Origin of the sequence: Pseudarthrobacter sp., from assembly GCF_036675385.1 — a bacterium.
Classification (GTDB): domain Bacteria; phylum Actinomycetota; class Actinomycetes; order Actinomycetales; family Micrococcaceae; genus Arthrobacter.
This window is the reverse complement of the sequence record NZ_JAKFFD010000161.1, coordinates 57,672-106,640: the sequence shown is the minus strand read 5'-3', so window position 1 is coordinate 106,640 and position 48,969 is coordinate 57,672. Positions and strand designations below refer to the sequence as shown.

Below are 48,969 nucleotides of genomic sequence, written 5' to 3'. Positions count from 1 at the left end.
CAGCCGGGGTGTGGTCAACTCAAGGCCGAAGAGGGGCCAGATGGAAGTCAGCGCGGTCATCAGGGAAGCCTAGCCCAAGGGCAGGCCACGGTAGCTGTCAAACGCCGGTGATGGCCGGAGAAGGACTGTGATCAGGCGCGGATGTCCCAGCTGATGTGGCGGCGGACGTCCGTAAGGTTCATGGACTCGGCCACGAACAGGTCGTCCAGCATGTATTCGTCCACCGCGAGGATCCGGATCCAGTGCCCGTAATCCGGGGTTGCCGCTTCCATTGACTGGCTGGCCACGCAGACGCCGGTTTCCAGGTCGATCCGCACCCGGTTGCTGCCGGGCAGGCAGAGCGGAGCGGCGGGATCCGCTGGATGGTAGGACGCCGTAGGCGTCACGGTTGCCTCCAGCGCCGGCCGGCCATCGTGATCCACGCGGCGCACGGTATCGATCTCCACGGCGTTGGTGCCCGGGAACTCAATGGGGACCGGTGCGTTCCCGGCGAGTTCCACGGGATCGAGGGCAGCCGAGAAACGGCCGTTCCCGAAGCCCGGTTCGCCGTATGCTGCCTCCGGCCGGCGCCTGACCAGGCCGCCGTCGTCGTAAACGGGCGCTACGAGGTGGGGCGGCAGCAGCCAGGACTTCCGGGTGGCGCTGACGTACAACCCGTCCTTGGAATCGTTGATGCCGGTGGTGCTGTGGAGGACAAGCCGGTCGGCGGTTTCCAGGCGCAGCGCCCCGGGCCGGCGCAGCCAGGCGCGGACCAGGGGAGCGGACGGGTCGGGGACGTCGGAAAACGGTTCATCCCAGTATTCAAAGCGCAGTGACTGCCATTTCCAGGGGGAAGACCGGCAAAGGTTCCGGAACATGGTGCTCAGGTCTGCAGCCGCGGCGTTGCCCTCCGGATCCGGCCGGCGCCTGGTGTCCCATGTCGACATATCCACAGTTTACGCGTGGGCTCTGCGGTGCGGCGCGCGAATCCAGTAGCATCCGAGGGGTGATCCGACGACTCGATGGACTGTGGGACGCCACCCCGCTGGCGTTCTGGCTGGTGCTGGCCGCATGTGCCTACTTTTTGGTTATGGCGGCCCGGCTGACGGTGATTGACGTTCGCCACCATCTGCTGCCCAACCGGATTGTCTTCCCGTCCTACGGTGTGGCGGGGGTTCTGTTGCTCGCGGCGGCCTTGGTGCACGTGATCGCCGGTCCTGCCGCACTCGCGGGGTCACCCGACGCTGCCGCCGAGCTACTGGGGATCCCGGCGCTTCGCATCCTGGCCGGGGGCGCGGTGCTGTGGGCCTTCTATTTTGTCCTGCGGATGGTTTACCCGCCCGGCATGGGCTTTGGCGACGTGAAGCTGGCCGGCGTCCTGGGGATGTACCTTGGCTATCTCGGCTGGGGGCACGTTTTTGCCGGGACCTTCGCGGCTTTCCTGCTGGGGGGCCTCTGGTCCATGGCCCTGCTGGCGGCCCGCCGCGGCACCTTGAAGTCTTCCATCCCGTTCGGCCCGTTTATGCTCGCCGGCGCCGCTGCCGCCATGCTCCTGCCCGCTTAGCGCGAGAGGACACTTGCGGCCCCCTTGCGACGCCGTTCAGCGGCGCTGGGAGACCAGCTCGCCGTCGTCGTCCTTCAGGCTGTCCGCGGCGTCCGGGACGGCAACGGGCTCCTTCTCCGATCCGTCCTCCAACAGGGCCAGGTGCTCTGCTTCCAGGCGTTCTGCTTCCTCGGCGCCGATGGCCTCGCCCCGGGCCACCATGCCGGCGGTGTCCGAGAGCGGGATCTGCTTCAGGGTGATGGCCAGGATCAGCGCGAGGGCGATGAACGGTACCAGATACCAGAAGACCGGGGCGAGGGAGTCCGCGTAGGCGTTCACGATTGCGTCGCGCAGCTGGTCCGGCAACTGGCTCAATGCCTGCGGGTCCAGGGTGCTGGTGGACTGTGAGGCCTGTTCCGCGGACGCTCCGGCGCCGGTGAACGCGCTGGTCAGTGACTCCGAGAGCCGGTTGGTGAAAATCGCGCCGAACACTGCAACGCCCAGGGACGCGCCGACTTCGCGGAAGTAGTTGTTGGTGCTGGTTGCCGTGCCGATCTGATCGGCGGGAACAGAATTCTGCACCACCAGGACGATGACCTGCATGATCGAACCCAGTCCTGCGCCGAACACGAACAACTGGACGCAGATGACCCAGATGGGCGTTTCGGCGGTCAGGGTGGTCAGCCACAGCATCGCCGCTATCGTCAGGGCGGCGCCGAGGATGGGGAACATCTTGTACTTGCCGGTCTTGGAGATCCGGATGCCCGAATAGATAGCCATGCCCATCAGGCCAACCATCATGGGCAGCATGAGAAGCCCGGACTCAGCCGCAGAGGTCCCGGAGGACATCTGCAGGAACGTGGGGACGAAGGCGATGGCGGCGAACATGCCCAGGCCCAGGGTAAAGCCGATGGCCGTGGCGTTGACGAAGATCCGGTTCTTGAAGAGGCTGAGCGGGATGATGGGATCCTCCGCGCGGCGTTCCACCATCACGAAAGCCGCGGCGGAGAGGAGCATTCCGGCGCCGAAGGCCCATGTCAGGGGTGAATCCCAGCCTTCGTCCTTCTTGCCGCCGAAGTCGGTGAAGAAGATCAGGCAGGTGGTGGCTGCGGACAGCAGGATCACGCCCAGGATATCGATCCGCTTTTCGGCCTTCTTGTTAGGCAGTGTCAGCGTGAACCAGGCGGTGACGAAGGCGGCGATGCCGATGGGGATGTTGATGTAGAAAGCCCATTCCCACGTCATGTGGTCCACGAAGAATCCGCCGAGCAGCGGGCCGGCCACGGCGGAGAGGCCGAAGATGGCGCCCAGGGGACCCATGTACTTGCCGCGGTCCTTCGCCGGGACGATGTCCGCGATGATCGCCTGCGAGAGGATCATCAGGCCGCCGCCGCCCAGGCCCTGGATGGCGCGGAAGATGACAAAGCCCCAGAAATCGGTGGCCAGGGCGCAGCCCACTGAGGCGAGGGTAAACAGGGCGATGGCTACAAGGAACAGGTTCCGGCGGCCCAGGACGTCACCGAACTTGCCGTAGATGGGCATCACGATGGTGGTGGCCAGCAGGTAGGCCGTGGTAATCCACGCCTGGTGTTCGACGCCGCCGAGCTTGCCAACGATCGTGGGCATGGCGGTGGAGACGATGGTCTGGTCGAGGCTGGAGAGCAGCATGCCGGCGATGAGCGCCGAAAAGATGATCCAGATGCGTTTCTGGGTCAGCAGCAGCGGGCCGGCTGCGGCCTTGGGGCTGGCAGCGGTGGTCATGAGTGTCCTTCTGCGGGTACGGGTTCGTCGAAGTGCTGGGAGAAGAGTTGGCGGGCCGCTGCGATGTTTTCGAGCAGCAGCTCCTGGTAGGGGCGCCTGTTGCCCTCGGAGAAATAGGCCATGCTGCTCTTTCTCGCGATGTTGCCGAGCAGGACAACGGCCATCTGGACCACGGGATGGTCCGGCTCAACGCCCTCGCGGGCGGCGAGGACGCGGGCGAACTCGGCCTCGCGTTCCCCGGTGGCGCCGATGATGCGGAGCATCAGCTGCGGTTCCTTTTTGATGACGCCGATCAGCTGGCGGGTTTCCTCTTCGGAGGCTGCCATGTTTTCGGACAGTTTGAGCGAGAGGCCGATCAGGTCCTGGAACAGGGTGTGGGAGATCTCGCCGGACGGGGACGACGCGCCGCCGGCGATGAAGCCTTCGATGACGTCCTGCGGGATTTCATCGTCCACGTGGCCGAGGATGGCGTCTTCCTTGGTGGGGAAGTAGTTGAAGAACGTGCGGCGGGAGATGTCGGCCAGCTCGCAGACTTCCTCAACGGTGTATCCGTTCAGGCCCCGCTCCGCCGTCAGTTTCCGGGCGACACCGGTAATCGCGGCCCGCGTTGCGGCGCGCTTGCGCTCGCGGAGGCTGCCTTCGATTTCTGCACTATCATTCACAAAGTAAAGTTTTGCACTCATTTTATGATAGTGCAAACTTGGGCTTCTGCCCGCTTAAAGAACGACGGCGGCCGCCCGCCTTCGTGATGAAGGTGGGCGGCCGCCGTCGTACTTTATTTACGCCTTGTGCGGCGGGCGCGTCATGGACATTACGTCCAGCGCGGTGTCCAACTGCTCTTCGGTGACTTCGCCGCGCTCCAGGAAGCCCATGGCGACGACGGTCTCACGGATGGTGAGGCCCTCGGCCACGGCCTTCTTGGCGATCTTCGCGGCGTTCTCGTAGCCGATGTACTTGTTCAGCGGAGTCACGATCGAGGGGGAGGCCTCGGCCAGGAAGCGGGCGCGCTCCACGTTGGCGGTGATGCCGTCGATCATCTTGTCCGCCATGACGCGGCTGGTGTTGGCCAGCAGGCGGATGGACTCGAGCAGGTTGGCGGCCATCACGGGGATGCCGACGTTGAGCTCGAAGGCGCCGTTGGTGCCGGACCAGGCGATGGCGGTGTCGTTGCCGATGACCTGGGCGCAGACCATGATGGACGCCTCGCAGATGACCGGGTTAACCTTGCCCGGCATGATCGAGGAGCCCGGCTGCAGGTCCGGGATGGCGATTTCGCCGAGGCCGGTGTTGGGGCCGGAGCCCATCCAGCGGAGGTCATTGTTGATCTTCATGAAGGAGATCGCGATGTTGCGCAGCTGGCTTGAGCCTTCGATGAGGCCGTCGCGGTTGGCCTGGGCCTCGAAGTGGTCGCGGGCCTCGGTCAGCGGCAGGCCGGTGTCCGTGGCGAGCAGTTCGATGACGCGTTCCGGGAAGCCGGCAGGGGTGTTGATTCCGGTGCCCACCGCGGTGCCGCCGAGCGGAACTTCGGCAACACGGGGGAGGGCGGCGTTGATGCGCTCGATGCCGTAGCGGACCTGGGCTGCGTAGCCGCCGAACTCCTGGCCGAGCGTCACCGGGGTGGCGTCCATGAGGTGGGTGCGGCCGGACTTGACGACGTCCTTGAACTCCACGGCCTTGCGCTCCAGCGACTCGGCCAGGTAGCCGAGCGCCGGGATGAGGTCGTTGATCAGGGCCGAGGTGGCGGCGACGTGGACCGAGGTGGGGAAGACGTCGTTGGAGGACTGTGAGGCGTTGACGTGGTCGTTCGGGTGGACAACTTTGTCACTCCCGGCGGCTTTGAGGGCACGCGTGGCCAGCTCGGCGAGGACCTCGTTCATGTTCATGTTCGAGGACGTGCCGGAACCGGTCTGGAAGACGTCGATGGGGAAGTCGCCGTCGTACTTGCCGGCAGCTACCTCATCGGCAGCCGCAGCGATCGCCTTGGCCAGCTCGCCGTCGAGCACCCCAAGTTCTGCGTTGGCCTGCGCGGCAGCCTTCTTGACCCGGGCCAGCGCCTCGATGTGCGCGCGTTCCAGGGTCTTGCCGGAGATGGGGAAGTTTTCAACTGCACGCTGCGTCTGTGCACGGTACAGGGCGTTCACGGGGACGCGGACTTCGCCCATCGTGTCGTGTTCAATGCGGAATTCTTCAGTGGAAGTCATGGGGCTAGCTTAGGGCGATCGGGGGCCCGGACTAAAACCGTGAACCGCATGCTACGGGCAATGATTCGGGCTGGGCCTAGACCTCGCCGATCCCGGAAACCACGTTGGCGTGGCCCTCGGCGAGGCTGTAGGAGAGGCCGATCACCGCGGCGCGGCCGTCCTCGATTGCGGCCGAAATCACACGGGAGCTGTCCACCAGGCGCTTGGATGTCTGCTTGACGTGCTCCACCACCATGTCGTTGATCTCGTGCTCGCCGTTCCGCATGGACGTCAGGACAGAAGGCGTGATGCGCTCCACCAGGTCCCGCATAAAGCCCACCGGCATGTTGCCTGTGTCCACTGCGGACTTGGTGGCACTGACGGCGCCGCAGCTGTCATGCCCCAGCACCACGATCAGCGGCACCCCCAGCACACTGATGCTGTACTCGAGGGAGCCCAGGACGGCGTCGTCAATCACCTGGCCCGCGGTGCGCACCACGAAGGCGTCCCCCAGGCCGAGGTCGAAGATAATCTCCGCGGCGAGCCGGGAGTCCGAGCAGCCGAAGATCACGGCAAACGGGTGCTGGTTTTCCACCAGCGACGACCGGCGGGACGCGTCCTGGTTCGGGTGGGACGATTCGCCGGCAACAAAGCGTTCGTTGCCTTCGCGCATGCGGCGCCAGGCAAGGGCGGGGGTCAGGTAGGTAGCCACGGGCTTACTTTACGGGGCGGTGCTGGCTGACGGTGAAACTGTGACGGCCGGGTTGGCGTCCATGGACTGCACGACGGCGGTGGCGAGTTCGGCGAATTCGTCCAGCTGGGCGCTTCCCGTCAGGACAACGGTGGTTCCGCGGTAATTCAGCACCATGCTCTTCTCGCCTTTGCCGGTGTCACGCAGCTCCCAGTCCTGTCCGCCCGCCGCACGCGTTCCCGTCACGGGAGCGCTCTTGGTCTGCTGGACGAGCCAGGTGGGGTTGGACTGGCGGGTCTGGACCAGGCCGATGAAGGACTCGTTCGGTGTCAGGTAGCCAACTTCCCACGTGGGAACGCCGCTGCCGCTGCCCGACTCCCATCGGGCGTAGTTGGACCTGAACGACTTGCCGGTGTCCGGTGTTACGGGTGTGAATCCCGCCACATCCGTGGCGTTCCGGGCCACCGCGCCGACGTCGATGTTCGGGCGGAATCCGTCGCTCTTGGGGAGGGGGTTCATCAGGATGATGGGCAGGAAGGCGGCGATGCTGACCACCAGGGCAACGATCATGCCGATCACGGAGGCATTGGCGCGCTTCGCCGCGGCGGCCGGGATTACTGGGCGGACAGGGGCTGCGTCGGCCGTGCCGGCGCTGTCGCCTTTAGCTCCGGAGTCGGAGGGGTCGGGCCCGGGGCTGGTTTTTTCCTGCATTTCACTCACCCCTCTATAGTCGCCCATGTTTACGCGCAACTCACAGTCGGGGGAGTGTGGGAGGCTCAAGGTCCATGTTGCAGGACTGCGTCATGCCACACCCCGGAGGCGCTGCCACGACTATGATCAGTACCAGAGGAATCACCGCACCGGCTGAACCCGGCCGAGCGGGTCCAATGATCGCCACTCGAAGAAGAGGTTCACGTGTCACCAGCGCCTATGACCCAGCAGTACTCCACGATTTCCCCCTCCCTGGCTGTGGGCATCGACGAGCCAGACCGCAACCTCGCCCTTGAACTTGTCCGCGTCACCGAGGCCGCGGCCATCGCCGGCGGCCACTGGGTTGGCTTCGGCGACAAGAACAAAGCCGACGGCGCGGCCGTTGACGCCATGCGCTCCTTCCTTCACACGGTCCACTTCAACGGCGTTGTGGTCATCGGCGAAGGCGAAAAAGACGAAGCCCCCATGCTGTTCAACGGCGAACATGTTGGCGACGGCACCGGTCCTGAGTGCGACGTTGCCGTGGACCCGATCGACGGCACCCGCCTGACGGCCCTGGGCATCAACAACGCCCTGGCAGTCCTCGCCGTGGCGGAGCGCGGCTCCATGTTCGATCCGTCCGCCGTGTTCTACATGGAGAAGCTCGTCACCGGCCCGGAAGCCGCCGACATGGTGGACCTCCGCCTGCCGGTCAAGCAGAACCTGCACCTGATCGCCAAGGCGAAGGGCGTGAAGGTCAACCAGCTCAACGTCATGATCCTTGACCGCGACCGCCACCGCCCCCTGGTCGAAGAGATCCGCGAAGCCGGTGCGCGCACCAAGTTCATCATGGACGGCGACGTTGCCGGCGCCATTGCCGCAGCCCGCTCCGGCACCGGCGTCGACGCCCTCATGGGCATCGGCGGCACGCCGGAAGGCATCGTTGCAGCCTGCGCCATCAAGTCGCTCGGCGGCGTTATCCAGGGCCGGCTGTGGCCCACCAGCGACGACGAGAAGCAGAAGGCGATCGACGCCGGCCACGACCTGGACCGCGTGCTGTCCACCAATGACCTCGTGTCCAGCGACAACTGCTACTTCGCGGCCACGGGCATCACCGACGGCGACCTCCTCAAGGGCGTCCGCTACTCCAAGGACAAGGTCCTCACGCAGTCCATCGTGATGCGTTCCAAGTCCGGCACCATCCGCTTTGTCGACGGCGAGCACCAGGCCAGCAAGTGGGAAGGCTACGCCCGCAAGAACTAGCAGGTTCTTCACCCCGCGTACTCCTGCGCGAACGGACACTTGAGGCCCAGGAACTGTGGGCCTCAAGTGTCCGTTCGCGCATGTGCCTTGCCCCGGTAGCCATTCTGGACGTCCCCGGCCGGATGGCGGGATTGCACGGCGGCCTTCACCAGCTCGATGACGAAGGGTTTGTCTCCCTCAAGGTCCTCCTTGAAAACCCTGACTTGCGTCCAGCAGAGCCGTTCAGTGACGGCCCGGCGTTTGTTGTCGAGCCGCACCTGCCGGGCATCCGAGTGACGCGGACGCCGTCGTGCATCACCACTTCGCCCGGTTTGAACGTCATCCGGTGGCCTACGACGTTCTGGCGCCGGGGTCTGCTGCCTTCCCGCTCCCGAGCCACGTGGATCCGCCTGTCTTCCTGTAGCCACGGCGGCAGCCCTAACTCCCATATTCTGCCGCCCGAGTGATGCGTGAGCACCGACGTTTCGTCCAGCGCAGTGTACGCCCGGAGGTTGGCCGCGGCACCGGCGCCGCTCTCCAGAGGGATGCGTATACCCCCTGGAGGGAATAACGACGTCGGGCTGCCGCTGCCGCTTGCGCGACACCCCGAAAGCCGCCGCGGCGGCCGACGTAAACGATCCGGTGAGTAGCTCCTCAGGGAGCGGTGCGAGGCCCATGCTTCAGTGTGCACACCTCTGGCGGTGGCAAAGCCGTTATCCACAGGCTTTGTCCGGTCGAATGCGCGAAAGGACACTTGCGGCCCTGGACAGAGCGGGGTGGGGGGCTTAAGTGTCCGTTCGCGCCGGGCGCGCGGAGCGGGAGCGGAGGGCGCGAAGCTTGTCGCGCAGCTTGCGGGCCAGCTGGTACGCGTTGTACCGGAGCTTTTGAACGGGGAGGTCCCAGGTGCCCGGGTACTCCACCTCGCGGCCGCCGAAGGACTTCTTGAACGCGGTGAAACCTGCCCATTTGTGGTCGGGCTGGTCCGCGGGCGCGACACCCCACAGGTCCACGTGTTTCAGGCCGCGGTCCTTGGCGTCCGCCATCAGGGTCACCAGGAGCGGGATGCCCGCGCTGAGCTTGCGGTGAGTGTCATCCAAGGCTGCGTGGGCGTAGGTCCGGGTATCCGCGGAATCGTAGGCCAAGGCCGCTGCGATGGGACCGCCGTGCAGTTCGGCGATGAACAGCGTCGCAGCGCCTGCCGGCATGAGGGAGGCCGCCACCTGCGTCAGGTACGCGTCGCTCTGCGGCTTGAATCCGTTCCGCCGGGATGTCATGTGCAGGAAGTTAAGCAGGATCCTGATGTCATCCGGGTCCTGTGACGCCCGGAAGGTGACGCCCTTCTTGTGGATGTTCCGGTAGAGGTTCCGGTTCACGGGTTTCATCGCGGCCAGGACGTCCTTGAAGTCGCCCTCGAGGTCCACGATCCAGCTGAGTTCAGGCTGCTGGTTCACGGGTGCCGGCTGCAGGCCGCGCCGGCTGAGCTCTGCGGCAGCCGGCATCTCAAGCCCGGCGGACACCGGCTCAATCCGGACAAACACGGCGCCGCACGATCTGGCCGTTGCCACCAGGGCGGCCAGGGCGCCGTCGAACGCCTCCGCGGAGGATGCCACCGGCCCATAGGGGGCGTAGAGGACCTTTCCGGCCGGGTTTTTCTCCTCGACGGCCAGGAAGCTCCAGCCCGGGCCGGACTGCTGATGGACTGTGCGGCCCAGCGACGACTGGACATCTGCCCAGGCAGGCGTCTGCAGGAAGAATTCCACGGCTCAGGCCTTCAGGGATGTGGTCACGGCGAAGGCAACGGCAGGGGACTCGGCACCGGCCACCGGGTGGACATTGACCGGTGCTTCCGCGGCGGGAAGGAAAGCGCTGCCCCCGCGGGCCAGCTGCAGGTCGCCCTTGGGCGAATCGAGATACACCGATCCGGCAACAACAATAACGACGACGGCACCCGCCTGGGCCAGCGGCACCGGCTCCGCGCCGGGTGCCAGTTCGATCCGCTGAAGCTGGAACTCCCGGAAGGGCGGCTGGTAGAGCTCCTGGCCAAGGCCGGAGAATTCCGGCGTGAGCATGGGCACGGCCACCGGCTGGAATTCGATGGTCCGCAGCAACTCGGGCACATCGATGTACTTCGGCGTCAGCCCGCCGCGGAGCACGTTGTCCGAGGACGCCATGACTTCAACACCCAAGCCGTGCAGGTATGCGTGCACGTTGCCCGCGGGGAGGTAGACGGCCTCGCCGGGGGCAAGCGAAATCCTGTTCAGCAGCAGCGAAATCAGCACGCCGGGATCACCCGGGTACTTCTCGTTGAGGCTGATGACCGTGGACAGTTCCGCTTGGTACGGTGCCAGCGGAGCGCCGGAGATCAGAGCCGCGGCCACCATGGCTGTGGTGTGGGAGACGTCTTCGCCACCCGTGATCAGGCGCTCGAAGGCGCTCCTGAGGCCGGCGCCCTCGTCCGGGTTCTCCAGGACCTCAAGCAGCTGCACGAGCAGGGGCGGGACCCCGGATTCCACCAGGTCGAAGCAGGCGGCAAGGTGGAGCAGAATCTTCCGGGTTGCAGCCGGCGCCCGGAACCCGCACAACGCTTCGAACGGCGTCAGCGCAAAGATCATTTCGGGCTTGTGGTTGTCATCGCGGTAGTTGCGGTGCGCGGCATCGGGCGCAATGCCTTCAGCATTCTCCCGGGCGAATCCCGCTTTGGCCTGTTCGATGCTGGGATGGACCTGGAGGGACAACGGCAGCGCGGCGGCAAGGATCTTGGTGAGGAACGGGAGCCGCGGGCCAAACTCGGCCACAGATTCGCTGCCCAGGAAGTGTTCCGGATCTTCGGCAATCAAGGCATCCAGCGGTGCCACGGAGCCGTCCACCCGGCGGGCCATCGAGGGGGCGCCGGGGTGGGCGCCGATCCAGAGTTCGGCTTCCGGCCCGCCGGACTCGGGCCGTCCCAGCAGCCCGGCGATGGCGGTGGTGGATCCCCAAGCGTAGTCGCGGAGGACGTTCTCAATTTCGTACACAGCCAGTGTCCGTTCTTGGTTTTCGGTTCGGGGGTTCTACGCAGTCAGGGTTCTATGCAGTCAGGACGGCAGCGGGAGCCTACTGCGGCGCGCACTGTCCGTTGGTGGCCACGAGTTGGCGGATAGCTTCCTCGTCACCCTCGCGCTTGAGCTGGTTCAGCAGTTCCTCGGTGATCGGTTCGCCGTCGGGCGTTGTAGTCACAGGGGTGAAGTCCGACGACGGCGGCGGGGTTTGCTGCGCGGACAACCCGGCTGGCAGGCCGGCAGCCGGCCGCAATGGCGAGGACGCCTGCAGGCCTCCGCCGACGCTTGATGCCTGCACCATGCTGTCAACGGGTGCGGCAGCCTGTGGGCCCGAAGCTGATGCCAGCAGCTGGTCCACCTTGGCGTGGATGATGTCAAAGTCAGGCACCGTGGAGAAGGACGCGTCGAAGTCGGGCGGGCCGATGGTGAGCCGCTTGACCTCCTGCCCCTTGGCCTTCATGGCGAGATCCACAAAGCTGCCCAGCTGGGACGAGGAAATGTTGGACTCCACAACCTTGGTGCCTGCGCTGGCGATGTCCTCGAATTTGGACAGCAGCGTGGCAGGGTCCAGCTGCTTCAGCATGGCCTGCTGGACACACTGCTGACGCTGGATCCGGGAATAGTCGTCGACGTATTCGCGGGACCGGCCGTACCAAAGGGCGTGCTCGCCATCGAGTGTTTGTTCACCGGCAGGAATCCAGCCCAACGGCATGCCATGGGTGCGCGTAACCTCGTCGAAGTAACCGCTCATCGGGACCCAGCCGCCGGCTTTGATTTTGATGCCGCCCATCGCGTCAATGAGTTTGGCGAAGCCTGCCATATCCACCAGGACGTACGCCTGGACAGTAATGCCCAGCGTTCCTGAGACTGCCTCGAGAGTCGCCTGCGCGCCGGGGTCGTCTACACCCGGGTAGAGGTCGGCGTAGTCGTTCGTCACCTCGGTGTTGATGGCATTGATCAGGCACACATCGCCGCAGTCGTAACCGTCCGGGTAGATCTTCCGCATGGGGGAGTCCTCGCTGAACTGGGCGTTCTGGAGGTTGCGGGGTACCGAGATGATGGCGGTCTGGCCGCTCTTGGCGTCGACGCTGAGCACGGAGAGGCTGTCCGGGCGACGGCCAGTGCGGTCATCGCCGGCGTCACCACCCATCATCAGGAAGTTGTAGCGGCCGTCCACGGGATCGATCGTTGGTCCCCCCGCGAAGATATTGCCAATGGCGTTGCGGCCCACGTTCAGCAGGTACGCGGCATACCCAAGCGTGCCGCTGCTCAGAACCAGGGCAAGGACCAGGGCAATGCCGACGGCGGGACGCGCCGCCGGTGCGAGGAGGACCGGGCGGATCAGCCGGAGGGTGTTGATGAACAGGAACGCCCATCCGAGCGCCAGGGCCACCAGGACGAGGATGATCACCAGCGAGGCAAACTGATTGGTGAGGATGTTGATCAGGAGCGACCGGTTCACGGCCAGCACCAGCAGGGTGAAGGCCAGCAAAGCCCAGGCGGTCAGGGTGACGCGCAGGGCAGTCCGGCCGAGCTTGCGGTCGCCGGCCACAATCTGGGCGCTGCCGGGCACCAGAAGGGTCATCAGGACCAGGGCAAAGCCCCGTTTGGTCCGGACGGGGGCTGAGGCGCTGGTCGGATACCGGACGGGATCAGTCATGACCTTGCCGGTGGCTGGCTGCTGCGGTTCGCTTCTGGACATGTCCGGTTCCTTAACGGCTGCCCCGGAGAACACCATTGCCGTCGGCGAAGACTTCGCTGACTTTCTGCCTGAGGTTGGCTCCCTTGCGGGTGGCGACGTCGTTGAGTTCCTGGGCGAAGTCCAGGAGGTCGGCGCGGAGCGTGGCTGCCAGTTCGTCTGTGCCCGACGCGAGGATCCGGACTGCTAGCAGGCCTGCGTTCCGGGCACCGGCGATGGACACGGTGGCTACGGGAACGCCGGCCGGCATTTGCACGATGGAGAGGAGGGAATCCATGCCGTCCAGGGTCTTCAGCGGGACCGGGACGCCAATAACGGGCAAGGGAGTCACGCTTGCCAGCATGCCGGGAAGGTGGGCAGCCCCGCCGGCGCCCGCGATGATGACCCGCAGCCCGCGTTCGTGGGCGGTCTGGCCGTACCGGATCATTTCGGCGGGCATCCGGTGTGCGGAGACCACATCTGCTTCAAAGGGGATGCCGAACTCAGCCAATGCATCCGCGGCGGCCTCCATGACCGGCCAATCCGAGTCTGAGCCCATGACCAGCCCAACGATGGGACGGGGGGCGGTGCCGGTGGTGGTTTCGGTGGTCATGCGTTCTCCTCGGAAATCCGTGCTGATTCTTCGGTGGGTACCCGGCCGTCGCGGATGATGGCCGCCACCCGGGTTGCGCGTTGCCGGACCGAGTCCACATCATCCGTGGAGGTCCCTACGAGGTTGACATGGCCAATCTTGCGTCCCGGCCGCACTGATTTTCCGTAGCAGTGGACCTTGGCGGCCGGCTCGCTGGCGAGGGCTGCCGGGTAGGCGGAAAACAGATCCTGGTTGTCGCCGCCCAGGAAGTTTTTCATGACCACTACCGGGCCCAGGATGTCGGTGGCACCCAGCGGCAGGTCCAGGACCGCCCGCAGGTGCTGCTCAAACTGGCTGGTAACCGAACCGTCCTGGGTCCAGTGGCCGGTGTTGTGGGGGCGCATGGCGAGTTCGTTGATCAGGAAGCCGACGCCGGAGCCCGGTGTTTCAAAGAGTTCCGCCGCCATGACTCCGGTGACGCCCAGTTCCGTGGCGACGCGCAGTGCCGCGTCTTCCGCAGCCGCGGCGACCTCGAGGGGGATGTCCAGGGCAGGGGCGATGACTTCGTCGCAGACGCCGTCCACCTGGATAGTGTGCACCACCGGCCAGGCTCTCGCTTCGCCGCCCGGGGTCCGCGCCACCAGCGCGGACAGTTCGCGGCTGAACTCAACTTTGGCTTCGGCGAGGAGCGGGCTCATGGCCTCGAACCACGGAGCAGCCTCTTCGGCGGCCTCGGCGGAGTCGATGATCCGCACGCCCTTTCCGTCGTAGCCGCCGCGGGGCATCTTGAGGACAACCGGCCAACCCGTTTCTTCGCCGAAGTCCACGAGCGCGGCGACGTCAGCGACAGCAGCCCAGATGGGGTTTGGGAGCCCAAGGCTGTCGATGGCAGCCCTCATCACCAGTTTGTCCTGGGCATTAACCAGGGCGTCCGGACCAGGCTGGACATTCACGCCAGCGTCCAAAAGCGCGCGGAGGTGGTCCGTGGGGACGTGTTCGTGGTCGAACGTCATAACATCCAGGCCGTCCGCGAAGTCGAGGAGAGTCTGGAGGTCCTTGTAGTCACCCACCGGCGAAGTGGACACAGCAGACACGGCTGAACCGTCCTCAGCCTCAGCCAGGACACGGAGTTCAAAGCCAAGGGCGGTAGCGGCCGGGGCCATCATGCGCGCGAGTTGGCCGCCGCCAACTACGCCGATTACTGGAAAAGTCACATATGCCAGCCTACAGAAAGCTCACCGGATCCGGGCTTTGGGACGTTGAAGGGCCCGCTTTTCGGGTATTTCCGCGATCACCCTTCACTCCGCGTGGGGCGGGTTCACCGATTTCGGGTCTAAAATAGACCTCTGGCCGTGTGGCCCAATGAACTGACGGCCATGGAGGGTCATGTTTAGCGCACTTGCAGATCGTATCCGGGGGCTCGCCTCGCTATTTTGGCGTGAAGTGGCCAAGTTCGGAGCCGTGGGCGGTGTGGCCTTCGTCATTGACTCGGCCATCTTCATCTGGCTGTTCACCGGACCGATGCACGGCAGCGAGGTCTGGGCCAAAGCGGTGGCAACCATTGTGGCAAGCATCTTCTCGTGGGTTGCCAACCGTTACTGGACGTTCAGACACCGCAAGCAGGCCAATGTGGCCCGTGAGGCCGCGCTGTTCGCGGTCATGAACCTGGTGGGACTGCTGATCGCCTCAGGCTGCGTCTGGTTCGCGAAATACATCCTGGACCTGAACGACAAGCCCTCGCTCTTTATTGCCGGCAGTGTCGTGGGCCTGGTCCTGGGCACCATCTTCCGCTTCTTCGCTTACCGGTTCTGGGTCTTCAACGAAGAACTGGATCAGGAGCCGGAGTTCTCCCACGACCATGAGCTCATCGAACGGCACCATCGTGAGAAGGCAGCTGCCGCTGCTGCCGTCGCCCAGCACGGGGAACAGCCGGAGGCAGACTCACCGGAAAGCCGCCGGCAGCAGTCCTAACCCGGCTGTGCAGGGAAAGCTACTTGCCGTGGATGCGTTCCGCGGCCAGCAGCTTGTCCGTCAGTTCCACATCGGCGTGAGCCAGCACCACTGAACCACCGTTGTGCCACGCGCCGAGTGAGTTCGCCAGCGCCGGCTCCAGCCCTTCAGAGGCCGGGACCAGAAGCCTGACGCCTTCCTCATGCGGCGCCGCAAAACCAGTGATCAGGCTTTCGTGGATGTGCCGCTGGCCTCCGCCAGCCCGAATGGCACAGCCGGCCGCCGAAGGGTCCGTGTGCGCCATAAAGACGTCGCCATGGGAGCGCACCTCGGCGGCGTAGTCGATGACTCCGGCAGGCAGCTCACCAGGCCACCGCATCGCCAGGGCTGGCAGCGCGACAGCGATCACGGCGTCGTGCTTCCGCTCAACGGTTCCGGGCCTGTCGGTGACCAGGAGCTCCGCCTCCCCGCCGTCCAGGACTGTTTCCATGCCCAGCTGCCAGGCGGCCAGTGCCCAGATCATTGACTTCCAGTGGGCTGGCAGGTCAAGAGTCAGTCGCATGCCGGGCTCGGCGTCGAGTTCGTCCTGCAGCAGATTGCTGGTTTTTGCCACCCAGTTGTCCAGCACACGACCGGAGAGTTCCACGCGCTCGGAGTCGGGGCCGTACCAGGTCAGGCGGGGCGACGTGGCGTGGCCGGAACGCAGGGTGGTCATCAGATCTATCGCCGGGATGCTCATGGCTTTATCTTGTCACGGACCCAGCGGGGCGTCCTTGGCGGGGATGCCGCGCACGGAGTCCCTATGGGTCCCGGTCGGGTCCGGCCGGGCTGTGATGTTACTCACAGGAGTTTGTCATCTTATTTGTCTAATTCGGGCTGCGTCTGTATTTTTGGCAGCTATTCAGCGAAGTCGGGACCTTTTGGCTGCCGATGTGGACCGCCAGGCCTCCATCGCGCCGGACCTTTGGAAAACTCACGGGCGTGGCGTGACCGGGATTGGCCCGGAAAGTTGATTATTATCTGTCCGCGGCTTGACTCCCCAGTAGTTACACGCGTGTAATTAGATATCGAAAGTCACTGCATAAATACGGACACGCAACCGAGTGTCCAGGTATTCAGGCAAGGGCTGCAACATTTGGGGAGGGTCGCCGTGGGGCAAGCAGAGCGTATCCATGAAGATGCCGTCGTCGCCGGACTGGCAACGGCAAAATACCGCGCACGGGGGGTGCCGAGCGACTGGTACGTCGATCCCGCGGATCCCGACGCCGCGGACCGTTACAACCGCAATACCAAAGACCCCCTCCAGGACCAGGCCACAGCCTTCCTGGCGGCGCACGAAGCACTCCTTGACGGCGGACACGACCAGGACGATGACGACCTGGATCCGCCCATGGAACTGCGCACCCCGGCCCAGGGAACAAGTTCCCAGCCGGTGTGGATCGGACTGCCGTTCAGGCAGGACTTCGACGACGAAGGTGAACTCGGCTGGCAGACTGATGCATTGTGCGCGCAAACGGATCCGGAAGCCTTCTTCCCGGAGAAGGGCGGATCCACGCGCGACGCCAAGAAGGTCTGCGGTGCCTGCAATGTGCGGTCGCAGTGCCTGGAATACGCGCTGGCAAACGACGAACGGTTTGGCATTTGGGGTGGCCTTTCCGAGCGTGAGCGCCGGCGGCTAAGGAAGCGAGCAATCTAATTCTTCAGGAAGTACATGTCACTGCCGTTGTGGTGTCCCACAACGGCAGTGCCTATCTCCCCAGAATCCTGGCTGCCCTCGCGGACCAGACCCGGCCCGCGGACTCCCTCATCGGAGTGGACACCGGATCCCGCGACGACTCCGCCGTCCTCCTGGAACGGGCCTTCGGCGCAACCAATGTAAGCACCTTTCCGCCCGGCAAGAGCGGCATGGGCGGCGCCGTGCGCGCCGGGCTCAACAAGCACGCGCCCTGGGAAGGCCAGTCCCAGCGCGCAGCCACAGAGTGGGTCTGGCTGTTGCACGACGATGCGGCGCCGGCCCCGGAGGCGCTGGCCGAACTCCTCAGTGCCGTGGAGCGCGCACCATCCGTGACCGTGGCCGGCTGCAAGCAACTGGACTGGCACTCGGAACGCCGGCTGATCGACGTCGGACTCTCCACCAGCCGCTGGGCCGAGCGGCTTACCCTGATCGATGCCGACGAACTGGACCAGGGCCAGTACAACGGCCGCACTGACGCGTTTGCGGTGAACTCGGCCGGCATGCTGGTCCGCCGTGATATCTGGGAACTCCTGAAGGGCTTCGACCCCGCACTGCCGGGCACCGGCGACGACGTCGACTTCTGTTGGCGCAACCGCCTCGCCGGGCACCGTGTGGTGGTGGTTCCCACTGCACGGATGTTCCACGTCGCCCACCGGCCGCATGCCCAGGGAAACGCTTCCGCGGCGCGAAAAGCCCAGGTCCATCTGCGCCTCAAGCACGCCCCGCTGTGGAAGGTGCCTGTCCATGCGGTCGGTGCGCTGCTTGGCAGCATCTTCAAACTCGTGCTCAGCATTGCGGTCAAGGATCCCGGGCACGGTTTCTCCCAGCTTGTGGCCACATTCGCTGCCCTGGCCCGGCCCGGTGCCGTGGCAAAGGCCCGCCGGACCGCGGCAAACAGCCGGCGGATCCGGCGGTCCGTCATCAAGAAGCTGCAGACGCCCCGGCGTGAAGTCTGGAACCACCGCCGCTCCCTGATGGAAGCCCTGGGCGCCGACAACTCCACGGCCGATGGCCTGGTCCATGACCCCCTGGCGGACCAGCCCACGGGGGACTCATCAGATGACTTCGCTGCCCTGACCACCACCGAACGGGGTTGGGTGGGGACCGGCGCCATCGCCGCCATCATCATCGCGTCCGCGGCTTCCCTCACGGCGCTCACCGGGATGTTCCGGGCCGACGCTGTTTCCGGTGGAGGCCTCATTCCGGTGTCCTCCACCCTTGGCGAAATCTGGCACCACGCCTCCAGCTGGTGGATCAGCCTGGGGGCAGGGCTTCCAGGCAAGGGCGACCCCTTCGGCTATGTGCTGTGGATCCTTGGCCTGCTCGGCGGGGGAGACGCCAACGCGGCCATGGCCTGGCTCCTGCTGCTCGCCGCCCCGCTTTCCGGCCTGACCGCATGGTTTGCGGCCGGGGGCCTGACCATCCGGCGCCGCTTCCGCCTCGTTGCCGCACTCTTCTGGGCGGCCGCTCCCGCCTTGCAGATAGCACTGAACCAGGGCCGGGCCGGTGCCTTGGTGGCCCACATCATGATCCCGCTGCTCGTCCTGGCGCTCCTGCGCGCCACCGGGTCCGCCGTGGGCCACGGACGTTTCATTGTCCCGTCCCCGGATGACCGGCGTTTCACCGAAAAACCACCCGCACGGCCCGGGATCAACGGCATGCCGTCCTGGACTGCTGCCGCTGCCGCAGGGTTGACGCTGGGTGTTGTGACCGCGTCGGCGCCTTCCCTGCTAGTCCCGGCCGTTGTGGTTATTGTCCTCTGCGGGCTGATGCTTGGCCGTCGTGGCCGCACCGTGTGGTGGGCTCTTTTGCCCAGCGCTGCGCTCTTTCTTCCCTTCGGGCTGTCCGTTATCGACCGGCCGCGGGCACTGCTGGCAGACCCGGGTGTTCCGCTGGGATTCGAGCCGGCCCCGCTGTGGCAGCAGTTCCTGGGCCAGCCGCTGCTGTTTTCCGCCGAAGGTGGCCTGTCCGGCGTTCCGTTCTTCAGCGGCCAGGCGATCCCATGGGCACTCGTGCTGGCACTGCTGCTGGCCGTTCCGGTCCTGCTGCTTGCCGTTGCCGCCCTGTTCCTCCCGGGTATGCGCAGCAGGACAGCACGTGTTCTCTGGGTGGCGGCTCTGGTGATCTTCGCCGGTGGCTGGCTCGCAGGGCACGTTGCCACCGGCGCGACTGCCGACACCCTCGTGACCCCGTTCACCGGTCCAGCCGTCTCCGCCGCAGGGTTCGCCCTGCTCGGAGCCGCCCTGATCGGTGCCGAGCGTTTGCTTGATGCCGCGGACCGGGCAGCCTCGCCGAGTATTCGGCGCAACGTGGCCCTTCGCTCCGCGACGGCCCTTGCCATGGTGGTGCTGCTGGCCGGTCCGCTGGCCGGCATGGCGGTGTGGTCGGCCCAGAACCTGCTGCGTTCCTCAGCCGTTGCCCTCCCGGCCGACGTGCCGGCAGGGCCCGCGCTGGGAACGCCACGGCTGGTGCAGCCAGGCAGTGCCCGGACGCTTCCCGCCACCGCCATAGACCGTGGCACCGGGCCGGAGCAGACACGCACGCTGCTGATCAGCACCCAGGAGAACGGTGCCTTTGAGGCGGCCCTGATGCGCGGTGCCGGGACCACCCTGGACAGCTTGTCAACGATTGCCGCCGCCCGGAACATCCTGGGCGCGCCCGGCCAGGAGACGGTCAGGGAGGACGACGACGTCACGGCGTCCATCCGCAGCGTGGTGGCCACGCTGGTGGCCGGCCAAGGCGTGGACCCCCGTCCCGAGCTCGAGCGCCTTGGTGCCGGATTCGTGGTGCTGCGCTCGGCAGATACCGCCGCCCAGCTCACGGCCAGCAGGATGGACGCAGTTCCGGGGCTCGTTGCCGTCGGCCAGACGGATGTCGGCTGGCTCTGGCGGATAACGCCGCTGAACCAGCCGGTACTGCAGCCCGCCGACGTCGCCCATCGCGTCAGGATCGTGGACGGCACGGGCGCCACTGTGGCGCTGGTGCCCTCCAAGTACGACGACGTCGACACCCCCGTCGCCGAGGGACCGGAAGGGCGGCTGGTGGTGCTCGCCGAACGGGCTGACAAGGGCTGGAGCGCCTGGTTCGACGGGCGGAAGCTCACTGCCACGACATCCGGCTCGGCCCAGGCCTTTACCTTGCCTGCCACCGCCGGCCAGCTGACCATCCGCTACGACACCCCGTGGGCCCTCTGGTCCGGAATCGCACAGATCACGGTGATAGGACTCACTGTGATGCTCGCCATTCCCATGCCCGCGCGCCGGCCCAACACGGGGCTGTCGAGGGACGAGGGATCTTTGCGTAAGGAACACCAGAATGCATAAGGACGCAGCCCGCAGGACCCCTCGCAAGCAGATGCTGGCAGGCCTGGTCTCGGCCGTGGCGATTGTGGCCGCAGCCGGCGCGGGACTCGCAGCCTCCTCGGTCGCTCCGCAGCCGGCGGGGAGCCGCAGCATCCCGGCCGTGCTGGCTGCAGTTCCCGCAGGCGCCAGCACGGGGGTATGTCCTGGCCCGGCCCGCCTGCTCGAAGGAACGGAGGCGGGCACCGACCCCCAGTTCAGCCCCGAATCCGCGACCGCCAAGAGCGCTGTCACCGGCGCCGTCCTGAGCGCCCCCGGCGGTGTCCTCCCCGGCAGCAGGCTCGCCGCCCTTGACGGAACGCCCGCCGTCGAGATCGCCAAGGACGGCAGCCAGCCCGGCCAGGGGACAGGTCCCCAGGACCTGACCGCCGGCGTCGTCGCCGGGCACAGCGTGGATGATGCCAGCTTCCTGAGCGCCGACGCCCAGGCAGGCCAGAAGCCCTCAGCCGCCGGGCTTATGAGATTCACCGCCACCGACGGTGACCTGCAGGGCTCGGCGGCTGCCAATTGCCAGCCGCCCGCCAACGACCTCTGGCTGTCCGGTGCCAGCACCACCGTGGGCCGCACCTCCCTTCTTGTCCTCAGCAACGCCTCAAGCACACCTGCCACCGTCAGCCTGGAGCTCTTCGGCAGCAAGGGCCAGATCCAGGCCCCGGGCAGCAGGGGGCTGCTGGTCGCGCCGGGAGGTACCCGCTCAATCGTCCTGGCTGGCCTGGCACCTGGTGAAGCCCGGCTCACGGTCCATGTCCGGAGCGCCGGCGGTCCGGTGGCCGCGTCCATCCAGCAGAGTGTCCTGAGGGGACTGACGCCCGGCGGCGTCGACTTCATTGCTCCGGGCGCCGCACCTGCCGCACGGCAGGTCATGACCGGAGTGGACATACAAGACGCCGGCTCGATCTCCGCATTCACGGGAAACAGCGGCTACAACGACGCCGGCCCCGCGCTGGCCATCACGGTTCCGGGACCGTCGGACGCGGTAGTGGAGGTCAAGCTCTTCGGCCGGGACGGCCAGAAAGCCCTCCCCGGCGGCGGCGTTGTCACGGCAAAAGCCGGGGCCGTCACCGAGATTTCCCTGGCTGGCGTCCCCGCCGGCCACTACACGGTGTCCACCAGTTCGGACGTGTCATTTGTGGCCGCAACCCGCATCACCCGGGGCGTCACGAACGGGAAGGCCTCGGACGTCGCCTGGGCTGCCTCCGGTGTCCGGCTGGGAAGCCAGCATGTGGTGCCCGTTCCCCAGGGCGGTGACCGAACCCTCGTGTTCGGCGTCCTCGAGAACCGGGCCACGGTCTCCTACGCCGCCATCACCGCGGACGGCAAGATCCACGCGGCCGCCACTGCCGACGTCGCCGGCGGCACCACAACGTCCATCAAGGTCCCCGAGAAGGTGGACGAGTCGGTAGTGGTGGCGTACGTTGTCTCCGCGTCAGGTGACGCTGCCTACGGCGCGCTGCTCCTGCAGCAGGACGGCCGGGACGACATCTCCACGGTGGCCTTCACGCCCGCGGCTTCAGGTCAGGAAAAGGTGCCGGTCTCCCTGGGATACTGACAGGACAGTACCGGCGGCGTCAGTACCGGCGGCGGTAGACCGGATCCAGGGTTTCCGGTGCTACGCCGAGCATTTCGGCGGTGTGTTCCACGACGACGTCGTGCACCAGGTCCTGGAGTTCCTCCCGGCTGGCGCAACCCTGCTCAACCACCCGGCGGTACAGGGTGATCACCGGGCCTTCCTCTGCCGTGGCGGGGGTGTAGGCGCCCATGGGAGGCGGGGCGGCGTCGGCCACCAGTTGCTCCAGCTGCGGGGGTATTTCGTCGACGGCAAACCGGACGCCGTCGAGCGTTTTGCCCCAGATGTCGTGGAGCCGCTGCGCGGAATCCAGCACCATGTCGTCAAAGCGGTCCGACCGTGTCCTGTAACCGGGGTGCGTTGGCAACACCAGCTCCCCGCGCAGGCCGCGACCGTGGCGGTTCCGGCGGCGCATCGCAAAGCTTCGGCCGGGCGAACCCGAACCCGTTTCTGCGGCGCGGTCATCCGGGTCAGCCAAACGGACCGTAAAAGCTGAATTATGGTTCGATGACTGCATACCTTGACTGTAAACCCGGGCGCAGAATTACGCGACATAACCCCGGTTTTCGTGCCAGGGCGCGGCGCCGATTCGGCAAATACTCCGAACAAGTTCGGATACGGAGTAGTCTGTGATGTCGTGGGAGCTATCCGTCAATGTTCAAGGTCAGCCTGCCGTCAGTCGGCGGTGGCAACTTTGACGTACGTCTATGCCGACTCCACCGCCGTCCTGGGTCCGCTTGCCACCTACGCCGAGCCGCATTGTTACGATTTGTGCGAGCAGCACGCCGGGTCACTGACCGTGCCCCGCGGCTGGGAAGTGCTTCGCCTGGCGATGCCCACAAGCCCGCAGCAGCCCGGGCCGGACGACCTCCTGGCCCTCGCCAACGCCGTCCGCGAAGCAGCGGCCCAGCCGCCCAGGTCGCAGACCACGCCGGGTCAGCGTGGCTTGCATTCAGCGCTGGAGGCCCCGGCCGGCACCGAAGGCGTCCGCCGGGGGCATCTGCGCGTCCTGCGCGAACCTTCCTGAGGCGGTTCTGGCGGTAGGCTGGAACCTGCTAATCAGTCAGCCAACGGCGCGAACGCGCCCCTGTCGGGAGCACCAATCATGCCAAAGATCAGTCCTGAACTGTTGTCCGTCCTCCGCTGTCCCGTGACCGGATCGCCCCTGGTCCAGGAAGGCGAAGAGCTTGTGTCGACGGCGGCGGGAGATTCGGGCGTGAAGCTGCGCTACCCGATCGAGGACGGTATCCCGCTGCTGCTGCCGCCGGAACTTCTCCAGGCCGCCACGGCTGCCGGCTCGGACCAGCACGATCACGCCGTCCGGCCGGCCACGGACCCAGGCCCCGCCACGGACAAAACCGCAGCTACTGCCTAGGCAACGCCTGGACAACACGTACCACCACCAGCGGTCGACTTTCGCGCAGAGGCTTCAACGCCGTCGCCGCCATCGGACAAAAGCAAAGGAACCCCATGACATTTGATTACAAGGTAGCCGACATCTCGCTGGCCGAAGCCGGCCGCCACCAGATCCGCCTGGCCGAGCACGAGATGCCAGGCCTGATGTCACTCCGCAAGGAGTTCGGACCCACCCAGCCGCTGAAGGGCGCCCGGATCGCCGGATCCCTTCACATGACGGTCCAGACTGCCGTCCTGATCGAAACCCTCACTGCCCTTGGTGCCGAGGTCCGCTGGGCCTCCTGCAACATCTTCTCCACCCAGGACGATGCCGCCGCAGCCGTCGTGGTGGGCACGGGAACGGTCGAGGACCCGCAGGGTGTCCCGGTGTTCGCCTGGAAGGGCGAGACGCTGGAGGAATACTGGTGGACTGCACAGCAGATCCTGGCCTGGCCCGGCGCGGACACCAATCCGGAGCTCGGCCCGAACATGATCCTGGACGACGGCGGCGACGCCACCATGCTGGTCCACAAGGGCGTTGAGTTCGAAGCTGCCGGCGCTGTACCGGCGGCAGGCGAAGATGAGTCCGAGGAAGGCCGGATCTTCCTGGACGTGCTTCGCGCCTCGCTGCAGGAAGACCCGCAGCGGTGGACCCGGGTCGGGGCCAGCCTGCGCGGCGTCACCGAGGAAACCACCACCGGCGTGCACCGCCTCTACCAGCTGGCTGAACAGGGCAAGCTGCTGTTCCCGGCCATCAACGTCAACGACTCGGTCACCAAGAGCAAGTTCGACAACAAGTACGGCATCCGCCACTCGCTGCCTGACGGCATCAACCGCGCCACCGACGTCCTGATGGGCGGCAAGGTAGCCGTCGTCTGCGGTTATGGCGACGTCGGCAAGGGAGCCGCAGAGGCATTCCGCGGCCAGGGTTCCCGCGTCATCGTCACAGAGATCGACCCCATCTGTGCCCTCCAGGCAGCCATGGACGGCTACCAGGTGGCCAAGCTGGAGTCGGTGCTGAGCCAAGGCCACATCTTCATCACCACCACCGGGAACAAGGACGTCATCCTGGCCGAACACATGGCCGGCATGCGTGACAAAGCCATTGTGGGCAACATCGGCCACTTCGACAACGAGATCGACATGGCAGGTCTGGCGCGGATCCCCGGCATCAAGAAGGTGGAGATCAAGCCGCAGGTGCATGAGTGGGTGCTCGACGCCGGGACCGCCGAAGAGCGCTCCATCATCGTCCTGTCCGAGGGGCGCCTGTTGAATCTGGGCAACGCCACCGGCCACCCGTCCTTTGTGATGAGCAACTCATTCGCTAACCAGACCATCGCCCAGATCGAGCTGTGGACCAAGCGGGACCAGCCCGAAGGCGAACGCGAATACAGCAACCAGGTCTATGTCCTGCCCAAGATCCTGGACGAAAAGGTTGCCCGCCTGCACCTCGACGCCCTCGACGTGGAGCTTACGGAACTCTCCAAGGAACAGGCCGACTACCTGGACCTGGACATCGCCGGACCGTACAAGCCCGAGCACTATCGTTACTGACGTGTGATGCCCCGGGCGCAGACCGCGCCCGGGGCTGTTATGTCCAAGCATTAAGATCGGACTATGGAACCTGATGTTCAGCCACGCCGGCGGGGGACCGCCAAGAAAATTCTCTTGGTGGCAGCCGTGTGTGTCCTTGCCGCAACGGGCGGCGTCTTCGCCGCCGTCGCGCCGGGTTTTGCGCGCGGTGGCCTGGAGTCCGAAGCCAGCTCGGCAGTCCGGTCCGTGCCGGGCGTCGCATCGCCCGTGGTGGCCCCGGTCAAGGTGGACGTCACGCCGGCCAACGCCGCAAAGCAGGTGAACCCGGCAATGCCGGTGTCGCTCAAGGTGGGCAACGGCAGGATCGAGAGCGTCACGCTGACCAGCACCGCCGGCGAAGTAGTCCACGGCACCTTTGCAGGGGACGGCAGCAGTTGGACAGCGACCGACCCGCTGAAATTCAACACCGAGTACAGCTACATGTATGTGGTCACTGACGGGGCGGGACGGGATACCAACACCACAAACTCGTTCAGCACCGTTTCGAGCACGCACGAGGCTGATGCCGCCATCTACCCGCTGGACGGGATGAAAGTTGGCGTGGGCCAGCCGCTGCAGGTCATCTTCAGCGAACCGGTGGTCAACCGGGATGCCGTGGAGAAGGCCATCAAAATCACCTCCAGCGCAGGGCAGGCCGGGGCCTTCCACTGGTTCAGCGACACCATGGTCCGGTACCGCCCGGAAGCCTTTTGGGCGGCGAACTCCACAGTCACCATGGACATGCAGCTGTTCGGCGTGGACCTCGGCAACGGCCAGATTGCCAACTTCAACAAGAAGGTCACCGTGAATTTCGGTGACAAGCGGGTGGCTATCGCCGATGCCGCCGCACACACTTTCACGCTCAGCGTTAATGACCAGGTAGTGAAAACCCTCCCGGTCAGCATGGGCGATCAGCGTTTCCCGTCAGCGCGCGGCTACGCGGTCCTGATGGAAAAGAACCGCTATGACCACTTCCGGGCGGCCAGCATCGGACTCAAGCCCGGCGATCCGGCCTACTACGGCGAAGTGGACGTGGAGTATGCCATCCGCCTCACCCTGAGCGGCGCCTACATCCACCAGGCGCTGGAGTCCGCCTACCCCTTCATCGGCAAGGCGAACGTCTCGCACGGCTGCATCGGGTTCGCTCCCGACGGCGCCGCCTGGGTTTTTGACAACATGACCACCGGCGATGTGGTTCAGATCATCAATACCGAAGGCGACTACGCCGCCGTCGACGACGGCTATGGCGACTGGAACATCCCCTGGGCGGAGTACAACAACTAGGAACCGCTTGGCCCAGGGCCCACGGAACAGGACGAGGTTCAGGTCTATGGCCCGAACGGCAGGCGGTCCAACCGCTCCGCCGTGGCCGAGTTCCGGCGCCGGGCCTGCTGCAGCCGCGCGAGTTCACGGTGACGGCGTTCGGCGGTGACGGCCGCCAGGTACTGGTCCGGGCTGGTTCCCGGGGGCGGCGGAGGGGCCACATGCCGGGCCAGTTCCGTGGCTATCGACGCTGCCATTCCGGCGGCGGACAGAGGTGACATGCGTCCGGCCTGCCGGATGAACTGGGCGGCCTGCCGTGCGGTCGCATCCGGGATCCGGCCGATGTCCGCAGCTGTGGCCCAGCCCTGAAGCTGTGGGGGAACAAAGACGCGGACCGGTACCTCTGCCGGCACGCGGCGGCGCAGCGCATACGTGCCGGCAAGGATGTCACCCAGCCGCTTGGAGCGGCTGTTGAAGAGGGCGACGGCGATGGCGAGGCCACCCAGGGTGAGGTAGATTTCCAGGAATCCAGTCAGCCCCCGGATCACGGCGTGGCGGAACCGGATGGCGCCGCCATCGTCCCTGACCACACGCAGGCCGGCCGCCAGTTTTCCGAGCGAGAGCCCCCGGGTGAGGGTCTCCACGGCTACCGGGACAATCACGAAGCAGAAGACCACGCTCACCAGCGTCAGCGCCCGCATTGCTGCCTCGTCAAGGTCCTGGCCGGCGGCTGCGACGCCCAGCAGGATCAGGACCAGCAGGATGATGTTGAACAGGACATCCAGCAGCAGGCCAAGGGCACGGGCGGCGAAGGATGCGGGGCGCAGTTCCAGGACAACGGCCTCGCCGGTGATTATCGAACTCAAGCGGATACCCCAATCCCTTGTCAGCCATCCTGCGGACCTTCATAGTCTATGGCGGCTAGGCTGTTGCCGTGGATATGGATGCCTTCTCCGCCGCCAACGGGGACAAGTGGTCAAGGCTGCACCAGCTTGCCCATAAGCGGCGCCTCAGCGGCGAAGAGGCCGATGAACTGCTGCGCCTTTACCAGTCGACGTCGGCCCACCTTTCCTTCATCAGGTCGATTGCCCCGGAGAGCGGCCTGTCGGCGTCCTTGTCCGCCACCCTGGCCCAGGCCCGGACCCGTTTCACAGGCGCACGGTCCAACGTGATGGCGGACCTGGCTCCGTTCTTCGTGGCTGCCCTGCCGGCGGCTTTGTACCGCCTGCGGTGGCTGACGGTGGCCTGCGGCGCCGCATTTATCCTGGTTGCCGGCGCCTACGCGCTCTGGATCGGGACGTCCCCCGAGGCCCTGCGGTCCGTTGCCTCCGAGGCCGCGGTCCGGCAGTACGTCGAGAAAGACTTCATTGGCTACTATTCGGAAAATCCTGCGGCCTCGTTTGCGGGGGCCGTCTGGACCAACAATGCCTGGATCAGCGCGCAGGCGGTGGCCCTGGGCATCACCGGCTTCTGGGTACCCATGATCCTGTTCACGAACGCCCAGGGCGTCGGGATCGCCGCCGGAGTTTTCGCCGCCGTGGGCCGGCAGGATGTCTTTTTCAGCTACATCCTGCCGCATGGCCTGATGGAACTGACGGCTGTTTTTATTGCCTGCGCGGCGGGCTTGAGGATCTTCTGGGCCATGGTGTCCCCGGGACCACGGACGCGGGGACGGGCCGTGGCTGACGAAGGCAGGTCGCTGATCACCGTGGCCCTGGGGTTGGTGCTGGTGCTGTTCGTTTCCGGATTAGTGGAAGGTTTTGTCACGCCCAGCCCGCTTCCGGTATGGGCCAAGATCGGCATCGGCCTGGCGGTGCTGGCTGCCTACTGGGGCTACGTCCTGGTATGGGGACGGCGGGCCTATGACGCCGGTGAACGCGGCGACTTGGTGGCCGGCGACGCTGGATACAGCGAAATCGCCGCATGAATCCGCGAGCGACGGGGTGGCTCCTCGCCCACGTGGAGGAGCGGGCGGTAGGCTCGATATCAGATACACGGCGCTGCCCGGATCAGAGCCGGCGGCGTGGAACCCAACGGAAGTGACGCTGCTGTGAACGACAATTCGCCGACCCCTGCCAAACGCACGGAGCCGCAGCCGGATCCGGACCTGGATACTTCGTCGGACTCGGACGAGCCCGCTTTTGCCTGGCTGAACGATTCCGGCTCCAGCACTCCCGATGTGTCTCCAGCACGTAGCGCCGGTATCGGGCAGGGCGGTGTCACCCAGCCCGAAAGCCGCGCCGGGCGAAAAGCCGCGGAGGCCGCCGTCGAACCTCCCGCCGCGGTACCTTCCGTAGAAGAGTCGCTCCGCAAAGAACCGTCCGCCCAGGGCGCCACCCGAAACGGTGCCCACTTCAGTGAGCCGCTGCCCACGTCAGCGCTGCAGGTCCGTCCGCCGCAGGAGGAAGTGGAGCGCCGCAACGCGGAGCGCGAAAGCGCAGCCAACGCCAAGCCAGTGGCCCCGCGCATCTGGCAAGTCCTGCTGGCCCTTTTCTACCCGGTGATCCTGCTGGTGCTGGCCGTCCGCGCTGTCACCAGCCCGCTGTTCCTGTGGGCCGAGTACAACAGGCCCGGGTTCCCGGGCGACGGGTACGGGTTCAGTACCGACGACCGGATGACCTACGGTTCCTACGCGGTTGACTACCTCAGCAACTGGGCGGGGCCGCGGTATCTGGGTGATCTGGTCAATCGCACTGGCGGGGACCTTTTCAAGGACGGCGAAGTCGGCCACATGGCCGACGTAAAAGTTGTCATCCTTTCCGCGTTTGGCGGGGGAGCACTCCTGATCGTCCTCAGCCTGGTGGCCATCGCCTACCTGCGCCGCCGCAGCACCGGCGGTGTGCGCCGCGGACTCTTCGCGGGATCCATTGTTGCGCTGGCGATCATCCTGGGCCTTGGCGCATTGGCCGTGCTCGGCTGGCAGCAGTTCTTCACCGAATTCCACCGGATCTTCTTCGCCAGCGGTTCCTGGACGTTTGCCCTTGAAGACACCCTGATCAGGCTGTTCCCGGGCCAGTTCTGGATCGATGCCGGTATTGTCATCGCCGCGCTGGTCCTCCTGGTGTCCCTGGTGACGCTCATCCTCACGTGGCCCACGCGCCGTCGTCGCGGCATGGCCAAGGATGAGCCGATCGCCGCTGAGGCGTAGCCCCAAGCAACTGCACGTGCTCAGCCGTTTATTTTGGCGGGCTGCTTCTTGCGGCCGGTGATGGTCAGGTAGCCCTGAGGGTCCAGCTCGCCGAGGTCCCCGGTACGGAAGAACCCGTCCACAAAGGCCTCGGCGGTGGCCGCTTCGTTGGCGTGGTAACCCTTGAACACGCCGATCCCCTTGACCAGCACTTCGCCGTCCTCCGCCACGCGGATGGTGGTGCCCGGCAGGGGGACGCCCACACTGCCCACCCTGGTCCGGGCGGGCGTGTTGGCCGTACAGGGGGCGGTTGTCTCGCTCAGCCCGTAGCCCTCAAGGACCGGGATCCCGGCGCCGCGGAAGAAGTGCGCGTCCTCAGGTGCCAGCGGGCCGGCCGCCGATACCGCGTAACGGACCCGGCCGCCAAGGAGCTGGCGGAGCTTCGGGTACACCAGCCGGTCAAAGACGGCGTGCCGTGCCCGCAACGCCAGCCCGGGTCCGCTGCCCCCGCCGCGGGCCACGGTGTCCTGTGCCGCCGAGAAACGGATGGCGGCGGCCGACGCAGCCCTGAAGATCCCCGCTGTCCCGGACCTGGCAGCCTGGTGCACGGCGTCCGCCCGGACCTTCTCGAAGATCCGGGGCACCGCCAGGAGGAACGTGGGTTTGAACGTGCCCAGATCCGCCCGCAGATCAGCAGGACGGCTGACGTGTCCCAGGGTGGCGCCCGCATGGAGACACGCCACCTGGGCAGCGCGGGCGAGCACATTGGCCAGCGGCAGGAACATCAGGGTGCGCGCATTTTGCCCCTTGAAGATCTCCGGGAGAAAGGCGACGACGTTGACGGCCACGAGCGCAAAGTTGCCGTGGGTGATCACGCAGCCTTTGGGCCGTCCGGTGGTGCCGGACGTGTAGGCCAGGGAAGCGACGTCGTCCAGGCCCGCGGCGGAGCGGTGGCGTTCCAGCTCGGCGTCCGTGACGCCCATTCCGGCAGCCGAGAGGCTGGCGAGGTTCGGGGCGTCGCCGTCGTCATCCATCCTCACCACGGGGACCAGCCGGTCCTTGAGCAGGGTGGAAGACTCCAGGATGCCTGTAATAAGTGACACCTTGCCGCGGTCCTGCGCGAACACGCGGCGCGCGCCGGCGTCGTGCAGGATCCACTCCACCTGGCCGGGGGTCGAGGTCTCGTCGATGGGGACACTCACGCCGCCGGCAAACCAGATGGCGAAGTCCACCAGGGCCCACTCGTAGCGGGTGGCGGACATGACGGCCACGGTGTCGCCGGGCTCCAGGCCGCCGGCGATCAGTCCTTTGGCGAGGGCACAGACATCGTGCAGGAATTTTTGCGCCGGAACGTCGGTCCAGCCGTTGGGGCCTTTGCGCGCGTAGAGGGCGTGGGCCGGGTTGGCGGCCTCCCGCTGGCGCAGGAGATCCGTGACATTGCTGCCGGGCTCCAGCTCCACCAGGAGTTTTGTGCTTGCTTCTCGCACGGGGGGGTCTCCGTTCCGCTGCCTCAACGCAGTTCGCGGCTGGTCAGGGTTTCATGCAATCCTGCCTTAGATCCAGGACGGCATCCACATCCGGTAGCGCCATTCCTGGTAGGGGATGGTCTCCGCCGTCCACACCGGGTAGAAAAATGCGGACAACAGGACGGCCCCGGCGACGAACAGTGCCACCAGGTAAACACCGGACCGCCGGCGCCACAGCGGGTCGGTGTCCCGGCCCAGGACGAGGCCCAGGCAATACACCAGCGCGAGCACCAGGAAGGGCTCAAAGGAGACGGCGTAAAAGTAAAACATGGTCCGCTCCGGGTACATGAACCACGGCAGGTAGCCGGCGCCCACGCCTGCAAGGATCGCCCCTGCGCGCCAGTCCCGGCGCCCGGCCCACCAGAACAGCAGGACCACCAGCGAGATGGCCGCTCCCCACCAGATCATCGGGTTCCCCACCGAGAGAATGGCGGAGGCGCAGTTGGGCACGTCGCATCCAGGGACGCCCTGCTCCGGCTTCTGGTAAAAGAACGACGTCGGCCGGCCCATCACCAGCCAGCTCCAGGCGCTTGCCTCGTAGGGGTGTTCGGAGCCCAGTCCCTGGTGGAACTTGTAGGCCTCCAGATGGTAGTGCGCCAGCGAACGCAGGGAGTCCGGCAGCCAGCCCCACTCCGCTGAGGGGTTGCTCTGGGCCCACCGCCGGAAGTAGGCGCCCTCGGAACGGAACCAGCCCGTCCAGGTGGCGGTGTAGACCACCGCCGCAACCGGAACCATGCTGGCAAAGGCAGGCAGTCCATCCTTGATGATTCCGCCGCTGACCCAGCCGCGGATTCCCGCGACGCGCCGTGCATTGAGGTCCCACAGGACCGTCAGCATGCCGAAGCCGGCGAGGAAAAACAGGCCCGACCATTTGGTGCCTATGGCGAGTCCCATGCACACGCCCGCGGCGAGACGCCACCAGCGGATCCCCAGCCACGGTCCCGCCAGCAGCTGGCTGGCTGCGGGCCGAGCGTTCCGGGACGCGGCCGCGAGCCGTCCGAGCCGTGCGGCCAGCCGCCGTCGTCCGTCATCGCGGTCCAGCAGCAAAGCTCCGAAGGCCGCCAGGAGCCAGAACATCAGGAAGATATCCAGGAGTGATGTCCGCGACATCACCAGGTGGTGGCCGTCGACGGCGAGCAGCAGGCCCGCGGCGGCAGCCAGCGGCACTGAGCGGAACAGTTTCAGGGCAATCAGCGTGAGCAGCAGGATGGACAGGGTTCCGGTCAGTGCGGCCGCGAACCGCCAGCCGAACGGATTATCGGACCCGAAGAGCCACATGCCGCCGGCGATCATCCACTTGCCCACGGGCGGATGGACCACGTACTCGGGAGTGTCCAGGAGGATGGCCGGGTTGCCTGCGTTGAAGGAGTCGTTGGCCTTGTCCGGCCAGCCCCGTTCGTAGCCGCTGACCACGTAGGAGTAGGCGTCCTTGACGTAATACGTTTCATCGAAGACCAGGCTGTGCGGCGTGTCCAGCCGGACAAAGCGGAGGACGCCGCCGATCACGGAGGTCAGGGCGGGCACCAACCAGAACCAGAGACGCAGCGACGGCGGGTACTCCCGCCAGCTGCGCGTGCTGCCGATCAGGCGCTCGCGGAGGGCTGTGGCAGAGAAGGCCTCCGCCGGACGGGCGATCCACGGGCCTCGTGCCGGCGGGATGGTCTGGCCGGCCTCGGCAGGCCGCATGGAGGTCTGCGTCACGAGCCCCATGCTACCTTTTGCAGCTTGGGCCGCCGGCCAGCAGTACGCTGGGGGAGTGGACCCTAACCCCAGCACCTTCGCCGATTCCCGCCCCGCAGAACCTTTCGATGCCGCCGGGGAGGAGCCAGAGACAGAGGTTCACGTGGCAGCGGACCCGGCTGCAGCGGCACCGGTCGCCACGGGGCCGGGCCGGATTGTACTGGCGGCAACGCCCATCGGGAATACGGGAGACGCGTCGGCCCGCCTGATCGAGCTCCTGGGGACGGCGGACATCGTGGCCGCCGAAGACACCAGGCGCCTGCACCGCCTTGTCCAGAACCTCGGAGTCACCGTCGCCGGGCGGGTCATCAGCTACCACGAGCACAACGAGGCCACCAAGACCGCGGAACTGCTGGAGCACGTCCGGTCCGGCAAAACCCTGGTCATGGTCACAGACGCCGGCATGCCTTCGGTCTCGGACCCGGGGTTCAGGCTGGTGGAAGGCGCTGTGGCAGCCGGACTCACCGTGACCGCCGTCCCGGGCCCGTCCGCGGTACTGACCGCCCTGGCGCTGTCCGGTCTGCCCACCGACCGCTTCTGTTTTGAGGGATTCCTGCCCCGGAAAGCCGGCGAACGGGCGTCGCGGTTGGCGGACCTTTCGGCCGAACGCCGGACCATGGTGTTTTTTGAGGCCCCGCACCGGCTGGAATCGATGCTGCGGGCCCTGCGCGAGCGTTTCGGTGCCGAGCGGCGGATCGCCGTTTGCCGGGAACTGACCAAGACCTACGAGGAAGTCATCCGCGGGACGGTCGGGGAACTGTTGCTGTGGGCCGAAGGCAACGAGGTGCGCGGCGAGATTGCCGTGGTGCTGGGCGGCGCCCCTGAGCAGGCGCCGGGCACCCCCGAGGACCACGTGGCGGCCGTCAACGAGCTGGTGGCCCAGGGAATCCGGCTCAAGGAAGCCGTGGCCGCCGTAGCCGAGGACGTCCGCGTCAGCAAGCGGGAGCTGTACTCGGCGGTCCTCGCGGCACGCTGAGCATACGAAAGGCCAGCTGTGCAGCTGCACAACGAAATCTCGCTTCAGCAGTGCGTCCAGGCGTAGACCCTCTGGCGGCCGCGGCAGTAGTGTGACAGTAAATCAGCCAATACGGCAGGCCGCCCAGGCCCTGCGTCAAGGCTGAACCAAACCTTTATTGACGAGGGAGTCACCGTGACTGTCACCGCACAGCCAGCTGTTACCGCGGAGCGCGAAATCGCACTGCTGGCCTCTGTTCCCACCGGATTGCTGATCAACGGCGAATGGCGCCCGGCGGCGTCAGGCAAGACGTTCGACGTCGAGGACCCCGCCACGGGCAAGGTGCTCCTCAGCATCGCTGACGCCGGCGCCGAAGACGGCAAAGCTGCTTTGGACGCGGCGGCCGCAGCGCAGGAATCGTGGGCGAAGGTCCCGGCCCGTGAACGTGGCGAAATCCTCCGCCGTGCCTTTGACATGGTCACGGCGCGTGCCGAGGACTTCGCGCTGCTGATGACCATGGAAATGGGCAAACCGCTGGCCGAGGCCCGCGGCGAGGTCACCTACGGCGCCGAGTTCCTGCGCTGGTTCTCCGAGGAAGCCGTCCGCGCGTTCGGCCGCTACTCGGTCTCGCCCGATGGCAAGTCCCGCCTGCTGGTGACCAAGAAGCCGGTGGGCCCGTGCCTGCTGATCACGCCGTGGAACTTCCCGCTGGCCATGGCCACCCGCAAGATCGCCCCCGCTGTCGCGGCCGGCTGCACCATGGTGCTGAAGTCCGCCAACCTCACGCCGCTGACCTCGCAGCTGTTCGCCGCCGTCATGCAGGAGGCGGGCCTGCCGGCCGGAGTCCTGAACGTCATCCCTACGTCCACGGCAGGCGCCACCACCGGACCGCTGATCAAGGACCAGCGCCTGCGCAAACTCTCGTTTACGGGCTCGACGGAGGTGGGCCGGCGCCTGCTCGCCGACGCGTCCGAGACGGTGCTGCGGACCTCCATGGAACTCGGCGGCAACGCCCCGTTCGTGGTGTTCGAGGACGCGGACCTGGACGCCGCCGTCGCCGGTGCCATGCTGGCGAAGCTACGGAACATGGGCGAGGCCTGCACCGCGGCCAACCGGTTCATCGTTCACGAGTCTGTTGCTGACGAGTTCGCGGAAAAGTTCGCGGCGAAGATGGCGGACATGACCACGGCCCGGGGTACGGAACCGGAGTCCAAGGTCGGCCCGCTGATTGATGCCAAGAGCCGGGACAAGGTCCACGAGCTGGTGTCCGACGCCGTGGCCTCCGGCGCCAGGGCAGTCCTGGGCGGCGCCCCGGCCGAAGGCCCGGGCTACTTCTACCCGCCCACCATCCTCACCGGCGTCACCGAAGGCACCCGGATCCTGTCCGAGGAAATCTTCGGCCCCGTTGCGCCGATCATCACCTTCAAAACGGAGGACGAAGCGATCCGCCTGGCCAACAACACCGAGTACGGGCTGGTGGCGTACGTCTTCACCCGCGACCTGAACCGCGGCATCCGGATGGGCGAACGGCTCGAGACCGGCATGCTCGGCCTGAACGCCGGCGTCATCTCCAATGCCGCCGCACCGTTCGGCGGCGTCAAGCAGTCCGGGCTGGGACGTGAAGGCGGCCTCGAAGGCATCGAGGAATACCTTTACACGCAGTACATCGGCATCGCCGACCCCTACGCCGGCTGAACGGATGGTCCTCCGGCTGACAGGATTATCCTCCGGTCAGCCGCTTCCTTCACCGCCAGTAGGTAGCCGCTGCGGCGAGCCGCTATTGGCTACCACGCGGCCGGAACAAGCCGTCGCGCGCCCTCGACCAGGAGCGTGCGGCGGCTTTTGCCGTCCGTCGCGCCAGCCTGCCGAGCCCTCTGAACGGGGCAGCCAGGAGCCAGGCCCACCGGCCCAGAACCGACGGCGGGAGCCAGTCGGCACGGAGGCGTCGAGGGAGAGAGGCGTTGGCACGCAAGGACTGCTGTACCGCCGCGATGCGTGGGGCAATGGCCCCTGTCCTTCCGCGGCCGGCTGTGTCCTGGACAGGCGGGCCGTAGTGCCGGCGTTCGAAGTCGGAGGTGAGGCTGCGGATGGCTTGGTGCGCGGCGTCGTCCATGCCGCCATGTTCGCCGAGCAGCGATGAATGGCGGAGCCGTGCGGAATACGTCCGGGCTGTTTCGCTGGAGTCCGGTGGCAGTCCGTAGTCGGTTCCGAGATCACGGATTTCGGCCCACGCCAGCGGAATCACGTCCTCCCGCGCCCGGCCCTCGGTGCGGAGCCGCCGGGCACGCCGGCCCATCCTCACCAGCCGCGGCGAGGCTGCCAGGAGGACCAGGCCCAGTGCGGCGGCCGTCCCCAGCAGCCATGGCAGGAGCAGCTGCCTGAGGTCCCCCGCGCCGCCACCGGCACCCGGGAGGGGCGCGGCCGTGGCGCTTGGTGTGGGGGTCGGGGCGGTTGCGCCGGGAAGGAGGTCCTCGTTATTACCCAGCGAACCGGGGCTGCCGGGTGTGCTGGTTTCCGTGGCGTACGCGGGTATAACACCACGTGACGGCGTGGGTTCGAAGGGCACCCACCCCAATCCCTGGAAGTAGAGCTCGGGCCAGGCGTGGGCGTCCCGGGCGTCCACCTCATACTCCGGCAGCGCACCTTGCCCGGCCACTGAAACCGTGGAACCAGTGCTTCGGCCCGGCGCGTAACCAACCGCGATCCGGCTCGGGATACCTTCCAGCCGGGCCATCACGGCCATCGCGGACGAGTAGTGGATGCAGTATCCGCTCTTCTGGGTCAGGAAATCGGCCAGCACCGAGAGCCCGTTACCGTCGTAGCCGCCCTGGACAGGTGACTGGAGCGAGTAGGTGAACTCCCCTGAGCGAAGGTATTTCTGGATGGCCATGGCCTTGGCGAAGGGTGTGTCACTCGAAGCTGTCACCGTGTCCGCCGTGCTGCGGACGATGTCCGGGACGTTGCCGGGAACCCTGGTGAAGTCGGCAGGAATTCCCTGCACGGCCTGCGACGACTGTTGAAGGAGGGTGGCCGTGAGCTTAGGCGCCGTGGACACCACAATGTATTCCTGTGTCCGCGTGTTGGTGTTGGAACCCTTGACGGCCAGGGTGGCAGGGTCCCATGTCCAGGCGCCATTGAGCCCGCGGATTGTTTCCGGCGCGTACGGCAACGGCAGGTACGGGCTCGTGAACGTGCCCGTATTCACGATAGTTACCTGGCGGAGCTGCTCCTCGGCGACGATCTCGTGGCCCGTCTCAAGCTGTCCGGCCACGGGGCGGCGCTCCGCGTCGCGGTCATCGGGTCCCCACGACTCGCCGTCGAAATTGTCAACAGTGACGGACCGCAGATACAGCGGCCCGGACGCGTTGGTGGCATAGGTGATCCGCCCGCTTCCGGCCGGTGCCCGCAGGCTGTTTCCCAAGGTAATCATGGGGTTCAAGCCGGTCCCGGCGCCCCACGGGTTCAGCCGGGAGCCCTGCGGAAACGTGCCGTGGTCGAATCCGGGGATGGCCGCCGGCACTGCCAGTGTTGCCACCAGGGCCACGGTCCCGGTCAGCATGGCCTGCCGGAACTGGCCGGGATTCCGGCCGCTGTCGGCCGCAGTGCGGGAATCCGGTGCAAACCACTGGCTGCACGCGAGGATGAGGAGGTACCCGGCCGCCGTGGCTGTGAAGCCCCAAACCCCCACGCTCTGGGGCTTCACGGTGGCGGGGACTACCAGGATGGCCAGCAGGCCCAGGCCGGTTGCTGCCGGCATGCCAAGCGGCACGGCCAGCGCATCGATGAGGATGACTGTCAGGCCCAGGGCTGCGCAGCTGACCATAACGATTCCGGCGTTCGGAGCCACCGGGGCACTTTCCGCAAGGACCGTCTCGCTCGCCCGGCGGACGAACCTGTCCACTTCAGCCATGGTTGCCCCGGACGGGATGAAACCGGCAATGCCCGTGCTTCGGAAAAACGTCAGGGTGAGGATCGCGATCAGGGAGGCAAAGCCGCCGGCAGCCACCATAAGAGGATGGGCCCGCAGCGCGCGGAGCGTGGCGATGGCCAGGCAGACCACCACCACCGTGGTCAGGATGGGCAAGTACCAGGCCCAACCCCGCAGGACACCGTTGAGGGAAATCGCGGCGCCAGCCACGGACAGGGCGACTGCGCCGGCCATGGCCCAGGGGTACGCCCCGACCCGCGTCCGTGCCGGAACCTGGCCCGGGGCATCTGTGGCTGCCCGCCCGCGCGACGCGTTGCGTTCCGGTGCCAGTGTCACCGTCCCACCTCCGCTCCGCGGCGTACGTCTGCCGCTGCCGTGGCCGGCGCAGCGCCACCCTGGTCGAAGTGCGTCCAGGCGTCCGGGACCGGAACCGAGGTTGGCACCGCCACTGCCCGCCAGCCGCCCCGGCGGAGGGCCTCCAAGGAGTCCTCGGAATCGGCGGGCCTCTCGGAAACGATGATGGCGAACGCATTCGCGCCATAACCCGCCGCCGGAGCGAGGGCTCTGGCCTCGCTCGGAGAGATCCTGCCGAGCACGGCAATAAGGGGCCCCCGCATCCGGTGGGCGGAGAGCTTGTCCATCAGGTGATCGTCGAAAACGGCCGGTCCGGCATCCTGGCCACCGTGGTCCCGGGCAGCGTGGTGCGGACCGGACAGCTGGATGGCGGCGAGGCTTTCGGCGATCGACTGGAGCCCGGACACTCCGCTGAACTCTTCCGCTTCCGGTTCCGGTGCGGACGGGGAGCGGAGGAACGCGGGTTCGCCGCGGGGGTCCAGGAGGCGGAGGGCGTAGTTCCGCTCCGACAGGTGCGTGCAGATGGAGATCGCGGCCACCACGGCCCACTCGAAAGTGCCGCTGGTGATCATCTCGTGGCCGTCGACGGCCGCAGTGCCCCCGAAACCGGAGCCGTGCCCGCCGGAAAATGCCGCGAACCGTTGGTCCAGGATGATGGTGGCCTCCGGCGTTGTGACGGACTCCTCCTGGCGCACCATCAGGGCGCCGTGGTGCGCGGTGGCCGCCCAGTGCACCCGGCGCATGGGATCGCCCGGGCGGTATTCGCGGGTCATGACGTCATCGTCGCTGGGGTTGGCGCGGGTACGGGTTGCTGTGATGCCGTCGTTGCCGCGGGCTCCCGCGAGGCCCGTCACGGGAAGCTCGACGGCGGCGGGCGTCACGGTGAGTGTGTCGCCGTCGTCAATTGACCGCCGGTGCAGGGACAACCCGAACGGATCCGTGAACTCGGCTGTTACCGGGCCGATCAGGTACTGTCCGCGTTTGGTGGAGCGCAAGTGGTATTCGTACCTGCTGGTCCCGCCCTTGGCTGAGCGGGCGGGGAAATGGAAGGCCGGGGACTCGCCGAACCGTGGCGGCAGCCGTTCCTCCATGATCGCCCGGCCGCCCGCGTAACCGGTCCGCGCCACGGCGAGCCGCACTGTGGTGGCGGCGGAGGTCTCCACCGGGGACGGGTTGAACTCGCGGTAAACCTGGAACCGGGGCTTGAGGAGCCTGATCCCGGCCAGCGAAACCAGGGGAAGGACGATGAGCAGGACACTCAGGCTCAGCAGATCCCGCCGCCCCATGATCTGCGCAGACAACAGGCAGACGGCGCCGGCGGCCAGGAGCCCCCAGCCACGCTGGCTGAACAGGTGCCGGGGTAGTCGGTCACGCAGCGCCATGTGCCGGCCCTGCCTAGTGGTTCCGGCGTAGTCCGGCCGGCGGGGCCGATGACCGGGCCGGGTTGTTCACCGGGTCCTGGTTCACGGGGAGCCGGGAGAGGATGCCCCGGATGACGCTGTGCGGGGTCTCACCGGCGCCGGCCGCCTTCCGGTCCAGGATGATCCGGTGGGCCAGTACGGATTCCGCAACGCCGACGACGTCGTCTGGCAGCACAAAATCACGGCCGTCCAGCGCCGCCGTGGCCTTCGCGGCCCGGAGCAGCTGGAGCATGGAGCGTGGGCTGGCGCCCAGCCGGAGCAGGGGGCTTTCGCGCGTTGCGCGGCCTACTGAGACGGTGTATTCCTTGACTGCCTGGGAGACGTAAACCTGTTGCACCGTGGCGATCATGGCTGCGACGTCCGCCGCGGTGACCACAGCGGAGACCTTGGCCAACGGGGAGGTTGCCTGATGGGTCTCCAGCATTTCGATTTCGGAGTCCTTGTCCGGATAGCCCATGGAAATCCGCGCCATAAAGCGGTCGCGCTGGGCCTCGGGGAGTGGATAGGTGCCTTCCATCTCGATCGGGTTCTGGGTGGCCACCACCATGAACGGTTCGTCGAGTTTGTACGAGTCCCCGTCCACGGTCACCTGGTGTTCCTCCATACACTCCAGGAGGGCGGATTGGGTCTTGGCGGACGCGCGGTTGATTTCATCGCCAATAACAATGTTGGCGAAGACGGCACCCGGGCGGAACTCGAACAGCCGCGACGCCTGGTTATAGATGGACACGCCGGTCACGTCCGAAGGCAGCAGATCAGGAGTGAACTGAATGCGGCTGACCGTGCAGTCAATGCTCCGGGCGAGGGTCTTGGCCAGGAGGGTCTTGCCCACACCTGGCACGTCTTCCAGGAGCAGATGGCCCTGGGCCAGCAACACCGTCAGGGCGAGCCTGGCCGCATCCGACTTTCCGTCAATGACGGTGTTGATCGAGGCAAGGATCCGCTGGCTGGCCGCGTGGAATGAGTCCGCGTCCATGGCTGCTGTCTTGTAACCGTTGAGATGGCCCACCTGCTCCGTCACGGGGGTGAAGTTCCGGCTGGCAGGGGTTACCTCGTTGACGGCGGTGCGGCGGTGGGAGTCCATCTGCAACCTTTCAGTCCGGGGATCACCCGGAACGGGACAGCAGGCCTGCCTTCGCCCGGCGGTGGGCGTTCGCATCTGTTCGTACCAGCCTACTAACACAACTGCCCTGGCTGACAGAGAGTTTCGGGAATTCTGCCGCGATCCGCCGCCGCTAGGCTTGAGGGATGTGCAATTCGCTGATCCCCGCCGCTTACCGTGCCGCCGGGGCGGACCCTGCAGACGCCGGCCGGAAGGCGCGGCAGGACTATCCGCCGGCGCCGGAGCCGCTGCCGGTCCCCGTGATGGACAACCATACGCACCTGGACTTCCCCGATGGCGAGAGCCCGGTGGGCATCGCCGCGGCGTTGGATGCAGCCCAGGCCGTCGGAGTGCAGGGGGCCGTCCAGGTGGGCTGCGACCTGGAGTCCTCCCGGTTCACGGTCCGCGCCGTTGACCTTGACAGCAGGTTGCTGGGGGCAGTGGCATTGCACCCCAACGACGCCCCGGACTATGCCAGGCGCGGCCAGCTGGAGGATGCGCTGGCGGAGATTGAGCAACTGGCCGCCCACCCCCGGATCCGGGCTATCGGCGAGACCGGCCTTGATTTCTTCCGCACCGAAGGGGAGGGCCTGGCCCACCAGCGCTATTCGTTCCGGCGGCATATCGATATTGCCAAGCGCCTGGACCTGACGCTGCAGATCCATGACCGCGACGCGCACGACGACGTCGTGCAGGTCCTGCGCGAGGAGGGGGCTCCCGAGCGGGTGGTGTTTCATTGCTTCTCGGGTGATGAGGCGCTCGCCAGGATCTGCAATGACGCGGGCTGGAACATGTCCTTTGCCGGCACGCTGACCTTTAAGAATGCGGCTAACCTCCGCGCCGCGCTGGCAGTGGCAGACCCGGACCTGGTGCTGGTGGAAACGGATGCCCCGTTCCTGACTCCGCATCCGCACCGCGGCCGTCCCAACGCCAGTTATGTGGTGCCGTACACCGTCCGCGCCATGGCCGAATTGACAGGAACTGACCTCGCCGAGCTCTGCACCCGGATTAGCGAAAATACCGTGCGGGCGTACGGATCGTGGGACTGATCTGGGCCTCGTCACATTGCTTGGTTCACATACCTCGTATGTAAATTTCTTGGCCGCTTTATAACGCTACGGTTACAGTGGAGAACTATTAGCCGGGGTCGGGGAAGGCCTTCGGATAATTTCACTTCATTCGCAGCAGGATCAGGCTGGGCTTTGATGCCCTCTGCCTGCCGCGCGGAGTGTGGCGGCGCAACGGTGCCCGGAGCTTGTCCCCAGGGTCATGCGCCGGCTATTTCACTGCGTTTTTCCCCGTGCCCGGATGGATCTAAAGTTACGGGCAATCGTGGTCAAGCTCTTCATAACGGACGGCAAGTTCAGTTTTATCAAGGTGGGCACCCAACTGGTGGTGCTGTGTGCGCTGGTGTTGGGCCTCGTGGCCTTCGTCGGAAATAACAAAACCGTTACCCTCAACGTCGACGGAAAAGTGACTTCGGTCCAGTCCTTCGGCGGCACCGTGGGCCAGGTCGTAAAAAGCGCCAACGTAGAACTGAAGCCGGCTGACCGCGTCTCGCCCTCGGCGGACGCCAAAGTGGAGAACGGCACCGTGATCAACGTCAACATGGCCAAGGCCGTGAAGGTCAGCCTGGACGGTTCCGAAAAGACCATCAACACCACGGCGCCGGATGTTGCGGGCCTCGTCACCGAACTGGGAGTGGCCAGCTCCTCCTCCATTTCCGTCCCGAAGGACGCCCAGCTCGCCGTGGCCGGATCGTTTGTCTCCATCTCCACACCCAAGACCGTCAGCATCGTTGCCGACGGCAAGGCCTCCACGGCCACCACCACCGCGGGGACCGTCGCCCAGGTGCTGGAGGACGCCGGCATCACCCTCGGCGTCGACGACCGTACTTCCCAGCCGGGCAACGCGCACGTGGTTAACAACATGGTGGTTAAGGTCTCCCGGGTGGATACCAGCCAGACCGCGGCCACCACTGAAGATGTTGCTTTCGACAGCATGACCACTGAGAGCGCTGAGCTTCTCAAGGGCGAGAAAGAGGTCACCCAGGCCGGCGTGGCCGGCAAAGTGGATAAGAGCTTCAAGCTGGTGATGGTTGACGGCCGTGAAGCCTCGCGGACGCTGGTCTCCGAAACTGTTTCCGTCCAGCCCGTGACGGAAAAAGTCACAGTAGGCACCAAGGCAAAGCCCGCAGCCGCCGGAACGAACACCGGCGCCTCCGCCCCGGCCATGATGAACGAGGCCATGTGGGACAAGATCGCCCAGTGTGAGTCCACCGGAAACTGGTCCATCAACTCGGGCAACGGCTACTACGGCGGCCTCCAGTTCGACATCCAGACCTGGATCGGCTCCGGCGGCGGCGCCTACGCCCCCAACGCCAGCCTCGCCACCAAGGCACAGCAGATCGACATCGCCAACCGCGTGTACGCACAGCGTGGCCTGCAGCCGTGGGGCTGTGGCTGGGCCGCTACAAGCTAGGCACCAATGAGCACCTGCACTGGCGGCAGCTGACCACAGCCACCAACCAAGCAGAAGACAGCGGCCGGCCCCGGATTGTCCCGGGGCCGGCCGCTGCCGTTAAGCGGAAACACGCACCGCGTAACACGCATGATCCGCGCGGAAAGCGGATGGCCCGTCACTGCGGCCGGGATAGGATGCCTAGGTGACTGAACCGACTGCCGCCGCGCCCGCACCCCTCTTCGGTGCTTCCGACATACGCCGGCTGGCGGAAGAAATCGGTATCCGGCCCACCAAGACACTGGGACAGAACTTCGTCATCGATGGCAACACCATCCGCCGGATCGTCTCCGTTGCCAACATTGGGCCAACCGAGACGGTGCTGGAAGTCGGGCCCGGCCTTGGTTCCCTCACGCTGGGCCTGTTGGATGCCGCGCAGACGGTGGTCGCCGTCGAAATTGATCCGGTCCTGGCGGCAAAGCTGCCGGAAACCGTGAAAGCATGGCGGCCGGAGGCGGCGGGCGCTTTCCACCTGGTCCAGGCGGACGCCATGAAGGTCACATCGCTTCCCGTTGAGCCCACCGCCATTGTGGCGAACCTGCCCTACAACGTGGCGGTGCCGGTGGTCCTGCACCTGCTCCAGCATTTCCCCAGCCTGCAGCACGGTCTGGTGATGGTCCAGGACGAGGTGGCTGACCGGCTGGCCGCAGGGCCAGGATCAAAGACCTACGGGGTGCCCTCGGTCAAGGCGGCCTGGTACAGCAGCATGCGCAAGGCCGGGGTGATCGGCATGAACGTCTTCTGGCCTGCGCCGAAGATCCAATCCGGGCTCGTGGCCTTCACCCGGCGGGAACCGCCTGAAACAACCGCCACCCGTGAGCAGGTGTTCGCCGTGATCGACGCTGCCTTCGCCCAGCGCCGGAAGACGCTGAGGGCCGCCCTGGCTGGCTGGGCCGGCGGCGCAGCCGAGGCCGAGCGCTGCCTCATCGCCGCAGGAGTGGCCCCATCGGCCCGGGGCGAAGTCATCGACATCCACGCCTTCGCACGGATTGCCGAAGCCCGCGAGGCCGGGTCGTGAAGGCAGCCGCCGGGAAGTTTCCCGCACGGACGGTCCGTGTGAAGGCGCCCGGCAAGGTTAATGTTTCCCTGGACGTGGGACCCTTGCGCGCTGACGGCTACCATTCAGTTGCCAGCGTGTACCTGGCCGTTTCCCTCTATGAGGAAGTGGCTGCCACCAGCACGGAGACGCCGGGGATCACCGTCAGCATCAGCCCTGACAGCACCCTGGACCTGGACGGCGTGCATATTCCGCTGGACGAGAAGAACCTGGCCTACAAGGCCGCAGCCATCATGGCCGATGTCTCCGAGCATTCCACCGGCGTACACCTTGAAATCACCAAGCGGGTCCCCGTGGCCGGGGGCATGGGCGGCGGCTCGGCCGATGCCGCAGCCACCCTGCTGGCCTGCGACGCGCTCTGGAACAGCGGGCTGTCGCGGGATGAGTTGGCCCATCTGGCCGCCGAATTGGGTGCCGACGTCCCGTTCTCCCTCCTCGGCGGAACCGCCGTCGGGCTTGGCGTTGGCGACGACCTTTCGCCGGCACTGGCCAAAGCCCAAACGGACTGGGTCCTCGTGGCGGCGGACTACGGGCTGCCCACCCCCGAAGTCTTCCGCACCCTGGACCGGCTCCGGGAGGCAGAAGGACTGGACGTTGCCGAGCCCACGGCCGTGGATCCCAAGATCCTGCAGGCGCTGCGGAGCGGGGACGCCGATGCCCTGAGCCGGGTCCTGGTGAACGATCTGCAGCGGGCCTCCATTGAACTTTCCCCCGCGCTCCGCGATACGCTGGGACGAGGTGAAGCGCTCGGCGCCCTGGCCGGAATCGTATCCGGTTCCGGACCCACCGTGGCGCTGTTGACCCACAATCCTGCCGCCGCCGAAAACCTGGCGGAGGACCTGCGGCACTACGGGCTGACGGCATTCCCTGTCCACGGGCCCGTGCATGGCGCGCGCATCATCTCCGATACTCTCCTTTAAGAGCCCCCTTCCGTACTGAGCAGCAGAAAGCAGTCCCCTTGGCACACCTTCTTGGCGGCGAAAACCTTACGGTTTCGTACGCAACGCGCACCGTCCTGGACGGCATCACCCTCGGACTCGAGGAAGGTGACAGGATCGGCATGGTGGGCCGGAACGGCGACGGCAAGTCCACGCTGATGCGCCTCCTGGCCTTGCGCTCCACCCCGGACTCGGGCCGGGTGACCAAGCGCAGCGAAGTCAACATCGGCTACCTGGACCAAAGCGACGTGCTCGACGGCGACCTTACAGTGGGCGCTGCGATCGTCGGCGACCAGGCCGACTATGAATGGGCCCGCAACCCCCAGATCCGCGAAGTCATGGGCGGCCTGGTGTCCGACGTCGACTGGCATGCGAACGTCCACGCCCTCTCCGGCGGTCAGAAGCGGCGGGTGGCGCTGGCCAAGCTGCTGATCGAGGACCATGACGTCATCATGCTCGACGAACCGACCAACCACCTCGACGTCGAAGGAGTCGCCTGGCTGTCCCGGCACCTGAAGACCCGGTGGCGGGCAAACCAGGGCGCCTTCCTGGTGGTCACCCACGACCGCTGGTTCCTGGACGAAGTCTGCACCAAGACCTGGGAAATCCACGACGGCATCATGGACCCGTTCGACGGCGGCTACGCGGCCTACGTGCTGGCCCGTGCCGAGCGTGACCGGGCGGCGAATGTTATGGAAGGCAAGCGCCAGATGCTCGTGAAAAAGGAGCTCGCCTGGCTGCGCCGCGGCGCTCCGGCCCGCACGGCCAAGCCGAAATTCCGCATCGAGGCCGCCAACGCCCTCATCGCCGACGTGCCCGAGCCGCGTGACTCCACAGCCCTGAGCAAGATGGCCACCGCCCGGCTCGGCAAGGACGTCCTGGACCTCGAGAACGTCTCACTGGACTTCCTCGGCGGCGACCCCGGACAGAAACTCTTCGACAACATCACACTGCGGCTTGCCCCCGGTGAGCGGCTTGGCCTCGTGGGCGTCAACGGCGCCGGCAAGACCACCCTGCTGAAACTCCTCAACGGCGAGATTGAGCCGTCATCCGGCAAGGTCAAGCGCGGCAAGACCGTGGTCACCGCCGTGCTGACCCAGGAGGTCAAAGAGCTCGACGACGTCTCGGACCTGCGCGTGATCGAAGTCATCGAGCGCGAAAAGCGGTCCTTTAACGTGGGCGGCAAGGAATTCACGGCGGGCCAGCTTGTGGAGCAGCTCGGCTTCACCAACGAAAAGCAGTGGACCCCGGTCAGGGATCTGTCCGGTGGTGAGCGCCGGCGCCTCCAGCTCCTGCGCCTGCTGGTGGGGGAGCCGAACGTGCTGATGCTCGATGAGCCCACCAACGACCTCGACACCGACACCCTCGCCGCCGTCGAAGACGTCCTTGACGGCTGGCCTGGCACGCTCGTTGTGGTCAGCCACGACCGTTACCTGCTGGAACGCGTGACAGACCACCAGATGGCGCTGCTTGGAGACGGCAAGATCCGCGCCCTGCCGCGCGGCGTGGACCAGTATCTGGAGCTCCGCGAATCCGCCCTGGCCGGCTCCACGATCACCGGCGGCGGCAACCCCGTCACCGGTCCGAGCGGCAGCTCCGCCCCCGCAGCCTCCGGTTCCTCCGAAGCCGAAAAGCGCGACGCCCGGAAGGCCAAGAACCGGATCGAGCGCCAGCTGGGCAAACTGGAGCAGCAGGAAAAGAAGATTCACGACCAAATGGTCAAGAGCACCGCAGCATCCGACTTCGACGCCCTCGCCGACCAGAACAAAAAACTCAAGGACCTCGCCACCGACCGCGAAGCCCTGGAACTCGAATGGATGGAAGCCCTGGAAGTCCTCGGCGAATAGCCCAGCGCTGACTGGGCGAATATCGGCTGGGCTGGGTGCCGGAACCGGCCCTTCCGCGTCCGTGCGGCTTGGGTGCCGCAGCCGGCCCTTCGACGTCGCTTAGACACGACGCAAAGGGGCCACTCGCTCGTTGAGCGAGCTCCCGTCCCGATGCGCCGCGATGCGCTCCTTTTCGAAGGACCGACTCCGGCGAGCTGAAGTCACCTACCCGATGGACCACCTCCCTACGAAGCACATCACCTCCCGCCGCGGAACAGCAGGCACCCGACCGGAACCTTCGGCAGGGGGTAGTTGTGGGGGCGCCCGAACTGAACTGTCGGCAATAGCGGGGCGGGGGACCTTCGCGTAGTCGCGCATCGCGGCGCATCGTGGCGTGAAGGTCGCCCAGCGACCGCAGCGACACCTATGCGCTGTGTCTAAGCGACGGCGAAGGGTTCCCGCGCTGCGTAGGTGACCACGCGGGCATGAAGGTAACACTCATGCTTCGGACTTCAGCTCGGGGTCTTTTTGGAGGCCTGTGAGACCGTTCCAGGCGAGGTTGACCAGGTGCGCGGCGACGGTGTGTTTGTCGGGCTGGCGGCTGTCCTGCCACCATTGGCCGGTCATGGCCACCATGCCCACGAGCATCTGGGCGTACATCGCGCCGTCCTGGGCGCTGAACCCGCGGCGGTGGAATTCGTCGGACAGGATGTGTTCCACGCGGGCGGTGACCTGGGACAGCAGGGTGGAGAAAGCGCCTTCGGGCTGCGATGGCGGTGCGTCGCGCATGAGGATCCGGAAGCCCTCCGCCCGGTCCTCAATGTACGTGAGAAGGGCCAGTGCGGCGCGTTCCACCAGGACGCGCGGTTTGCCTTCTTCGGTCAGGGCACCGGTGATCGAGTCCAGCAGGATGTGGAACTCGAAGTCCACCACCTGCGTGTACAGGCCCTCCTTGGAGCCGAAATGTTCGTAGATCACGGGCTTGGAAACGCCGGCGCAGGCCGCGATTTCCTCAATGGTGGTCCCGTCGAGCCCGCGAGCGGCAAAAAGGCCACGGCCGACGTCGACCAGCTGGCCGCGCCGCTGTACGCCTGTCATCCGTGTCCGGGGTGGGTTATTGCTCACATTTCCATCATGCCCTAGCGCTGCTGAAACAGTTGGAACCGGTGGCGGTGCACTGGCCTGGCTGCCGTGATTCCGGCCAATGTCGCGGGCTGCCCTGAAGCCATGGCAAAATAAATACTTGTGCCTTGGCCTTTGCGCCTGTGGCATGGTCCGCCCTGGTGTAATGGCAGCACCCCGGCCTTTGGAGCCGTGGAGTATAGGTTCGAATCCTATGGGCGGAACTGCTGTGCGAAGACCGTCCAGTAGGATGAACTCGGTGCCCCGCCGTGAATTTTTGGCCGGACAGGCACCGCGCCCAGCGCAACGCGCAACTAAGCAAGGAGAACCCGTACGTGATCCCCGAGAATACCGGCCCAGCCGCCGTCATTGTTCTGGCAGCAGGCGCCGGTACCCGGATGAAATCCCGTACCCCGAAGATCCTGCACGAAATCGGCGGCAGGTCCATGGTGGGCCACGCCCTGCTGGCAGCCCGCAGCATTAACCCCGCACGGCTGGCCTTGGTGGTCCGCCACGAGCGGGATCTCGTTGCCCGCCACCTGAACCAGCTGGACCCCGAAGCCCTGATCGTGGACCAGGACGACGTCCCCGGCACCGGCCGCGCCGTTGAAGTGGCCGTGCAGGCACTGGACGCCCAGGAGAAACTCGCAGGCACCGTCGTGGTCACTTACGGCGACGTTCCGCTCCTGACCGGCAGCCTGTTGGCCGACCTGGTGGCCACACATGAGCGGGAGGCCAATGCCGTCACCGTGCTTACCGCACTGCTGGATGATGCCACAGGCTACGGACGCATTCTCCGCGGTGATGACAGCTCCGTGACCGGCATCCGCGAGCACAAGGATGCAACGGAAACCGAACGCCTGATCCGCGAGGTCAATTCCGGGATCTACGCCTTCGACGCCGATGTCCTGCGTGACGCGCTGGTCCACATCACCACCGACAATTCGCAGGGCGAAAAGTACCTCACCGACGTGCTGGGCCTAGCGCGGCAGTCGGGCGGTCGGGTTGCCGCCGTGGTCACCGAAGACCGCTGGCAGGTGGAGGGCGCCAACGACCGTGTGCAGCTCTCCGCCCTCGGCGCGGAACTGAACCGCCGCACCGTTGAAGCCTGGATGCGC

The 48,969-nt window shown here is 66.3% G+C and carries 39 protein-coding genes, 1 tRNA gene and 1 pseudogene (1 of these 41 cut by a window edge); 21 read left to right on the top strand and 20 right to left on the bottom strand.

Features of this window, described 5'->3' with window-relative positions; all coding sequences use genetic code 11:
- Nucleotides 1–131: 131 nt before the first annotated feature.
- Entirely contained in the window at nucleotides 132–926 is a 795-nt protein-coding gene (locus V6M49_RS13520) for a hypothetical protein (RefSeq protein ID WP_141139858.1), read from the bottom strand.
- A gap of 59 nt (nucleotides 927–985) precedes the next feature.
- On the opposite strand from V6M49_RS13520, the gene V6M49_RS13515 reads away from it, so the two are divergent.
- Entirely contained in the window at nucleotides 986–1,543 is a 558-nt protein-coding gene (locus tag V6M49_RS13515) for a prepilin peptidase (protein WP_332761397.1), read from the top strand.
- A 36-nt stretch (nucleotides 1,544–1,579) separates the two neighbouring features.
- Here the strand turns inward: V6M49_RS13515 and V6M49_RS13510 are convergent, their stop codons facing one another.
- From V6M49_RS13510 to V6M49_RS13490, 5 genes are all read right to left on the bottom strand, one after another.
- On the bottom strand, nucleotides 1,580–3,283 hold the full coding sequence (locus V6M49_RS13510) for an MDR family MFS transporter (RefSeq protein ID WP_332761396.1): 1,704 nt from the start codon (nucleotides 3,281–3,283) through the stop codon (nucleotides 1,580–1,582).
- Nucleotides 3,280–3,945 carry a TetR/AcrR family transcriptional regulator gene (locus V6M49_RS13505; protein ID WP_141139861.1) on the bottom strand — a complete coding sequence of 222 codons (666 nt, stop codon included), beginning with the start codon at nucleotides 3,943–3,945 and terminating at the stop codon, nucleotides 3,280–3,282. The genes V6M49_RS13510 and V6M49_RS13505 overlap by 4 nt, the downstream gene beginning before the upstream one ends.
- Before the next feature lie 117 nt (nucleotides 3,946–4,062).
- Nucleotides 4,063–5,484: a class II fumarate hydratase gene (locus tag V6M49_RS13500; protein WP_104060992.1), complete on the bottom strand. Its 1,422-nt coding sequence runs from the start codon at nucleotides 5,482–5,484 to the stop codon at nucleotides 4,063–4,065.
- 76 nt (nucleotides 5,485–5,560) lie between these two features.
- Nucleotides 5,561–6,175, bottom strand: a complete 615-nt coding sequence (locus V6M49_RS13495; protein WP_104060993.1) for a carbonic anhydrase — start codon at nucleotides 6,173–6,175, stop codon at nucleotides 5,561–5,563.
- A gap of 9 nt (nucleotides 6,176–6,184) precedes the next feature.
- Nucleotides 6,185–6,865, bottom strand: a complete 681-nt coding sequence (locus tag V6M49_RS13490; RefSeq protein ID WP_332761395.1) for a DUF4245 domain-containing protein — start codon at nucleotides 6,863–6,865, stop codon at nucleotides 6,185–6,187.
- Between the two features lie 219 nt (nucleotides 6,866–7,084).
- On the opposite strand from V6M49_RS13490, the gene glpX reads away from it, so the two are divergent.
- The gene (glpX, locus tag V6M49_RS13485; protein ID WP_181037131.1) at nucleotides 7,085–8,107 is read left to right on the top strand and encodes a class II fructose-bisphosphatase; all 1,023 of its coding nucleotides are present in this window, start codon (nucleotides 7,085–7,087) and stop codon (nucleotides 8,105–8,107) included.
- A 764-nt stretch (nucleotides 8,108–8,871) separates the two neighbouring features.
- Here the strand turns inward: glpX and V6M49_RS13480 are convergent.
- The 5 genes from V6M49_RS13480 to V6M49_RS13460 all read right to left on the bottom strand — a co-directional run bounded on the left by V6M49_RS13480 (nucleotide 8,872) and on the right by V6M49_RS13460 (nucleotide 14,608).
- Nucleotides 8,872–9,846, bottom strand: a complete 975-nt coding sequence (locus V6M49_RS13480; protein WP_332761394.1) for a lipid II:glycine glycyltransferase FemX — start codon at nucleotides 9,844–9,846, stop codon at nucleotides 8,872–8,874.
- 3 nt (nucleotides 9,847–9,849) lie between these two features.
- Complete coding sequence (gene manA, locus V6M49_RS13475; protein WP_332761393.1) at nucleotides 9,850–11,100, bottom strand: mannose-6-phosphate isomerase, class I; 1,251 nt, start codon at nucleotides 11,098–11,100, stop codon at nucleotides 9,850–9,852.
- Nucleotides 11,101–11,179: 79 nt separating this feature from the next.
- On the bottom strand, nucleotides 11,180–12,826 hold the full coding sequence (locus V6M49_RS13470; RefSeq protein WP_332761392.1) for an LCP family glycopolymer transferase: 1,647 nt from the start codon (nucleotides 12,824–12,826) through the stop codon (nucleotides 11,180–11,182).
- 10 nt (nucleotides 12,827–12,836) lie between these two features.
- Entirely contained in the window at nucleotides 12,837–13,415 is a 579-nt protein-coding gene (gene purE, locus V6M49_RS13465; RefSeq protein WP_332761391.1) for a 5-(carboxyamino)imidazole ribonucleotide mutase, read from the bottom strand.
- Nucleotides 13,412–14,608: a 5-(carboxyamino)imidazole ribonucleotide synthase gene (locus V6M49_RS13460; RefSeq protein WP_141139869.1), complete on the bottom strand. Its 1,197-nt coding sequence runs from the start codon at nucleotides 14,606–14,608 to the stop codon at nucleotides 13,412–13,414. Before V6M49_RS13460 ends, purE begins: the two co-directional genes overlap by 4 nt.
- Nucleotides 14,609–14,780: 172 nt before the next feature.
- Between V6M49_RS13460 and V6M49_RS13455 the strand changes: the two genes are divergently transcribed.
- A complete protein-coding gene (locus V6M49_RS13455) occupies nucleotides 14,781–15,365 on the top strand; it encodes a GtrA family protein (protein WP_246848743.1) in 585 nt (194 codons plus the stop codon).
- A 19-nt stretch (nucleotides 15,366–15,384) separates the two neighbouring features.
- Here V6M49_RS13455 and V6M49_RS13450 read toward each other — a convergent pair whose 3' ends face one another.
- Nucleotides 15,385–16,083, bottom strand: coding sequence for a TIGR03089 family protein (locus V6M49_RS13450; RefSeq protein WP_141139870.1), 699 nt, complete (start codon nucleotides 16,081–16,083; stop codon nucleotides 15,385–15,387).
- Nucleotides 16,084–16,494: 411 nt separating this feature from the next.
- Here V6M49_RS13450 and V6M49_RS13445 point away from each other — a divergent pair, with 411 nt between their 5' ends.
- The 3 genes from V6M49_RS13445 to V6M49_RS13435 are packed head-to-tail and all read left to right on the top strand — an operon-like array spanning nucleotide 16,495 to nucleotide 21,987.
- Entirely contained in the window at nucleotides 16,495–17,040 is a 546-nt protein-coding gene (locus V6M49_RS13445; protein WP_083510248.1) for a WhiB family transcriptional regulator, read from the top strand.
- Between the two features lie 29 nt (nucleotides 17,041–17,069).
- Nucleotides 17,070–20,402: a glycosyltransferase family 2 protein gene (locus V6M49_RS13440; protein ID WP_442959731.1), complete on the top strand. Its 3,333-nt coding sequence runs from the start codon at nucleotides 17,070–17,072 to the stop codon at nucleotides 20,400–20,402.
- The gene (locus V6M49_RS13435) at nucleotides 20,395–21,987 is read left to right on the top strand and encodes a DUF5719 family protein (RefSeq protein ID WP_332761390.1); all 1,593 of its coding nucleotides are present in this window, start codon (nucleotides 20,395–20,397) and stop codon (nucleotides 21,985–21,987) included. Before V6M49_RS13440 ends, V6M49_RS13435 begins: the two co-directional genes overlap by 8 nt.
- A gap of 19 nt (nucleotides 21,988–22,006) precedes the next feature.
- Here V6M49_RS13435 and V6M49_RS13430 read toward each other — a convergent pair whose 3' ends face one another.
- Nucleotides 22,007–22,522 carry a metallopeptidase family protein gene (locus tag V6M49_RS13430; protein ID WP_104061002.1) on the bottom strand — a complete coding sequence of 172 codons (516 nt, stop codon included), beginning with the start codon at nucleotides 22,520–22,522 and terminating at the stop codon, nucleotides 22,007–22,009.
- 120 nt (nucleotides 22,523–22,642) lie between these two features.
- On the opposite strand from V6M49_RS13430, the gene V6M49_RS13425 reads away from it, so the two are divergent.
- The 4 genes from V6M49_RS13425 (at nucleotide 22,643) to V6M49_RS13410 (ending at nucleotide 26,256) form a co-directional block, all read left to right on the top strand.
- On the top strand, nucleotides 22,643–23,032 hold the full coding sequence (locus tag V6M49_RS13425; RefSeq protein WP_141139874.1) for a DUF3499 domain-containing protein: 390 nt from the start codon (nucleotides 22,643–22,645) through the stop codon (nucleotides 23,030–23,032).
- Between the two features lie 78 nt (nucleotides 23,033–23,110).
- Complete coding sequence (locus V6M49_RS13420) at nucleotides 23,111–23,380, top strand: Trm112 family protein (RefSeq protein WP_141139875.1); 270 nt, start codon at nucleotides 23,111–23,113, stop codon at nucleotides 23,378–23,380.
- Between the two features lie 95 nt (nucleotides 23,381–23,475).
- The gene (gene ahcY, locus V6M49_RS13415; protein WP_141139876.1) at nucleotides 23,476–24,954 is read left to right on the top strand and encodes an adenosylhomocysteinase; all 1,479 of its coding nucleotides are present in this window, start codon (nucleotides 23,476–23,478) and stop codon (nucleotides 24,952–24,954) included.
- Nucleotides 24,955–25,017: 63 nt separating this feature from the next.
- Entirely contained in the window at nucleotides 25,018–26,256 is a 1,239-nt protein-coding gene (locus V6M49_RS13410) for a L,D-transpeptidase (RefSeq protein WP_332761389.1), read from the top strand.
- Between the two features lie 44 nt (nucleotides 26,257–26,300).
- On the opposite strand, the gene V6M49_RS13405 is transcribed toward V6M49_RS13410, so the two are convergent.
- On the bottom strand, nucleotides 26,301–27,101 hold the full coding sequence (locus tag V6M49_RS13405) for an RDD family protein (RefSeq protein WP_332761388.1): 801 nt from the start codon (nucleotides 27,099–27,101) through the stop codon (nucleotides 26,301–26,303).
- A 68-nt stretch (nucleotides 27,102–27,169) separates the two neighbouring features.
- Between V6M49_RS13405 and V6M49_RS13400 the strand changes: the two genes are divergently transcribed.
- A complete protein-coding gene (locus V6M49_RS13400; RefSeq protein WP_332761387.1) occupies nucleotides 27,170–28,162 on the top strand; it encodes a stage II sporulation protein M in 993 nt (330 codons plus the stop codon).
- Nucleotides 28,163–28,285: 123 nt separating this feature from the next.
- Nucleotides 28,286–29,383, top strand: coding sequence for a TIGR01906 family membrane protein (locus tag V6M49_RS13395; RefSeq protein WP_332761401.1), 1,098 nt, complete (start codon nucleotides 28,286–28,288; stop codon nucleotides 29,381–29,383).
- 44 nt (nucleotides 29,384–29,427) lie between these two features.
- Here V6M49_RS13395 and V6M49_RS13390 read toward each other — a convergent pair.
- Together V6M49_RS13390 and V6M49_RS13385 are read right to left on the bottom strand one after the other, a co-directional pair.
- A pseudogene (locus V6M49_RS13390) lies at nucleotides 29,428–30,849 on the bottom strand (AMP-dependent synthetase/ligase); the annotation flags it as partial.
- A 66-nt stretch (nucleotides 30,850–30,915) separates the two neighbouring features.
- Nucleotides 30,916–32,598, bottom strand: a complete 1,683-nt coding sequence (locus V6M49_RS13385) for a dolichyl-phosphate-mannose--protein mannosyltransferase (protein ID WP_442959730.1) — start codon at nucleotides 32,596–32,598, stop codon at nucleotides 30,916–30,918.
- A 46-nt stretch (nucleotides 32,599–32,644) separates the two neighbouring features.
- Here V6M49_RS13385 and rsmI point away from each other — a divergent pair, with 46 nt between their 5' ends.
- Together rsmI and V6M49_RS13375 are read left to right on the top strand one after the other, a co-directional pair.
- Entirely contained in the window at nucleotides 32,645–33,604 is a 960-nt protein-coding gene (gene rsmI, locus V6M49_RS13380) for a 16S rRNA (cytidine(1402)-2'-O)-methyltransferase (RefSeq protein WP_371706812.1), read from the top strand.
- 174 nt (nucleotides 33,605–33,778) lie between these two features.
- Nucleotides 33,779–35,278 carry an NAD-dependent succinate-semialdehyde dehydrogenase gene (locus V6M49_RS13375; protein WP_332761386.1) on the top strand — a complete coding sequence of 500 codons (1,500 nt, stop codon included), beginning with the start codon at nucleotides 33,779–33,781 and terminating at the stop codon, nucleotides 35,276–35,278.
- A gap of 82 nt (nucleotides 35,279–35,360) precedes the next feature.
- Here V6M49_RS13375 and V6M49_RS13370 read toward each other — a convergent pair whose 3' ends face one another.
- Genes V6M49_RS13370 through V6M49_RS13360 form a run of 3 tightly spaced genes read right to left on the bottom strand, consistent with a single transcriptional unit; the run spans nucleotide 35,361 to nucleotide 40,370 of the window.
- Nucleotides 35,361–37,847, bottom strand: a complete 2,487-nt coding sequence (locus V6M49_RS13370; RefSeq protein ID WP_332761385.1) for a transglutaminase family protein — start codon at nucleotides 37,845–37,847, stop codon at nucleotides 35,361–35,363.
- Nucleotides 37,844–39,247 carry a DUF58 domain-containing protein gene (locus tag V6M49_RS13365; protein WP_332761384.1) on the bottom strand — a complete coding sequence of 468 codons (1,404 nt, stop codon included), beginning with the start codon at nucleotides 39,245–39,247 and terminating at the stop codon, nucleotides 37,844–37,846. The genes V6M49_RS13370 and V6M49_RS13365 overlap by 4 nt, the downstream gene beginning before the upstream one ends.
- A 13-nt stretch (nucleotides 39,248–39,260) precedes the next feature.
- Complete coding sequence (locus V6M49_RS13360) at nucleotides 39,261–40,370, bottom strand: AAA family ATPase (protein ID WP_332761383.1); 1,110 nt, start codon at nucleotides 40,368–40,370, stop codon at nucleotides 39,261–39,263.
- Between the two features lie 164 nt (nucleotides 40,371–40,534).
- Between V6M49_RS13360 and V6M49_RS13355 the strand changes: the two genes are divergently transcribed.
- The 5 genes from V6M49_RS13355 to V6M49_RS13335 all read left to right on the top strand — a co-directional run bounded on the left by V6M49_RS13355 (nucleotide 40,535) and on the right by V6M49_RS13335 (nucleotide 46,750).
- Complete coding sequence (locus V6M49_RS13355) at nucleotides 40,535–41,437, top strand: TatD family hydrolase (protein WP_332761382.1); 903 nt, start codon at nucleotides 40,535–40,537, stop codon at nucleotides 41,435–41,437.
- 259 nt (nucleotides 41,438–41,696) lie between these two features.
- Nucleotides 41,697–42,869, top strand: a complete 1,173-nt coding sequence (locus tag V6M49_RS13350) for a ubiquitin-like domain-containing protein (protein ID WP_442959729.1) — start codon at nucleotides 41,697–41,699, stop codon at nucleotides 42,867–42,869.
- A gap of 184 nt (nucleotides 42,870–43,053) precedes the next feature.
- On the top strand, nucleotides 43,054–43,926 hold the full coding sequence (gene rsmA / locus V6M49_RS13345) for a 16S rRNA (adenine(1518)-N(6)/adenine(1519)-N(6))-dimethyltransferase RsmA (RefSeq protein WP_141139886.1): 873 nt from the start codon (nucleotides 43,054–43,056) through the stop codon (nucleotides 43,924–43,926).
- Nucleotides 43,923–44,885: a 4-(cytidine 5'-diphospho)-2-C-methyl-D-erythritol kinase gene (locus tag V6M49_RS13340; protein WP_141139887.1), complete on the top strand. Its 963-nt coding sequence runs from the start codon at nucleotides 43,923–43,925 to the stop codon at nucleotides 44,883–44,885. Before rsmA ends, V6M49_RS13340 begins: the two co-directional genes overlap by 4 nt.
- A 38-nt stretch (nucleotides 44,886–44,923) precedes the next feature.
- On the top strand, nucleotides 44,924–46,750 hold the full coding sequence (locus V6M49_RS13335; protein ID WP_141139888.1) for an ABC-F family ATP-binding cassette domain-containing protein: 1,827 nt from the start codon (nucleotides 44,924–44,926) through the stop codon (nucleotides 46,748–46,750).
- A 477-nt stretch (nucleotides 46,751–47,227) separates the two neighbouring features.
- Here the strand turns inward: V6M49_RS13335 and V6M49_RS13330 are convergent, their stop codons facing one another.
- Nucleotides 47,228–47,854, bottom strand: coding sequence for a TetR/AcrR family transcriptional regulator (locus tag V6M49_RS13330; RefSeq protein ID WP_332761380.1), 627 nt, complete (start codon nucleotides 47,852–47,854; stop codon nucleotides 47,228–47,230).
- 149 nt (nucleotides 47,855–48,003) lie between these two features.
- Between V6M49_RS13330 and V6M49_RS13325 the strand changes: the two genes are divergently transcribed.
- Together V6M49_RS13325 and glmU are read left to right on the top strand one after the other, a co-directional pair.
- Nucleotides 48,004–48,075 (top strand) — tRNA-Gln (locus tag V6M49_RS13325).
- 111 nt (nucleotides 48,076–48,186) lie between these two features.
- Nucleotides 48,187–48,969: the 5' portion of a bifunctional UDP-N-acetylglucosamine diphosphorylase/glucosamine-1-phosphate N-acetyltransferase GlmU gene (glmU, locus tag V6M49_RS13320; RefSeq protein ID WP_332761379.1), read on the top strand. 699 nt of this gene lie beyond the right edge of the window; 783 of the gene's 1,482 nt are visible here — the first part of the coding sequence; its start codon is at nucleotides 48,187–48,189; its stop codon lies off the right edge, out of view.

Excerpts from the sequence above, each read along its gene's own strand:
- purE (WP_332761391.1), bottom strand. The coding sequence starts at position 13,415 with ATGACCACCGAAACCACCACCGGCACCGCCCCCCGTCCCATCGTTGGG.
- V6M49_RS13455 (WP_246848743.1), top strand. The coding sequence starts at position 14,781 with ATGTTTAGCGCACTTGCAGATCGTATCCGGGGGCTCGCCTCGCTATTT.
- V6M49_RS13450 (WP_141139870.1), bottom strand. The coding sequence starts at position 16,083 with ATGAGCATCCCGGCGATAGATCTGATGACCACCCTGCGTTCCGGCCAC.
- V6M49_RS13360 (WP_332761383.1), bottom strand. The coding sequence starts at position 40,370 with ATGGACTCCCACCGCCGCACCGCCGTCAACGAGGTAACCCCTGCCAGC.
- V6M49_RS13420 (WP_141139875.1), top strand. The coding sequence starts at position 23,111 with ATGCCAAAGATCAGTCCTGAACTGTTGTCCGTCCTCCGCTGTCCCGTG.
- V6M49_RS13500 (WP_104060992.1), bottom strand. The coding sequence starts at position 5,484 with ATGACTTCCACTGAAGAATTCCGCATTGAACACGACACGATGGGCGAA.
- V6M49_RS13355 (WP_332761382.1), top strand. The coding sequence starts at position 40,535 with ATGTGCAATTCGCTGATCCCCGCCGCTTACCGTGCCGCCGGGGCGGAC.
- V6M49_RS13385 (WP_442959730.1), bottom strand. The coding sequence starts at position 32,598 with ATGGGGCTCGTGACGCAGACCTCCATGCGGCCTGCCGAGGCCGGCCAG.
- V6M49_RS13520 (WP_141139858.1), bottom strand. The coding sequence starts at position 926 with ATGTCGACATGGGACACCAGGCGCCGGCCGGATCCGGAGGGCAACGCC.
- ahcY (WP_141139876.1), top strand. The coding sequence starts at position 23,476 with ATGACATTTGATTACAAGGTAGCCGACATCTCGCTGGCCGAAGCCGGC.
- V6M49_RS13430 (WP_104061002.1), bottom strand. The coding sequence starts at position 22,522 with ATGCAGTCATCGAACCATAATTCAGCTTTTACGGTCCGTTTGGCTGAC.
- V6M49_RS13350 (WP_442959729.1), top strand. The coding sequence starts at position 41,697 with ATGGATCTAAAGTTACGGGCAATCGTGGTCAAGCTCTTCATAACGGAC.
- glpX (WP_181037131.1), top strand. The coding sequence starts at position 7,085 with ATGACCCAGCAGTACTCCACGATTTCCCCCTCCCTGGCTGTGGGCATC.
- V6M49_RS13410 (WP_332761389.1), top strand. The coding sequence starts at position 25,018 with ATGGAACCTGATGTTCAGCCACGCCGGCGGGGGACCGCCAAGAAAATT.
- V6M49_RS13490 (WP_332761395.1), bottom strand. The coding sequence starts at position 6,865 with ATGCAGGAAAAAACCAGCCCCGGGCCCGACCCCTCCGACTCCGGAGCT.
- V6M49_RS13365 (WP_332761384.1), bottom strand. The coding sequence starts at position 39,247 with ATGGCGCTGCGTGACCGACTACCCCGGCACCTGTTCAGCCAGCGTGGC.
- V6M49_RS13510 (WP_332761396.1), bottom strand. The coding sequence starts at position 3,283 with ATGACCACCGCTGCCAGCCCCAAGGCCGCAGCCGGCCCGCTGCTGCTG.
- V6M49_RS13470 (WP_332761392.1), bottom strand. The coding sequence starts at position 12,826 with ATGTCCAGAAGCGAACCGCAGCAGCCAGCCACCGGCAAGGTCATGACT.
- V6M49_RS13435 (WP_332761390.1), top strand. The coding sequence starts at position 20,395 with ATGCATAAGGACGCAGCCCGCAGGACCCCTCGCAAGCAGATGCTGGCA.